This is a genomic window from Ferrimonas marina (assembly GCF_900129905.1).
GTDB lineage: Bacteria > Pseudomonadota > Gammaproteobacteria > Enterobacterales > Shewanellaceae > Ferrimonas > Ferrimonas marina.
In genome coordinates, this window is sequence record NZ_FQXG01000012.1 from 1 (window position 1) to 57146 (window position 57146).

The window sequence follows — 57146 nt, forward strand, 5'->3', positions numbered from 1 at the left end:
CTCCGAAGAGCAAGACGTACTCAATGAATACTGAATTGATAATTTAGTCCGAAGACCAAATTACTCTGCATGTTGTGCAGTCACTCAGTAGCATCGAGAAAATGATGATTTCTCAATCCTGCGTGAGTGCCCACACAGATTGTCTGACATATTGTTAAAGAGCAGCTCCGAAGAGCATTGCTTCGTTGCCGAAGCAGGAGGCGTATCTTACGCCGCTGAGCTAAAGAGTCAAGAAGTTTTTCAAAAAAGCTTTCTTGGTTTGTTGTTTTGGCCGTTTGGCTTACTCACAACGCTCTAAGCTCAACTTTGGCAAGTTTCCTTGTCGTCAGGTAGCAACCTGAGCGCCATTTGGCTTGCCAACCTCGGTGGTCAACACTTCGTTTGAAGGCCGCCCCGTCGGTGTGGTGGCGCATTATAGGGGCTTCTCCAATGGGTACAACCCCTAATTTGACCAAAAAAGGCCGAACGCTCATTATAGCACCAATCTGACCAAGTGACGGTCAAAACCTCCCGTTAAAAGGAACAGAAATGGCAATTAAAGGGTTCTCCAGCATCAAACCCACCCTGGCTGATGGTGTCTTCGTGGAAGAGAGTGCGGTGCTCTACGGCGATATCCAACTGGGCAACGACAGCAGTGTGTGGCCGCTGGTCGCGGCCCGCGGTGACGTCAACCGGATCCGGATCGGCGCCCGCACCAACGTTCAGGATGGTTCGGTATTGCACGTAACCCGAACCAGTGACGCCCACCCAGAGGGCTACCCCCTGGTGATCGGCGATGATGTCACTGTCGGCCATAAGGTGATGCTGCACGGTTGCACCATTGGTGATCGGGTATTGGTGGGTATGGGAGCCATCGTGCTGGACGGCGCGGTAGTGGAAGACGATGTGATGATCGGAGCCGGGGCGCTGGTGCCCCCGGGCAAACGCTTGGCCTCGGGCTACCTCTATGTCGGCAGTCCTGTAAAACAGGTCCGTGCCCTTAGCGAGGAGGAGATTAGCTTCCTGAAGGCCTCAGCAGATAACTATGTCAGGTTGAAGGACGCCTATCTGGCGGAACTGGCGGTCAAGGCCGACTAAATGGCGGGGTGCCCAAGCCAGATCCGGCCTTGGGCATCGTAGGCTTCGTCTTCAATCAGGGTTTCCGCTTCCGCCTCAAGATCGAAGCGCAGCTGCTCAAACGCGACCATGCTGGCCTCTCGCTCGGTGATCTCCTGGCCCAGTCGTTTGTGCAGCTCCATCAATGCAATAAAGCAGCCCACGGTTTGGCCGGCCACCAGGGCATTGAATCTCAGCCAGCCCCCCTCCCAATCCAACTCGACCTGGTCATTAAACAGGATCTGCTGATTCATGCCTTGCCCTCCAACTCCGCTTTGAGTGCCTGCAACACCGGGTTCGCGTCCGGTGCCACCCTACGCCATTGGTTAAAGCTTTCCGCCGCCTGGCGCACCAGCATGCCCAGCCCAGCCAGATTGATTTTGGCTCCCTCTCGCTCGGCCCACTGCTGAAACAGGGTTTGACCGGCACCATAAGCCATATCGTAGCAGGCGGCCCCCGGCGCCAGGGTTACCCGGCTCAGATCCGGCAGACTGCCCCCCATGGAGGCCGGGGTGCCGTTAATCACCAGATCAAAGCTGCCGTCGATGTCGGCAAAGCCACCCCCCTGGACCTTCCCCAGATCGGCAAAGTCCGCCGCCAGCAATCGAGCCTTTTCCGCGGTTCGGTTTGCCAGTACCAGCTCAGTGGGCTGCTTATCCAGCAGTGGCTGCAATACACCACGGACCGCCCCACCCGCGCCCAGTACCAGGATGCGTCGATGCTGCAGAACCACCCCGGCCGCCAGCAGATCCGCCACCAGGCCAGCGCCGTCAGTGGTATCTCCCCACAGTGCGCCATTGTTGTCCCACCACAGGGTGTTCACCGCGCCCGCCCGTCGTGCCCGATCGGTCAGGTGGTGGCAAAGCCGGTATGCCTCCTCTTTAAAGGGCATGGTGACATTGGCCCCCTTGCCCCCCTGCTGGTGAAACTGGGCCACCGCATCGGCAAAGCCTTCAAGGGGTGCTAGGATGGCGCGGTAACTGACCGCCTGGCCGGTTTGCCGGGCAAACTGCTGGTGGATAAATGGGGAGCGGCTGTGCTGAATGGGGTGACCAAAAACGGCGTACTGTTCCATGGATTGAGGTAGTTGGAGGGGCAATGCTGTCCGTTATACGTCGCGCTTTGGGTCGAACGCAAGCCAAGACCGCTTATGATCAAATCGGCGGTGAGGTGGTGCTCAAGCGCCTGTCGCACCGTTTCTATCAGCTGATGGATCAGGAGCCGGAATACGCACCGCTGCGTGCCCTGCACCCCTCTTCACTGGCTCAAAGTGAACAGAAGCTGTTTGAGTTCCTGTCCGGCTGGCTGGGCGGGCCACCGCTGTTTGAACAAAAGTATGGCCACCCTATGCTGCGAGCACGCCACCTGCCGTTTCGTATCGACAAACAGCAGCGCAACCTGTGGCTGCACTGCATGAAACGGGCGATGGAGCTGGAGGTGTCCCACCGACCCAGTCGGCAGGCGATGCTGAAGGCGCTGGTCTCCCTCGCCGACCACATGCGTAACGTCGAAGAGGGATGCCCAATCTCAGGCTAGCTCCGCCAACCAGTCGCGGGGGCGGAGGTAGTCATAGAGCCGGGCCTCGGCACTGCCGGGCTCCGGCTGGTACTGGTATTGCCAGCGCACTAACGGCGGCATCGACATCAAGATGGACTCAGTGCGTCCCCCGGACTGCAGGCCAAACAGGGTGCCGCGGTCATACACCAGGTTGAATTCGACGTAGCGTCCGCGGCGATACAACTGGAACTGACGCTCCTGCTCACCATAGGGATGCTGCCAACGACGCTCAACAATGGGGGTATAGGCAGGCAAAAAGCCCTCTCCCACCGCCCGCATCAGGGCAAAGCTGTCTTCGAAGCCCAGCTGATTGAGATCATCGAAGAACAAGCCACCGACCCCACGGGTTTCCTCCCGATGCTTCAGGTAGAAGTACTCGTCACACCACTTCTTGTAATCGGCATAGACCTGTTCACCAAAGGGCTGGCACTGGGCCTTGGCCACTTGATGCCAATGCAGGATGTCTTCGTCAAACGGGTAATAGGGGGTCAGATCGAAACCGCCACCAAACCACCATACCGGTTCGCAACCGGGCTTTTCGGCCACGAAGAAGCGCACATTGGCGTGGGTGGTCGGCACATAAGGGTTGTGCGGATGGATCACTAGTGAGACCCCCATCGCCTCGAAGCTGCGACCCGCCAGTTCGGGGCGGTGCGCTGTTGCTGAGGCGGGCATCTGCTGGCCCTGGACATGGGAGAAGTTTACGCCGGCCTGCTCAAACACCCGCCCACCGGTCAGTACCCGGCTTTCCCCGCCACCGCCTTCGGCCCGCTGCCATTGGTCGGCCTGGAACCGGGCCTCTCCGTCCAACTGCTCAAGCTGCTGGCAGATACGGTCCTGCAAAGCGGTAAGAAACGCCTTTACGGCAGCGATGTCGACGGACATGGTCCCTCCTTGGGATTAAGCGCGGATCACCTTTCCAGTTCGGGCATCCAGGATGGTCGATGGGGAGCTTTGCTGTCCGGTCTGGCCAATCACCACACCTTGGATGTGATCGCCAAGCCGCAGCATCGCCTCCTCTCCGGTCAAAGCGGGTGGCTCGCCGGTCAGGTTGGCACTGGTGGAAACAATGGGGCCACCAAAAGCGGCACAGAGATCGGCCACGATGGGGTGAGCGCTGACGCGCACCGCCAGGGTATCGAACTGGCCGGTTAACCAGCGGGGGGTCCGCGATTTCACCGGCATCAACCAGGTCACCGGACCTGGCCATTGCGACAGCGCGGTATCGCGCTGCTGCTGAGATAACTGGGCGTCGTCGATAAAGGGCAGCAGCTGGCCGTAACTGGCGGCCACCAGGATCAGCCCTTTCTCTTCGGGACGCTGTTTTATCGCCAACAGTTGCCGAACTGCAGTCTCGTTATTGGGATCGCAGCCCAGCCCAAACACCGCCTCGGTGGGGTAAGCAATCACCCCACCCTGTCGCAGTTGCAGGGCGGCCTCGGCAACCGTCAGCGAACGGCTCATCTTACTGAGCCAGCTTGGCCTGCAGGGCGGCGTCTTTGGCCTGTACCGCTTCGGCGCTCTTTTGACGCTCAGCCTTCACGGCGGCAGCCAGCTCGTCGCTGCCGACACCCAGGATCTGGGCGGCCAGGTAACCGGCGTTCTTGGCGCCTGCCTTGCCGATGGCCACGGTGGCAACCGGCACACCGCCAGGCATCATCACGGTGGACAGCAGGGCGTCGTGGCCTTGCAGCGGGCCGTTGTCGATCGGCACACCGATCACCGGACGGGTGGTGATGCCAGCAACGGCACCGGCCAGGTGAGCAGCCAGACCAGCGGCACAGACAAACACCTTACAGCCGCGCTCTTCCGCGTCTTTTACGTAGGCGTGGGTGGCAGCCGGGGTACGGTGGGCGGAGGTCACCTTGGCTTCGAACGGGATGCCGAAGATCTTCAGGGTGTCCAGGGTGGTTTGCATGATAGGCAGGTCCGAGTCGGAGCCCATCAGGACCGCTACAAAGGGAGTGCTCATGATCAGGTTTTCCTGTTTTTTATGATGTGAAAGGGTACAAGGGTTGGCGGCGATTATATCGATTCCGATTGATATTTACAGAGCCGCTGTGGACATTGCAGTACCTGTTTGCCCCGCTGCTTCTTTTCCACCAGCACACCCCAGCCACAATCAGGGCAGGTTTGCGCTACTGGACGCTGGTTTAGCAGGTACTTGCATTGCGGATACTGGCTACAGGCGTAGAAGCGCTTGCCGTAGCGATTGGTGCGACTGACCAGCTCTCCCTGGTTGCACTGTGGGCAAGAGACCGTTTCTTCACTGACCTCCGCCGGCTCCCGGGCAACGTACTGGCACTGGGGAAAGTTGGTGCAGCCGATGTAGTAGCCGTAACGACCGGATTTGAGCGCCAGCAGCGCGCCGCAATCGGGGCACTGGGTGTCGGCCAGCACCTCCTCCTCCGCCTCGGTCTTCTCAACCAGGGGGCGGTGATACTCACAGGTAGGGTAGCTTTGGCAGCCCAGGAAGGGGCCATGCTTGCCGTGACGGACGGCCAGTTCACTGCCGCACTCGGGGCAGACACCGTACTCACGCTCCAACGCGTGCTCGTGGGTGGTAAACAGCCGCTGGTCAATTTTGGACATGATGGAACCGCATGAGTAGGACAACGGCCTTCATTTTATCAAGAGATTGCGGATGGGGGCAGAGAAACAGTCAGGGCACCCGAAGGTGCCCCGCTTTGTTAGTGCAACATGCCCTCAGGCTCTTCGAAGATCAGGTCTTCCATCTGATGGTAGGCCTGCTCATTGCCCGGCGCGTTAAACAGCACCATCAGAACCACCCACTTGAGGTCGTCCAGGGTGAGGGGTTCGCCATCCAGCTCCATCACCCGATCCAGCACCATCTCACGGGTGGTGGCGTTGAGCACCTGGATCTGCTCCAGGAACAGCAGGAAGCCGCGGCTCTCGGTGTCGATGCGTGCCAGCTCTTGCGGGTGGTAGATCCGCATGCTGCCGGTCTGCGTGGCAGCGACGTAGGGATTGATGTCCGAGTTTTGCAGCTCGGCAAGTTTCTCAATCCAGATCAGCGCTTTGCCTATCTCATCGGCTCGAAAGCCGGCCCGGCTCAGTTCATCGGTTAACTCTTCCCGGTCGAACAGGAGCTCGACGTCGCTCTGTACGTAGGTCTCGAACAAGTACATTAAGATATCGAACATAACTAACCTCCCCTAAGCCTGATGTAGCCTCCAGGTACCGCTGCGACCCAGCCTTCCAGTTCCAGCTCTGTTAGTCTTTCGAGCACAACATCTATCGGCATTTCACTGCGTTGAACCACAACATCTACCGCAGTTGCCTCGTAACCCACACTATCTAACAGTGACGGGTGTGGCAAGCCACAATCTTGCGAGTGGGCCGGCCCATCCCAGTCCAAGCTTAGCTGCGGCACCAGCTCTTCAGTGATATCGACCGGAGAAGTGGTCAGTTTGGCACCCTGCTGAATCAACCAATGGCACCCCTCGCGGTTGGGCTCCATCACGCTGCCGGGTACCGCGAACACCTCCCTGCCCTGCTCCGCCGCCAACCGGGCGGTGATCAACGAACCGCTTTTCATGCCCGCCTCGACGACGATTAGCCCCAAACTCAGGCCGCTCACTATTCGGTTACGCATGGGGAAGTGATGCGGTTTTACCTGGGTGTCCGGCCAAAACTCACTGACCAGCGCGCCCTGTTGCGGGATCGCCTGGAACAGCGCCCGATGGCGCTTGGGGTAACAATGATTGAGCCCACAGCCCAGCACGGCGACGGTGATGCCGCCATTGAGCGCGCCCTTATGGCAGGCACCGTCGATACCGACGGCCAGGCCCGAAACCATCACCCAGCCGATACTGGCCAGGGAATGAGCCCAGGACTGGGCAAGCTCAAGACCCGGCCGCGAGGCGTTACGACTGCCCACCATCGCCAAGGCCGGGGCACTCAGGGCCTCAACCTGGCCCTGCACAAACAACATCAGGGGCGGATCGGCGATCTGGGCCAGCGCCTGCGGGTAGCGGGGATCGGTTAGGGATAACAGGTGACGAGCAGGTGCGGCCGATTGCCATTGCAACGCCTGCTCAGCCTGCGCCATGGCGTCGGACAGGGCCGAGACCGGCAGGCTCAGGTTATCAAACTGGCCCTGCTGCAGTTGCTGCCAGGCGGCAACGGCGCTGTGCTGCTCGAGCAGGGCCAGCTTGCGTGTCAGTCCCAGCCCACGCAGGCTGGCCAGACAGAGTGTGGCATGCAGCTCATTGGCTGGAATCACTGCCAAACACCATGGGATCGGGGCGCAATACCCGATCCTCGATGCGTACCGGGCGACGGCCATTGATGATCAGGCCATAGCTGACCTGGTCATAGGTCTTGAACAGAATCATCTCGCCCCGGTATACCTCAGGCAGCACGATCACCCGACCATCGGACAACAGCGCCATCACATCGTCGTAGACCCGTCGGTCCAGCTCATCCCGGTAGGTCAGGGTGTCACCTTTGCCGGACTCCACCACTTCCTGACCCGGCTGATGGATGGCAAACACCTGGCCCGGTTGGGCACCGTCCTCACTGCCCCGGTTGATGATGGCCACCTGCAATGGACCGATCTCGGTCAGCTTGCCGTCGGAGCCGATCACTCGCCCGGTCAGATCCTCCGGGGCCGGATGTGGCATGAAGTACGCGGGCAGCATGGTGGCATCAACGATGGGCTTCAACCGCTGGCCCGGGCGGATCTCCTGGCGCACGCTGCGCACCAGCAAGCGGGATATCGCCCCACTCTCCACCACCTGGCCAGTGGCGGCCAGTTCCGCTTCCTGACCGAGAAAACGTTTGCCGTCCGGATCGTAGAGCTTGCGGCCCGGTTGATAGACACCATAGCGGGCGCCGATGGGCAGGCGCTGATCGATAAACAGGGTGTCGTCATCGGCATAGCGCACCGCCTGACGTTCGCCGCCCAGCACCGTCGGCGCTTCATCGAGTTCATCGGGCCCCAGTACCTGGTGGAAGCTAAGGTAGGGCTCTATGACTGACAGCGGCACCGCCGGGACGGCACCGCCCTTGGCCGAGACCTCCATCTGCGGCGACAGCCGTTTCATCGGCTTACGCACCAAGCGGGGTTGACCGTCCAGGAACACCAGGGTCAGACGATCGCCGGGATAGATAAGGTGGGGGTTGGCGATCTGGGGGTTGGCCCCCCACAGGGTGGGCCAGCGCCAGGGGTCATCGAGAAACAGCGCGGAGATGTCCCACAGGGTATCGCCCTTTTTCACCACATAGGTTTGTGGGTGACCGGGCTTGAGCGTCAGGGTATCCGCCCACAACGGCGTGCACAGAGCGAACGCCAGTAACCACACCACTTTTTTCATACCACATCCTTGTCAATCCAGGGCTTTCCAGTGCGAATCTGTCAATGCCGGAGGCTACGGGTTAAAATTAGCGGATTAACGCCTCAACTATAGCCAGCTTGAGGCCCGCCCAATTGCTTTTTTACGAGATACAGAATGGCCATCCGAGAAGTGCTCCGTTTTCCCGATGAACGACTCCGTACCGTTGCCAAACCGGTTACCGACTTTGGCAGCGAGTTCCAACAGCTGGTCGACGACATGTTTGAGACCATGTACGAGGAGCGCGGGATCGGCCTGGCAGCAACTCAGATCAATCAGCACATCCAGCTGATCGTGATGGACCTGTCCGAAGACAAAAGCCAACCACGGGTGTTTGTAAATCCCAAGTTACTGGAAGAAGACGGGCATTTCATCAACGAAGAGGGATGTTTGTCGGTTCCTGGTGTCTACGCCAAGGTAGAACGGGCGGAAAATGTCACCGTCCAGGCCCAGGATCGCCATGGTGAAACCTTCAGCCTGGACGCCGATGAGCTGCTGGCCATCTGCATCCAGCACGAGATGGATCACCTGCAGGGCAAGCTGTTCGTGGACTACCTGTCGCCGCTCAAGCGTCAGCGCATCAAGCAGAAGCTCGAGAAGCTCGCCCGTGCCGAAGCGCGCCAGGCCTAGGAGCCCATTGTGACCCCGCTGAAGATCGTATTTGCCGGTACCCCGGAGTTCGCCGCCGACCACCTGCAGGCGCTGCTGCAAAGCCCCCACCAGGTGGTGGCGGTCTATACCCAACCGGATCGTCCCGCTGGGCGTGGCAAGAAACTGACCGCCAGCCCGGTGAAGCAACTGGCATTGAGCCACGAGCTGCCGGTGTATCAGCCCAAGAGCCTGCGCCAGGAAGAGGCCCAGCAACAGCTGGCCGCCATCGATTTCGACATCATGGTGGTGGTGGCCTATGGCCTGATCCTGCCCAAGGCGGTGCTGGATTTGCCCCGACTGGGCTGCATTAACGTGCACGGCAGCCTGCTGCCACGCTGGCGTGGCGCCGCGCCGATCCAGCGCTCCATCTGGGCCGGCGACCGGGAGACCGGTGTCACCATCATGCAGATGGACGAAGGCCTGGATACCGGTGCCATGCTGCACAAGGTGACCTGCCCCATTGAGGACAGTGACACCTCCGCCAGCCTCTACAGCAAGCTGGCCCAGCTCGGCCCGCAGGGCCTGCTGGAGGCGCTGGAGCCGCTGGCACTGGGCACCGCCGTGGCGGAAGTCCAGGACGACAGCCTGGCCAACTACGCCGAGAAGCTGTCCAAGGAGGAGGCCGCGGTGGACTGGTCCAAGTCCGCACAAGCGCTGTGGCGCGAGGTGCGTGCCTTCAACCCCTGGCCGGTAAGCCATTTCCAGTGTGCCGAGCAGAGCATCAAGCTGTGGCAGTGCCAGCCCATCGCCCAGGCCCATGACCAGGCGCCGGGCACTATTTTGGCGGCGGATAAGAACGGTATCCTGGTGGCCACCGGCGACGGTGCCCTGCTGCTGCAATCGATCCAGATCCCCGGCAAGAAGGCGATGAGCGCCGCCGACGTGCTCAACGCCCGCAAGGAGTGGTTCACCCAGGGCAGCAAGCTGGCATGAGCAAATACAACCTGCGGGCGGACGCCGCCCAGGTGATCATCGCCGTCATCGACAAGGGCCAGAGCATGGCCCAGGCCCTGCCCAAGGCCCAATCGCACTACAGCGATGGCCGCGACAAGGGCCTGCTGGCGGAGATCTGCTACGGCGTGATGCGCCAGCTGCCCCAGCTCGATACCCAGGTGCGTCGTCGCCTGCAGCAGCCGCTCAACGGCAAGAAGCGGATCATCCATGGCCTGCTGTTGGCGGGCCTGTACCAGCTAAAACACACCCGGGTCGCCCCCCACGCGGTGGTGGCCGAATCGGTCAATGCCTGTCGCACCCTGCGGGCACCGGGGATGACCGGGCTGGTCAATGGCGTGCTGCGCCAACTGGACCGTGACCTGGCCGAGCTTAAGGCCGAGCAGTTTGACGCCGACTCGGTGCAATTCCTGCACCCGGGCTGGCTGCTTAAGCGTCTGCAGGCGGCCTACCCGGAACAATGGCAGCAGATCGCCCAGGCGAACAACGCGCCGCCGCCGCTGTGGCTGCGCAACAACCGCAGCCAGCAAAGCCGCGAGCAGGCGGTGCAGGCACTGTCCGAGGCCGGTGTCAGCGCCCGGGCGGTGGAGGATGGCGACGCCATCCTGCTGGAAACCCCTTGTGACGTCACCCAGCTGCCGGGCTTTGACCAGGGCGCCTTATCGGTGCAAGACCTCTCTGCCCAGCAGAGTGCCCACCTGCTGCCGGTGGCCCCGGGCGACCGGGTGTTGGATGTCTGCGCTGCACCGGGAGGCAAAACCTGCCATCTGCTGGAGCATCAGCCGCTGATGGCCGAGATGGTGGCCATCGACCTGGATCCCAAGCGCCTGGCCCGGGTACAGCAGAACCTCGACCGCATCGGTCTGACCGCTACCCTCAAGGCCGGTGACGCCAGTCAGCCAGAACAATGGTGGGATGGCCAGCCGTTTGACCGCATCCTGCTGGACGCGCCCTGCTCCGCCACCGGGGTGATCCGCCGCAACCCGGACGCCAAGTGGCTGCGCCGGGACGAGGACATTGCCCAGCTGGCCCAGGTCCAGACCGAGATCCTGCGCGCTATCTGGCCACTGCTGAAGCCCGGCGGCACCCTGCTGTACGCCACCTGCTCCATCCTTCCTGAGGAAAACTGCGAGCAGATCAAAGCGTTCCTTCAGGAAACCCCGGATGCTATGCTCTCTCCCATTCATCAACAGGACGTGACGACGCGGCCGGGCTGGCAACGGCTCCCCGAGGAGAACGGCGGCGATGGCTTCTACTACGCCCGCCTGAACAAAGCCGCACAGTAATGGCATGAAGATCATCATTCTTGGCGCAGGCCAGGTCGGTGGCACCCTGGCCGAGAACCTGGTCGGGGAAAACAACGACATCACCATCGTCGACAACGACATGGGGGCGCTGCGTACCCTTCAGGACAAGCTGGATCTGCGGGTGGTCAATGGCCACGCCGGCCATCCCCACGTGCTGCGGGATGCTGGCGCGGAGGACGCCGACATGCTGATCGCCGTCACCAACTCCGACGACACCAACATGGTGGCCTGCCACCTGGCCTATACCCTGTTTGGTACCCCCACCAAGATCGCCCGGATCCGCAGCACCGCCTACCTCAATAAAAAGGACAAGCTGTTCCAGAGCGGCAGTGCCGATCCGGACAGCCGTGGCCGCTTCTACATCGACGAGCTGATCGCCCCGGAACAGTTGGTCACCCACTACATCCGCCGGCTGGTGGAGTACCCCGGTGCCCTGCAGGTGCTGGAGTTTGCCGGTGGCAAGGCCAGTCTGGTGGCGGTCAAGGCGTACTACGGCGGCTCGCTGGTGGGCAGTGCCCTGTCGGCCCTGAAGGAGCACATGCCCAATATTGATACCCGGGTGGCCGCCATCTTCCGCCAGGGGCGCCCCATCATGCCCCGCGGTACCACGGTGATCGAGGCGGATGACGAGGTGTTCTTCGTTGCCGACTCCAAGCACATCCGGGCGGTGATGAGCGAGATGCAGAAGCTGGAGTCCAGCTACCGCAACATCATGATCGCCGGCGGCGGTAACATCGGCATGGGCCTGGCCCGGGCACTGGAGTCGTTCCACGAGGTCAAGCTGATCGAGCGCGACCGCGAGCGGGCTGCCCGATTGTCGGAGTTCCTCGAGGACACCACGGTGTTCCACGGCGATGCCTCGGATCACGAACTGCTCAGTGAGGAGCAGATCGACCAGGTGGACGTCTTTATCGCGGTGACCAACGACGACGAGGCCAACATCATGTCGGCATTGCTGGCCAAGCGGATGGGGGCCAAGAAGGTGATGGTGCTGATCCAGCGCGAGGCCTACGTCGATCTGGTGCAGGACGCCAACATCGACATCGCCATCTCACCCCAGCAGGCCACCATCTCGGCGCTGCTGACCCACGTCCGCCAGGGTGACATCAACAACGTCTACTCGCTGCGCCGTGGCGCGGCGGAGGCGATCGAGGCGGTGGCCCATGGCGATCCCAACACCTCCAAGGTGGTGGGCCGGGCGGTGCAGGACATCAAGCTGCCGCCGGGCACCACCATCGGTGCCATCGTGCGCAAGGACGAGGTAATGATGGCCCACGACCGCACGGTGATCGAACAGGACGACCACGTCATCCTGTTCCTGGTGGACAAGAAGTACATCCGCGAGGTGGAAAAGCTGTTCCAGCCCTCGGCCCTGTTCTTCTGACGGGCTGTCCAACAAAGAAAAACGCCGGCTTCTGCCGGCGTTTTTTGTCTTGCTTCATCACGCTGCAGCGTGAACTCAGCCCTCTTGGCTCATCTCGTTGACCGCCAGGGAGAAGGCCTCCACCTCATCCCAGTCGGTGTAATCGATCACCGTGTTGGGATCGGTCGGCCCCTTGGTCATCTTCATGATGAACTTGATGGAGAGGCTGTCCCAGAAGCCCCAGTTGGGGTAGTCCACCTTGCCGGCAAACACCTTCAGCAGGTTGGGTTTCCAGGGCGACTTGGCGGTGAACTTCTGCATGTAGCGGTTGCCCTCGACCGTGGCCTTGGCGGGGTTACGGGCCACCACGGACAGACAGAAGAAGGCGTTGTTGCGCGCTTCCAGTTCACTGCGATGCTTCTCAATGAACTCCCAGACGGTGTCATCAAAGTTGCCGTACAGCACCGGCGCCCCCACCACCACGGTGTGGTACTTGTCCCAATCGATCCCCTCATGCTTGGCTTCCACCACATCCATCATGTCGCATTCGGTTCCCTGCGCCTGGATGGTGCGCATAATGGTTCGGGTCACCCGGGCGGTGTGGCCCCGTCGGCTCATGTAGACGATCAAAACCCCTGGCATCGTGCCTCCTACGGCAATCACTCAAATTTAACCATCAGGCAATATGGGTTGCCTGAACGTTACTTTCCAGCACCAGGATCACACTCTTTTTACCGCCATGCCAGTAAGCAGAGAAAACGGGATCTGGATCTAGGCAGCAGTTCACCCTTAATATAAGATACATCTAAATTAGTAGTGAGAGTAATCTCTATGGAACTGGATATCGAGCAGATGGCGGACAACGCCGATGGCGCAGCAAAGCTGCTGAAGTCCATCGCCAATCCCCATCGACTGATGCTTTTGTGTCTGCTGCTCAAGCAGGAGATGACCGTGGGGGAGCTGAACGCCATGATCCCATTGAGCCAGTCCGCCCTGTCCCAGCACCTGGCGGTGCTGCGTCGTGAGGGCCTGGTGGCGACCCGTAAGGAGTCCCTGCTGGTGTGGTACCGTCTGGCCAGCCCGGAGGTAGAGGCGATCCTGGCGACCCTCTACGGGCTTTACTGCGCCCCCAGCGAAGCGAGCTGATCGGCAAACAGCTCTACCCTGCCCCAATCGGTAAACTCCTGCACCGTGGCTAAGTCGGTGGGGCCCTTGGTCATCCACATGATAAAGCGGATCACCTGGCGGTCGCGCCAGCGGTAGATGGGGTAGTTGAGCTTGCCGGCGAACACCCCGATCAGCTGGGGCTGCCAGGGGCTGCGCTTGTGGAACAGGCGAATGTAAGGGCTGCCCTCCGGGGTGTCCTTGCCCGCTTTACGGGCCACCAGGTTGACGCTGAAGAAGGCGCAAGGCTTGCTGGCCAGGGTGGCCTGATGCTGGCGGATGAATTCAAACAGCGCTGGCCGGTACTTGCCGTAACGGATAGAGGCTCCAATCACCACCTTATCGAACTGGGCCAGCGGCAGGGTGCAGCGCTCCAGCTCCTGCAACTGAACCTGGTGATCCAGTGCCTCCAGTCGCGCCTGGATCCGCTCGGCAATACGCCGGGTTTGCCCATCCACCGTTGAGTACAGCACCAACACCCGCAACATCGTCCCTCCCAGACTCTTCCCTAATTCTTCCAAAACGCCGGGGTGAACAGCACCAGCAGCGTAAAGATCTCCAGTCGGCCGAACAGCATCCCCAACACCAGGATCCACTTGGCGGTACTGTTGATGTCGCCGTAGTGGGACGCCACATCTCCCAACCCCGGGCCCAGGTTATTGAGCGACGCGGCGGTGGCGGAGAAGGCGGTGATGTCGTCCATCCCTGTGGCCAATAAGGCGACCATGATCAGCACAAACACCAGCGAATAGGCGGCAAAGAAGCCCCATACCGCGTCAATCACCCGGTCGCCAACCGCCTTGTTGTTGAGGCGAATGGAGAACATCGCACGGGGGTGGATCAGGCGCTTGAGTTCGCGCAGCCCCTGCATGGTCAGCAGGGTGATCCGCACCACCTTGATGCCGCCGCCGGTGGAGCCGGCGCAGCCACCGACGAAGCTGCTGAAGATCAGCAAGATCGGCAAGAACAGCGGCCAGGCGACAAAGCTCTCGGTGGCAAAGCCAGCGGTGGTTGAGATCGACACCGCCTGGAACAGCGCCTTGTCCAGCGCCGCCTCTGGCGAGTCGTAGATCTGGTTGCTCATCAGGATCAGGAACACCAGCACCACCAGCGCCAGCTGCAGGATCAGGAACATCCGCACTTCGGCGTCGCGCCAGTAGGTGCTCAAGTTGATGCCACGGCGGCTGAAGGCGGTGAAGTGCAGGCTGAAGTTGATCGCCGACAGCAGCAGGAACACCACGCAGATCAGGTTGATCACCGGGCTGTCGAAGTGGCCCATGCTGGCGTCGTAGCTGGAGAAGCCACCGATGGCGATGGTCGAGAAGGCGTGGCCAATGGCGTCGAAGCTGTTCATCCCCGCCAGGTAATAAGCCAGGGCACAGGCGATGGTCATGGTCAGGTAGATGTACCACAGCGCCTTGGCGGTCTCGGCGATCCTCGGGGTCATCTTGTTGTCTTTCACCGGCCCCGGCGTCTCACAGCGATACAGCTGCATCCCCCCGATCCCCAGCATCGGCAGTACCGCCACCGCCAGAACAATGATCCCCATGCCGCCAAGCCACTGCAGCAGATGTCGGTAAAACAGGATCGCCTTGGGCAGGTCATCCAGCCCGGTGATCACCGTGGCCCCGGTGGTGGTCAGCGCCGAGAACGACTCAAACATGGCGTCGGTGACCCCCAGGTTGGGCTCACTCGACAGCATCAGCGGCAGTGCCCCGATGGAGCCCAGTACCGTCCAGAACAGCACCACCACCAGGAAGCCCTCCCGGTTACGCAGCTCCGCCTTGGCCCGTCGGTTGGGATACCAGAACAGCAGGCCCAGGGTCAGGCTGATCACGAACGCCTGGACAAAGGCGATCCCCTCGCCGTCCTTGTAAAGGACGGCGATCAGCGCCGGTGGCAGCATGGTGGTACTGAACAGGATCACCAAAAGGCCGATGATCCGGAATAATGTGCGGTATTCCATGAAGAAATTATTAGTCACTTTGCCGCTAGCATACTCCAATCAGTGCAGGAAGTGACCCATTGCGGGATCCCATTACCGATGGAGGCCGCGGAATGTTCAGGATTGGGGCCGGACCAACTGCAGCCGTCCCCGGCTGCCATCGGCCAGTTCATCGGCAAATTGGCTCATACTGGCCATCGGCAACGCCAGGCTGAGGTGGATCTGGGCGCCGTAGTCCTGGCTCACCAGCTCACCGCCGTGACGCTGTAGCAGGTGGGATACCAACGGCATATCACCGTAGTCGCACAACAGCTCGGCGGCCTGCATCGGCACAAAAGGCTCGGTCTCCAGCATCTCCAGCGCCTGCTTGACGCCACCGGCATAGGCCCGGACCAGCCCCCCGACCCCGAGCTTGATGCCGCCGGAGTAGCGGATCACCACTGCCGCCAGTTGGCCTACACCGCTGCCCAGCACCACATTGAGCATGGGGCGACCGGCAGAACCGGCGGGCTCGCCGTCATCGGAGGCGCCGATGTCCCGGGTACAACCCGGCCGTCCGGCTGCAAAGGCCAGGCAGTGGTGGCGCGCCTCGGGGTGGGCCTCGCGCATTCGGGCGTGGAACTGGCGGGCCGCCTTGCCATCGGCCACTTTCTCCAGCCGGGTGATAAAGCGGCTGCGCTTGATCACCTCCTCCACCTCAACCGCGGCGGCTGGCACCGGGAAGCCCGCCTCACTCACTCAGCTCAGCCCCTGGTTTCGGGTCAGGTTATCGACGCCATCAACGCCGACCACCACATCGTCTTCGATGCGCACACCGCCGTAGGGGCGCAGCCAGTCGATGCCGTCGTGACGCAGCATCGCCTTGGCCTGATCGCTCAGGTCCGCCAGCAGGCTATCTATCACGTACAGGCCCGGCTCAATGGTCATCACCATGTTGGCCTCCATCACCCGGGTGCAGCGCAGGGTCACCCCTTCCGGCGGCGCCAGGTGAGTGCCCTGTTCGTCCTGCATAAAGCCGGCAACATCATGCACCTGCAGGCCGATGGGGTGACCCAGGCCATGGGGGAAGAACGCCTTGGTAACGCCACTGGCCACAAGTGCCTCGGTGCTGCCCTCGGCCAGGCCGAACTGGGTCAGCAGCTGCGCCACCCGGCTGTGCATCTCCAGGTGCAGATCGGTGTAGCGCACCCCGGGCTGCAACTTGGCGACGATCGCCTGCTCGTGCTGGTCCATGGCGGCAATCAGCTCGGCAAAGCGGCTGGCGGGATCCGCCGCGTAGGTGCGGGTGATGTCCGAGGCATAGCCGTGCACTGAGGCGCCGGCATCGATCAGGAAGCTGCGGGACACAGCCGGCGCGGCTCGTTCCAGCTTGGTGTAGTGCAGGATGGCGCTGTGTTCATTAAGGGCGATGATATTGCCGTAGGGCACCTCGTTCTCACCCTGCCCCACCGCGCTGAGGTAAGCCTGCTGAATGGCAAACTCTGAGCCCCCCCGGAGAAAGGCGTCACGAGCCGCCTGGTGGCCTTTTACCGCCAGTCCATTGGCCTGACGCATCGCTTCGATCTCGTAGCGGCTTTTCAGGCTGCGGTGGAAATGGAAACCGTCGATCAACGACTGAGGATTAACCAGCGACAGACCCAGTTGGGCTGCCCGCTCCGGGTGGGCACCGATGTACGCCACCCGTTCGCCGGTGGGCACCAGCTTGGGCAGTTCGGCCAGGTCGGCATAGGGCACCAGGTTCCAATGCTCGACCCAGCTTTCGGTCGGCACCGGTGCCACCTTGTGCCAGAAATCCACCGGACGGTAGTACAGCAAGGTGGGCGTTTCACCCGGACGCACAATCACAAAGCAGTGGGGGTGCGCGGTCAGGGGAACCCAGTGTTTGAAATGGGGGTTGGCCTTGAACGGGTACTCCATGTCATCGAGGAAGATCCCCAGCGGTTGACCGGCGTCGATCACCAGGGTGTCGATCCGATGATGTGTCAATAAACGATCAGCGCTCTGTCGCAATGTTCGGAGATGATCGGGGTAATGCTGGGCTAGGCTTTCCATGGCTTCCTCGCTGGTGGATTACAACGGCCAGAGTGTACCACCACCGGGGAAAAGAGTTCAGTCAGGGCAAATCAAACGGCCGTTTAAAAACCGGTTGATTTTTGGTGTGACGAACTTCACACTTGGTCACAACACCATCAACCGGATGTGATCTCACGGACGTGGTTAACTAAGGACGACGACATGATTTATCAAAGTGCTTCTCTGCGCGTTGACTGGCTGGAGCCGGGCATTGCGCAGCTGTGTTTCGACGCTGCTGGTTCGGTCAATAAGTTCGACCGTGCCACCCTGTCTCAGTTTGAAGCGGCCCTGGATGCCCTGGCTCAGCAAGCCGACCTCAAGGGTCTGGTGCTGACCAGCGCTAAACCGGCCTTCATCGTTGGTGCCGACATCACCGAGTTCACCGCCCTGTTCGCTGGCAGCGACGAGGAGCTGATGCAGTGGCTGCAACAGGCCAATGCCCCCTTCAACAAGCTGGAAGATCTGCCGGTCCCCACCGTGGCTGCGGTGAATGGCTTCGCCCTGGGTGGCGGCTGTGAGGCGATCCTGGCCTGTGATCTGCGCATCGCCGATAGCACCGCCCGCATCGGCCTGCCCGAGGTGCAGTTGGGCCTGATCCCAGGCTTCGGCGGCACCGTGCGCCTGCCCCGTCTGATCGGCGCCGACAATGCGCTAGAGTGGATGACCCTGGGTAAGCCCAACAGACCGGAAGCTGCCCTGGCCGTGGGTGCCATCGATGCGGTGGTGCAGGACGACCTGCATGGCGCCGCCGTGGCCCTGGTCAAGCGCGCCATCGACGGCGACATCGACTGGCAGGCCCGCCGGGCCAAGAAACAGGCACCGCTGAACCTGTCCAAGATCGAGGCGACCATGGCATTCACCACCGCCAAGGGCATGGTGGCGATGAAAGCCGGTCCCCATTACCCCTCCCCGCATGCCGCGGTGGCACTGGTCGAGCAAGCCGCCGGCTGCCACCGTGCTGAAGCCCTGGCGATCGAGCACCAAGCCTTCCTTAAGCTGGCCAAGACCGACGCCGCCAGCGCCATGATCGGCAACTTCCTCAATGACCAGTACGTCAAAGGCCTGGCCAAGAAAGCCGCCAAGGCGGGCACCCCGGTCAAGCAGGCCGCGGTACTGGGTGCCGGTATCATGGGCGGTGGCATCGCCTACCAGTCCGCCAGCAAGGGCGTACCGGCGGTGATGAAAGACATCGCCCAACCCGCACTGGAGCTGGGGCTGAACGAAGCGGCCAAGCTGCTGGGTAAGCAGGTTGAGCGCGGTCGCCTCAAGCCGGCCGCCATGGCCGGCGTGCTCAACAACATCGTCCCCACCCTGGATTACCCCGCCGTAGCCCACGCCGATGTGGTGGTGGAAGCGGTGGTGGAGAACCCCAAGGTGAAAGGCATGGTACTGGCCGAGACCGAAGCGGTCATCGGCGAGGACGCGGTGCTGACCTCCAACACCAGCACCATCTCCATCACCTCGTTGGCCGAGAACCTGAAGCGCCCAGAGCAGTTCTGTGGCATGCACTTCTTCAACCCGGTGCATCGCATGCCGCTGGTGGAGGTGATCCGCGGTGAAAAGACCTCGGATGAAACCGTCGCCAAGGTGGTAGCCTACGCCGCCCGCATCGGCAAGACCCCCATCGTGGTCAACGACTGCCCCGGTTTCTTCGTCAACCGGGTGCTGTTCCCCTACCTGGCGGGCTTCAGCCTGATGGTCAAGGAAGGGATCGACTTCCAGCTGATCGACAAGGTGATGAGCAAGCAGTTTGGCTGGCCCATGGGTCCGGCCTACCTGCTCGATGTGGTGGGGATCGACACCGCCCACCACTGCATCGACGTGATGGCCGAGGGCTTCCCGGAGCGGATGGCCAAGCTGGACAACGACCCGGTCGACCTGCTCTACAAGGCGGACCGCTACGGCCAGAAGAACGCCAAGGGCTTCTTCCAGTACGCCCCGGATCGCAAGGGCAAGCCGAAGAAGAGCGCCGATCCCGAGCTGATCGCCCAGCTGGCGCAGGCCTACGGCAGTGCCAAGGCAGTGGATGCCGAAACCATCATCGCCCGCACCATGGTGCCGATGATCAACGAAACCGTGCGCTGCCTGGAGGAGGGGATCATCGCCACCCCGGCAGAGGGCGATATGGCCCTGATGTACGGCCTGGGCTTCCCGCCGTTCCGCGGTGGGGTGTTCCGCTACCTGGATACCCTTGGCCTGGACCGCTTCGTCGCCATGGCCGACGACCTGGCTCACCTGGGCCCGCTCTACCAGGTAACCGACAAACTGCGCGCCATGGCCGCCGATGGCCAGCGTTTCTATCAGGGACAGTAAGGGACTATGACTATGAATCAGGCTGTAATTGTTGATTGCATTCGCACCCCGATGGGCCGCTCCAAGGGCGGTGTATTTCGCAATGTGCGGGCCGAGTCGCTGTCCGCCCATCTGATGCAGCAGCTGCTGGTGCGCAACCCGCAACTGGACCCGAACGAGCTGGAAGACGTGATCTGGGGCTGTGTACAGCAGACCCTGGAGCAGGGCTTTAACGTCGGCCGCAACGCGGCACTGCTGGCGGGACTGCCCAAGAGCGTCGGCGCAGTGACGGTGAACCGACTGTGTGGCTCCTCCATGCAGGCGATCCACGACGCCGCCCGCGCCATCATGACCGGTGACGGCGACGCCTTCATCGTCGGTGGGGTGGAACACATGGGCCATGTGCCGATGAACCACGGCGTCGACTTCCACCCGGGCTTGGCCAACAACGTCGCCAAGGCCGCTGGGATGATGGGCCTGACCGCCGAGATGCTGGGCAAGATGCATGGCATCGGCCGCGACCAGCAGGACGCCTTCGCCGTACGCTCCCACCAACGCGCCCACGCGGCAACGGTGGAGGGTCGCTTTGCCAAGGAGATCGCCCCGCTGGAGGGTCACGATGCCAACGGCAACCTGCTGCTGGTGAAGGACGACGAGGTGATCCGCCCGGAGACCTCGCTGGAGAGCCTGGCGGGTCTGCGCCCGGTGTTTGACCCGGTCAATGGTACCGTGACCGCAGGCACCAGCTCCGCGTTGTCCGATGGCGCCGCAGCGATGCTGGTGATGAGCGAAGCCAAGGCCAAGGCGCTGGGCTTACCGATCCGCGCCCGCATCAAGTCGATGGCCATCGCCGGCTGCGATCCCTCCATCATGGGCTACGGCCCGGTACCGGCCACCCAGAAGGCACTGAAGCGTGCCGGTCTGACGGTACAGGATCTCGATGTGATTGAGCTGAATGAGGCCTTTGCCGCCCAGTCCCTGCCCTGCGTTAAGGACCTGGGACTGATGGACCAGGTGGAGGAGAAGGTGAACCTCAATGGCGGTGCCATCGCCCTGGGCCACCCGCTGGGTTGCTCCGGTGCCCGCATCAGCACCACCTTGATCAACCTGATGGAGTCCAAGGACGCCACCCTGGGCCTGGCCACTATGTGTATCGGTCTGGGTCAGGGCATCGCCACGGTGTTTGAGCGGGTCTAATCCGCCATCCCACCTAGATAAGGGGCACCTTCGGGTGCCCCTTTTTGTTGCCGAGATCACTTTGCTAAGCTCAAAAAATGCACAGCGGTTGAATCTGGTTAACAGGGGCGTATGATTGGCGCCCTGCCGTTGTTAGGGGAACCACCATGTCCGATCAGTTTGCCACCGTTGAACACACTCTGGATGCCTTGGGTCTGCGCTGTCCCGAGCCGGTGATGATGGTGCGTAAAACCGTGCGTAAGATGGCCGAGGGAGAAACCCTGCTGGTCACCGCCGACGATCCCTCCACCACCCGCGATATCCCCAGCTTCTGTCGTTTCATGGATCACACCCTGGTGGCCAGTGAGACCGACAATGCTCCCTACCGCTACGTGATCCGCAAGGGCCGATAAGCGCCCCACCCGGTACAATCAGCAAACACCTTGTTACGGCCCCACTCTTCCGGCGGCCGCCCCCTGTTGTTACTATCCGGTGAGCAATCAGAGCACACCTATAACAACAGGGACCATTATGTTAACGCGACGACCTTTGACGCTGGCGGTAGTGATCGCCGGTTTGCTGGCTTCGCCCGGTTACGGCGAAGAAACCTCCGACGCCCCGCAATGGAACGTTAATCAGCCGCAAGGCCCGCTGCAGAGCATCAGCATCGATGTCCAGCGCGGCACCTGGATGAACGTCGACGTCAGCCCGGATGGCAAAACCCTGGTGTTCGATCTGCTGGGGGATATCTACACCCTGCCGATGGACGGTGGTGACGCTACCCCCCTGGTCAAGGGCATCGCCTGGCACATGCAGCCCACCTTCAGTCCGGACGGCAAACGCATCGCCTTCACCTCGGACCAGGACGGTGGCGATAACCTATGGACCGTCAACCTGGATGGCAGCGACCCCCAGCCGGTCACCAGCGAGAATTTCCGTCTGCTCAACAGCCCCGCCTGGAGCCCGGACGGCCAATACCTGATCGGCCGTAAGCACTACACCGCCCGCCGCAGCCTCGGTGCCGGTGAGGTATGGATGTACCACGTGGGTGGCGGTGAAGGGATCAAGATCACCACCCGGGAGAACGATCAGAAAGACCTGGGCGAGCCGGCCTTCTCCCCGGATGGCCGCTACATCTACTTCTCCCAGGACGCCACCCCGGGCAAGACCTTCCACTACTCCAAGGACTCGGTGAAGGGGATCTACAAGATTAAGCGCTACGACCGCCAGACCGGCGAGATCGAGGTGCTGCTGGAGGGCACCGGTGGTGCCATTCGCCCTACCCCCAGCCCTGACGGTCGCTACCTGGCCTACGTCGCCCGGGATGGCTTCCAAAGTGCGCTCTACCTCTATGACCTGGTCTCTGGGGAGCGGCGCAAGCTGTATGACCGCCTGGACCGGGACATGCAGGAGACCTGGGCGATCCACGGTGTCTACCCCACCCTGAGCTGGACGCCCGACAACAGCGCCCTGGTGTTCTGGGCCGGTGGTCAGATCCAGCGCCTCGATGTCGTCTCCGGCAACGTCCGCACCATCCCCTTCCACGTGCAGACCGAGAAGCAGGTACAGCCGACGGTGCGCTACGCCCAGGACCTGGACCAGAGTGAATTCAACGCCAAGATGCTGCGTCAGATGCAGGTGTCTCCGGATGGCAAACAGCTGGTGTTCGAGGCGCTGGGTAAGATCTGGATCCAATCCCTGCCGGACGGCAAACCGCAGCGACTGACCAAGCAGGATGGCGACTTCGAACTGTTCCCCACCTTCTCCCGGGATGGCAAGAAACTGGCCTACACCCGTTGGAATGACCAGGAGCAAGGCAAGGTCGTGGTGCGGGACCTGCGCCGCAAGCGTGACACCGTGGTGACCACTGAGCCGGGCAAGTACATCGAGCCTGCCTTCTCCCCGGACGGAGAGACCCTGGTGTTCCGTCGCACCAAGGGTTACTACATCACCCCCCGCTCCTGGAACCGGGAGCCGGGGCTGTATGCGGTAGACCTGACCGATAAGAAGGCACAGCCAGAGCGGATCAGCAAACGTGGCAGCGTGCCGCACTTTGGCCAGGACAGTGAGCGGGTGTTCTTCAGCACCTACCATGAAGGCAAGCCCGCCCTGGCCAGCATCGGCCTCAATGGCTTCGAGGAGCGAGTGCATTTCACCTCGGACCATGCCACCGAGTTCCACGTGTCGCCGGATGGCGAGCACCTGGCCTTTGCCGAGCGCTTCAAGGTGTTCATCACCCCGATGGCCCAACACGGCGGCACCCTCAAAATCGGCCCCAATGGTGGTGGCCTGCCTGTGAAACAACTGTCTGAGCGCGCCGGCGAGCAGATCAGCTGGAGCGGTGACAGCGCCAGCCTCTACTGGAACCTGGGACCGGAGCTGTTCACGGTGCAGCTGGATGGCTTGTTCACCCCGGGCCAATCCCTGGAGGTGGAAGCCAAACGTCAGCCTATCACCCTGCCGGCCCAGGCGGATGTTCCACGTGGAACCGTGGCCTTTGTCGGTGGCCGAGTGATCACCATGGAGGGTGACCAGGTGCTGGAGAACGCCACCGTGGTGGTGGAGGGCAACAAGATCACCGCAGTGGGTCAGGACGTGGCCGTGCCCAAGGGCGCCCAGGTGATCAACATCGAGGGCAAGACCCTGATGCCCGGACTGTTCGATGCCCATGCCCACGGTGCCCAGGGGCAGGATGAGATCATCCCACAGCAAAACTGGATCAACTACGCCAGCCTGGCGCTGGGGGTAACCAGCATCCACGATCCCTCCAATGACACCACACAAGTGTTTGCCGCCAGTGAGCTGCAAAAAGCGGGTGAGATCGTCGGCCCACGCATCTTCTCCACCGGCACCATCCTCTACGGTGCCGACGGCCCGGGCTACACCGCCCACATCGACAGCCTGGAGGACGCCAAGTTCCACCTGTCCCGCCTCAAGGCGGTGGGGGCGTTCAGCGTCAAGAGCTACAACCAGCCCCGCCGTAACCAGCGCCAGCAGGTGATTGCCGCGGCTCGGGAGCTGGAGATGATGGTGGTACCGGAGGGGGGCTCGCTGCTGCAGCACAACCTCACCATGATCGCCGATGGTCACACCGGCATCGAGCATGCCCTGCCGGTGGCGTCGCTCTACGACGACATCCAGCAGTTCTGGTCGCAAACCGAGGTGGGCTACACCCCAACCCTGGTGGTGGCCTACGGTGGGATCTGGGGTGAGAACTATTGGTACGACAAGACCGAGGTGTGGAACCACCCTCGCCTCTCCAGCTACGTGCCCCAGGACATCCTGCGCAGCCGCTCGATGCGTCGACCGACGGCACCGGATGAGCACTACAACCACTTCAACGTGGCCCGCATCGCCAAAGAGGTGGGTCAACTTGGGGTGAAGAGCCAGATCGGTGCCCATGGCCAGCGTGAGGGGCTCGGCGCCCACTGGGAGATCTGGATGTTCGCCCAGGGCGGCATGAACAACCTGGAGGCGTTGAAAACCGCCACCATCAACCCGGCCATCCACTTCGGCATGGACCACCAGTTGGGCTCCATCACCGAGGGTAAACTGGCGGACATCGTGGTGATCGACGGCAACCCGCTGGACAACATCCGGGTCAGCGACCAGGTCAGCCACACCATGGTCAATGGCCGACTCTACGACGCCGAGACCATGAACCGGATCGATGGCCAGGGTGCCCAGCGCCAGGCGTTCTTCTTCGAGAACCCCAAGCTGTAACGTCTACCGTCATCAACAAAAAACGGGCCCAATGGGGCCCGTTTTGTTTTTTGCCGCTGCCTATTGCTGGCACTCCTGGTGCTGGGGACATTGCACCAGGTGGTCGTTCACCATCCCCACCGCCTGCATAAAGGCGTAGCAGATGGTAGTACCGACGAAATTGAATCCCGCCTTCTTCAGCGCCTTGCTCATGGCATCCGACTCCGGCGTCGAGGTCGGCACCTCAGCCATGCTGTGCCATTGGTTCACCTTGGGGGCCCCACCGACAAAACCCCACAAGAAGGCACTGAAATCCACCCCCTGTTGCTGTAGCGCCAGGTAGGCCCGGGCATTCTTGATGATGCTGTTCACCTTCAGGCGATTGCGCACGATGCCCGGGTCCTGTAGCAACTGCTCGACCTTGGCCTCGTCGTATTGGGCGATAAGCTCCGGGTTAAAGTCATCAAAGGCGGCGCGATAACTCTCGGTCTTGCGCAGGATAATGAGCCAGGATAACCCCGCCTGCTGGCCATCGAGGCAAAGCTTCTCGAACAGCGCCAGCGGGTCATACTCCGGCCGCCCCCACTGGGTATCATGGTATGCCACATACTGGGGATCGGTACCGCACCAGGGGCAGCGCTGCGAATCCATAAGCCTTTCTCCTTGCTGATCTTAACCGGGCTGGCCACGTTAAAATTTAACCTACATTCGACCCAGACCACAGGGTATAATTCTCCCCATTTACCGAAATCCACACCGCATTCAGGTGAGATCCCATGCATAAGTACGATACCCAAACCTTCCAGGGCCTGATCCTGGCTCTGCAGGACTACTGGGCCCAGCAAGGCTGTGCCGTGGTACAGCCGCTGGATATGGAAGTTGGCGCCGGCACCTCCCACCCGCTGACCTGCCTGCGGGCACTGGGCCCGGAGCCCTTTGCCGCTGCCTACGTCCAGCCGTCCCGTCGCCCCACCGACGGCCGCTATGGCGAAAACCCCAACCGCCTGCAGCACTACTACCAGTTCCAGGTGATCATGAAGCCCTCTCCGGACAACATTCAGGAACTCTACCTGGGCTCACTGAAGGCAATTGGCATGGATCCCGAGATTCATGACATCCGCTTCGTGGAAGACAACTGGGAGAACCCGACCCTGGGTGCCTGGGGTCTGGGCTGGGAAGTTTGGCTCAACGGTATGGAGGTGACCCAGTTCACCTACTTCCAGCAGGTGGGCGGCCTGGAGTGTAAGCCGGTAACCGGCGAGATCACCTACGGCTTGGAGCGCCTGGCGATGTACGTGCAGGGCGTCGACAGCGTGTACGACTTGGTGTGGGCCGACGGGCCGTTCGGTCGCATCACCTACGGTGATGTGTTCCACCAGAACGAGGTCGAGCAATCCACCTACAACTTCGAGCACGCCGACGTGGACTTCCTGTTCGGCTACTTCGAGCAGTGCGAGAAGGAGTGCCAACACCTGCTGGGTCTGGAAAAGCCCCTGCCGCTGCCGGCCTACGAGCGCATTCTGGATGCGGGCCACGCCTTCAACCTGCTGGATGCCCGCAAGGCGATCTCGGTGACCGAGCGTCAGCGCTACATCCTGCGCATTCGCACCATGACCAAGGCCGTGGCCGAAGCCTACTACGCCTCCCGTGAAGCCCTCGGCTTCCCCATGTGCAAGCCGAAGCAGTGAGACAACAATGACCGAACAAGTATTCCTGGTTGAGATCGGCACCGAAGAGCTGCCGCCCAAAGCCCTGCGCACCCTGGCAGAGTCCTTTGCCGCCAACCTGACCGAGGGCCTGGACAAGGCCGAGCTGCCTCACGGTGCGGTGGAGTGGTTCGCCTCTCCCCGTCGTCTGGCCATCAAGGTTGCTGATCTGGCCGCCGCCCAGCCGGACAAGATCGTCGAGAAGCGTGGCCCGGCCACCAAGGCGGCATTTGATGCCGATGGTAACCCCACCAAGGCCGCCGAAGGCTGGGCCCGTGGCTGCGGTATTACCGTGGCCGAAGCCGGCCGCCTGAGCACCGACAAGGGCGAGTGGCTGCTGCACAAGGCCGAGGTGAAGGGTCAGCCGGTCCAAAGCCTGCTGCCGGAGCTGGTGGCCCAGGCCCTGGCCAGGTTGCCTATCCCCAAGCCGATGCGTTGGGGCGACTACGACACTCAGTTTATCCGCCCGGTGAAAACCGTCACCCTGCTGTTTGGCAGTGAGTCCATTGACGCCACTATCCTGGGGGTACAAAGCGGCACCACCCTGCAGGGCCACCGCTTCATGGGTGAGCAAACACTCACTATCGATTCTGCTGAACAGTATCCGCAGTGCCTGCTGGACGGCAACTACGTGGTCGCCGACTACGAGGCCCGTAAGGCCAAGATCAAGACCGATCTGGAAGCCGCTGCGGCGGAGATCGGCGGCATCGCCGATATGGACGACGAGCTGCTGGAGGAGGTGACCTCCCTGGTCGAGTGGCCTGTCGTACTGATCGCCGAGTTCGAGCCGGAGTTCCTCAAGGTGCCCGCCGAAGCCCTGGTCTACACCATGAAAGGCGACCAGAAGTACTTCCCGGTTTACGATGCCGACGGCAAACTGCTGCCCAAGTTCATCTTTGTCTCCAACATCGAGTCCAAGGATCCCCGCCAGGTGATCGAGGGCAACGAGAAGGTGGTACGGCCTCGCCTGGCCGACGCCGAGTTCTTCTTTAACACCGACAAGAAGCAGAAGCTGATCGACCAGCTGCCGCGTCTTGAGAGCGTGCTGTTCCAGAAGCAGCTGGGCACGCTGAAGGACAAGACCGACCGGATCCAGGGCATGGCCGCCCACGTGGCCAAGCTGATCGGTGCCAACGAGGAGCACGCCTCCCGCGCCGGTCTGTTGTCCAAGTGTGACCTGATGACCAACATGGTGTTCGAGTTTACTGACACCCAGGGGATCATGGGCATGCACTACGCTCGCCACGATGGTGAAGCGGAAGAGGTCGCTGTGGCCCTGAACGAGCAGTACCAGCCGCGCTACGCCGGTGACGAGCTGCCCGGCAGCGGCGTCGCCCAGGCACTGGCCATCGCCGACAAGATGGATTCCCTGGTGGGGATCTTTGGCATCGGCCAGCCGCCCAAGGCAGACCGCGACCCCTTCGCGTTGCGTCGTGCCGCCATCGGTGTACTGCGTATCGCGGTAGAGAAAGAGCTGCCGCTGGACCTGTTCGACCTGGCTGCCTACAGCTACAGCCTGTTCGCCGAGCAGGGCAAGCTGGAGAATGACCCCAAGCACGCCGTGCAGGTGTGTGACCAGGTGGTCGACTTCATGCTGGCGCGCTTCCGCGCCTGGTACCAGGAAGCCGGCTTCCCCGCCGACGTGATCCAGGCGGTACTGGCCCTGCGCCCCACCCGTCCGTTGGACTTCGATCAACGGGTCAAGGCGATGCAGCACTTCCGCTCCCTCGACGCCGCAGAAGCCCTGGCAGCGGCCAACAAGCGTGTGGGTAATATCCTGGCCAAGGTTGACGGCGAGATTGCCGACAGCGTCGATGCCGGCCTGCTGCAGGAGGATGCCGAGAAGGCACTGGCCACCAAGCTGTCCGAGGTAGCCCAGGCCATCACCCCGCTCTACGCCAATGGCGACTACCAGGCTGGCCTGGTGAAGCTGGCCGAGCTGCGTGAGTCGGTCGACCAGTTCTTCGATAACGTGATGGTGAACGCCGAGGATCCGGCCCTGCGTGCCAACCGCCAGGCCCTGCTCAAGCAACTGCGCAGCCTGTTCATGCAGGTGGGGGATATCTCCCTGCTGCAGCAGTAACACACTGCATCGAAAACGCAAAAAGGCCACCGCGAAGGTGGCCTTTTTTATTGCTTCCAAATGCCGATGGCAGAACGGAACACACCTGGAGGGAAACCGGGGCGACGATATCTCGCCAATCACTTTCTCCGCATGCGTTCGCTGTGGACGTGACTTTCAGGTATTCCAGACAGAATATCGCAGATCCAGCGCGCCGTGACCCTCTGGATTGTCCTGATTTCGGGAATTGATGTTTAAGCGAAAATGATTGGCTCTCGGATGGAACTGCCTATAATGCCCAAAACCGGTGCGCACGCTAATTTCTGGCGGGTTTGTGCTGGTTGCTCCCCTTCCAGTCGACCCGCTTCTCATGAACTCTGTTGTAGATCGGGAAAGACCATGCACATTGAAGCTGACATCAAACTGGGATTCAAAGACGTCCTGTTTCGCCCCAAACGCTCCACCCTTAAGAGCCGCTCCGAGGTGGATATCCGCCGTACCTTCCAATTCAAGCACGCCGAAGATGAATGGACCGGGGTACCGGTCATCGCGGCCAATATGGACACCGTCGGCACCTTTGCCATGGCCGAGGCCCTGGCGCAGCACGAGATGCTGACCGCCCTGCACAAGCACTACAGCGTCGAGGAGTGGGCCCAGTGGCTGGCGACCCAACCCGACAGCATCTATCAACACATCATGGTTTCCACTGGCACCTCCGACAGCGACTTTGCCAAGCTGGAGACCCTGTTCGCCAATCACCCCCAGCTGCGCTTCATCTGCGTGGATGTGGCCAACGGCTACCAGCAGGCCTTCGTCGACTTTATTCGCCGGGTGCGGGCGACCTTCCCCACTAAGGTGATCCTGGCCGGTAACGTGGTCACTGGTGAGATGGTGGAGGAGCTGATCCTCAGCGGCGCCGACATCGTCAAGGTGGGGATCGGTCCAGGCTCGGTATGTACCACTCGGGTCAAGACCGGGGTGGGCTACCCCCAACTGTCTGCCGTGATTGAGTGCGCAGACTCCGCCCATGGCCTTGGCGGCCAGATCGTGTCCGATGGCGGCTGTGCCAGTGCCGGTGATGTCTCCAAGGCCTTTGGTGGTGGTGCCGACTTTGTCATGATCGGCGGCATGTTTGCCGGCCACGAAGAGAGCGGTGGCGAGCTGGTGGAGAAGCACGGCAAGCCGATGATGCAGTTCTACGGCATGAGCTCTGACACCGCGATGAATAAGCACGCCGGTGGGGTCGCCAACTACCGGGCCTCCGAGGGTAAGACAGTGCTGGTGCCCTTCCGTGGTGCGGTAGAGAACACGGTCCAGGACATCCTCGGCGGTGTCCGTTCTACCTGCACCTACGTGGGGGCCGCCAAGCTGAAGGAGCTGACCAAGCGCACCACCTTCATCCGGGTGCAGGAGCAGGAGAACCGGATCTACAGCTGAACCTGCTCAGCCCCCTGATGTTTCACGTGAAACATCAAGCTCAACTGTTCAAAGGCGAAGGCTTAATAGCCCTCGCCTTTTTCTGCTCAACAGTATTCCAACATCTCTCTGGGTCTAACCGCTTTATTTTGCGCTCGTCTGCTTGGCAATCGATAGCTGCGGTTTGCGCGATACCACCCAGGGATTGCCCGCTTCTAGATAGATGATTTGTCAGCCCAAGCTGCGACGTCGTCGCAGTCGCCAGCTTGGCTCGATAACAATCCGATACTCCGCCAACCGATGGAGTTTCAACTGTTCTGGCTCAGTCAAAGATGACGCAGCCGACTAGCTGCTCACCGAACAAGGAATTTGCTGCGATACCTCGAAGGGTCACCGTGTTGACCTGGACCCAGGTTTGTCATTGATGTTTCACGTGAAACATGGGACTCCCATTGGGGAAAACGAGCAACAAAAAAGGGCAGCCCTTGGGCTGCCCTTTTGATGTGGAGAACGATCAAACGTCCAGGTTGGCCACCGCCAGTGCGTTGCGTTCGATGAACTCGCGACGGGGTTCCACCTGATCACCCATCAGGGTGTTGAACAGTTGATCAGCACCGATGGCATCCTCGATGGTGACCTGCAGCATACGGCGGGTATCCGGGTCCATGGTGGTCTCCCACAGCTGGTCCGGGTTCATCTCACCCAGACCCTTATAGCGCTGGATGTAGAGGCCACGCTTGGATTCCTTGATCAGCCACTCCAGTGCCTGTTCGAAGTTGTTTACCGGGTAGCGGCGCTCACCACGACGGATGTAGGCGCCCTCTTCCAGCAGATCCGCCAGGGCTTCGCCCAGGGCGATCACCTTGCCGTAGTCACCGGAGTGGAAGAAGTCGTAGGTCAGAACGTACTCGGACTCTACCCCGTGCTGACGCAGGATCAGCTTGGGCTGCCACATGTCACGCTCGGATTCCTCTTCCAGATCGAAGCGGTAGCTGGCCCCTTCCAGATCCTGATCGTTCAGCGCTGCCACCAGGCCTTCGGCCCACTGGGTGATGGCAGCCTTGTCTTTCAGATCTGCCTCGGTGATGGCCGGCGTGTAGATCAGCTGCTTCAGCAGGGACTCGGGGAAGCGACGGCTCTGACGAGCCACCACGGCCTCCACCTCACGGAACTGGTGTACCAGGCGCTCCAACTGCTCACCGGCGATACCCGGTGCATCGGTGTTGATGTGCAGGCCGGCGTTATCCAGCGCCAAGGTGGTGAGGTACTCGGTCAGGGCATCCTCATCCTTGATGTAGCGCTCCTGCTTGCCCTTCTTCACCTTGTACAGCGGCGGCTGGGCGATGTAGACAAAGCCACGTTCGATCAGCTCCGGCATCTGACGGTAGAAGAAGGTCAGCAGCAGGGTTCGGATGTGGGAGCCGTCCACATCCGCATCGGTCATGATGATGATGTTGTGGTAGCGGGTCTTCTCCGGATCGTACTCGTCGCGACCGATGCCACAGCCCAGGGCAGTGATCAGGGTCGCCACCTCCTGGGAGGAGAGCATCTTGTCGAAGCGGGCCTTCTCCACGTTCAGGATCTTACCCTTGAGCGGCAGGATGGCCTGGTATTTACGGTTACGGCCCTGCTTGGCGGAACCGCCCGCAGAGTCACCCTCCACAATGTAGAGTTCAGACAGACCCGGGTCTTTCTCCTGGCAATCCGCCAGTTTGCCCGGCAGACCGGCCAGGTCCAGCGCACCTTTACGGCGGGTCATCTCACGGGCCTTACGGGCCGCTTCCCGGGCACGGGCCGCGTCGATGATCTTGTTGACCACCATCTTGGCTTCCGCCGGGTTCTCCAGCAGGTACTCGGCCAGCTTCTCACCCATCGCCTGCTCTACCGCCCCTTTCACCTCGGAGGAGACCAGCTTGTCCTTGGTCTGGGAGGAGAACTTGGGATCCGGCACCTTCACGGAGATCACCGCGGTGAGACCCTCACGGGCATCGTCACCGGAGGCGGAGGTCTTGGCTTTCTTGCTGTAGCCCTCCTTGTCCATGTAGTTGTTCAAGGTCCGGGTCAGGGAGGCGCGGAAACCCGCCAGGTGGGTACCGCCATCCCGCTGAGGGATGTTGTTGGTGAAGCAGTAGATGTTTTCCTGGAAGCCGTCATTCCACTGCATGGCGATCTCGACCGCCGTGCCATCTTCCCGCTCGCTGTTGAAGTAGAAGATGTTTTGGTTGATGGCGGTCTTGTTGGTGTTGAGGAAATCCACAAACGCCTGGATGCCACCCTCGTAGCAGAAGTGCTCCTCTTTACCGTCACGCTCATCCACCAGGCGAATGGAGACACCGGAGTTGAGGAAGCTCAACTCACGCACCCGCTTCGCCAGGATATCGTAGTGGAAGGTCACGTCGGAGAAGATGGTCGGGCTGGGCCAGAAGCGGATGCTGGTACCGGTCTTGTCGGTATCCCCCACCACCTTAAGCGGCGCTTCCGGCTCTCCCAGGTGATAGGTTTGCTCGTGCACGTGGCCCTGACGACGGATGGTCAGTTCCAGTTTATCGGACAGGGCGTTCACCACCGACACACCCACACCGTGCAGACCACCGGACACCTTGTAGGAGTTGTCGTCAAACTTACCGCCGGCGTGCAGTACGGTCATGATCACCTCGGCGGCGGACACGCCCTCCTCCGGGTGGATATCTACCGGTACACCACGACCATCATCCTTGACCGACAGGGAGCCGTCGGAGTGGATGGTGATCACGATGTCATTACAGTAACCGGCCAGGGCTTCATCGATGGAGTTATCCACGACCTCGAACACCATGTGGTGCAGGCCGGTGCCATCATCGGTGTCCCCGATGTACATGCCTGGACGCTTTCGTACCGCATCGAGGCCTTTCAGTACCTTAATACTCGAGGAATCGTAGCTGTTTTCTGCCATTCGCCTGTCTCTGATTAATCTGCTTGTTCCGTAATCCGACCATGTTCCACGTGGAACTTCTTGTCCCATCGCACCATGGCCAACTGCTCTGGCTCAATGGCCGTCACAAACACCTGGTTACCGGTTTGCTGCAACTGTTCCAGCAGCAAGGTTCGACGTCCCTGGTCCAGTTCGGAGGCCAGGTCATCCACCAGGTAGACGCAGCGTCGCTGCTGCTGTTGGCCCAACACCACCCCCTGCGCAATCTTCAAAGCGCAGACCAGAAGCTTCAATTGCCCCCGTGAGAGGTTGTCTTGTGCCGGCAGTTTATCGACCCGCAAACGCAGGTCAGCCTTGTGGGGCCCTGATACCGTGTAACCCAGTTGAACGTCCCGCTCCAAACTCTGTTGAAGTAGCTGTTCTAGTTCAGTTTTTGTATCCCATCCCTGGCTAAAACTGACCTGGATCGGTACGTCGGGCAAAAACTGCCTTATTATACCCTCCAACGCGCCATTTAACGAATTTACCCAACGACTTCGGCGCTCGGTCAGCCACTGGCCATAGTGGGCCATCTGCTGGTCCCAGATTGCGATCTGCCGGGCCGGCGCCTGTTGACGTAATAGTTGGTTTCGCTGCTTCAGCAGCCGCCGGTATCGACTCCAGACGCCAATGAACTGAGGGTCGGAATGAAACGCCCCCCAGTCGATGAATTCCCGCCGGGCCTTGGGCCCATCCAACAACAGGGCGAAGCTCTCCGGGCTAATCAGTTGCAGCGGCAGTAGCGCGGCAAGATCAGACAGCCGCTGCGGCCGCTCACCATTGATGCGCACGTCGTTGTCGCCGTCCCGCTGGCGCTGAAGCCCCAGCCGGTCACCCTCGGATAAGCGGGTAAAGAGGGTAAACTGGGATTGGTCGTGGGCGATGCTGCGATGGGCCAGGTGGGTGCGAAAGGAGCGCCCCACGCTAAGAAACCAGATCGCCTCCAGCACGCTGGTCTTGCCGCTGCCATTGACGCCGTGGATCAGGTTCAGTCCGCCCGCCGGTTCGAGACTGGCGGACTGAATATTGCGAAAGTGCTGGATCTGAAGTCGGGAGAGGGCCATCAGAGACGCATGGGCATAACCACGTACATCGACTCTTCGTTGTCGCTGTTCTCAAACAGGGCACTGGAGTTGGGGCCCCCCAGGCTGATCTTCACCCGCTCCTCTTTCAGCGCATTGAGCACATCCAGCACGTAGGAGACGTTGAAACCGATCTCCAGCACGTCGTAGCCGTACTCCAGGTCCATCACCTCCTCCGCCTCCTCCTGCTCCGGGTTGTTGGCGGTGATGGTCAGCTTGTCGCTTTCCAGCAGCAGCCGCACCCCGCGAAACTTCTCGTTGGAGAGGATGGAGGCGCGGGCAAAGGCCTGGCGGAGCAATTCGCGCTCGGCCACCACGGTCTTGTCACCGTCCTTGGGCAGTACCCGGCGGTAATCCGGGAAGCGGCCGTCCACCAGCTTGGAGGTAAAGATGGCGTCCTTGGTGACGGCACGGATGCTGGAGTCGCCGATGCACAGGGTGATCTCAGCGGCCTCATCCTCGAACAGACGGGCCAGCTCCACCACCCCTTTACGCGGGACGATCACCTGCTTTTGTGGCAGGTCCATATCCAGGGTGCGGTGGCTCACTGCCAGACGGTGGCCATCGGTGGAGACGGTGCGCAACACCTGCCCCTCGGTCTCAAACAGCATGCCATTGAGGTAGTAGCGTACATCCTGGTGGGCCATGGAGAACTGGGTCGCCTCGATCAGCGACTTCAGCACCCCCTGGGCCAGGGTGAACTGCAGGTCGCCCTGCCAGTCGCCAATATCCGGAAACTCCTCCGCCGGCAGGGTGGCCAGCGAGAAGCGGCTGCGACCGGAGCGGATCAACAGGCGGTTGTCCTGCTGTTCGATGCGGATCTCGCTGCTGTCCGGCAGGCTCTTACAGATATCCAGGAACTTGCGTGCCGGCACTGTGGTACGACCGGGGCGAACCTCGCCCTCCAGTTGCACCTGCCCCACCAGCTCCACCTCCAGATCGGTGCCGGTGATCTTGAGCAGATCGCCGTTCACGTCCAGCAGCACATTAGCCAGGATCGGCAGGTTATGGCGACGCTCGACGGCGCCGGAAACCAGTTGCAGGGGCTTGAACAACGCGTCCCGGGAGATGGTAAATAGCATGCAGGGTTACCCTATCAAGATGACAAAGTTCGGATCAGATTAGCGTAATCTTCTTTGATGTCGTGGCTCTCTTCCCGCAGCTGCTCGATCTTGCGGCAGGCGTGCAGCACCGTGGTGTGATCGCGACCGCCAAAGGCGTCACCAATCTCCGGCAAGCTGTGGTTGGTCAGCTCTTTAGCCAACGCCATGGCCACCTGGCGCGGGCGGGCAACGGAGCGAGACCGGCGCTTGGACAGCAGGTCCGCCACCTTGATCTTGTAATACTCCGCCACGGTCTTCTGGATGTTGTCCACGGTGACCAGCTTCTCTTGCAAAGCCAGCAGGTCACGCAGTGCCTCACGGACGAAATCGATGGTGATCGGTCGCCCGGTAAAGTTAGCGTTCGCTATCACCCGATTAAGCGCCCCCTCAAGCTCTCGAACATTGGAGCGCAATCGCTTGGCGATAAAGAAAGCCACTTCGTCAGGCAGGTGGATGCTGCTCTCTTCCGCCTTACGCATCAGGATCGCCACCCGGGTTTCCAGCTCCGGCGGCTCGATCGCCACGGTCAGGCCCCAGCCGAAGCGGGACTTGAGCCGATCCTCAACCCCGTCGATCTCCTTGGGGTAGCGATCCGAGGTCAGGATGATCTGGTGGTTGCCTTCCAACAGCGCATTAAAGGTGTGGAAGAACTCCTCCTGGGAGCGATCTTTGTTGGCAAAAAACTGGATGTCATCGATCAGCAGGGCATCTACGCTGCGGTAGTAGCGCTTGAACTCAGCGATGGCGTTGTTCTGCAGCGCCTTCACCATGTCCTGTACAAACCGCTCGGAGTGCATGTACACCACCTTGGCGTTCGGCTTGTTCTTCATGATGCCATTACCCACCGCGTGAAGAAGGTGGGTTTTGCCCAGGCCAGTACCGCCATAGAGGAACAGCGGGTTATAGGCGCCGCCGGGGTTATCCGCCACCTGGCTGGCCGCAGCCCGGGCCAGTTGGTTGGATTTACCCTCAACGAAGTTATCAAACTGGTAGGTCAGGTTGATATTGGAACGGGCACTGCCCGCTTGCGGCGCGGCAGGGGCCTCCCGGACCGGGGCGGCCGGGGCCGGGCTGGCGGCGGTCGGCGGTGGCACCGGTCGGGTGGTCTCACCCATCGCCACCTTGGGCCGGGCTTCTGGCTTGCTGCCGATGTCGAACTGCAGGGTGGGTGCTTGATCGCCCAGCTCCTGGTGAAGAAAGCCTGTGATCTTGTTGAGGTATTTGTCCCGTACCCAGTCGAGTACGAAACGGTTCGGTGCGTACAGCACCAAGGTATCGCCGATCAACTCGGACTGCAGCGGTCGGATCCACAAGCTGAATTGCTGCGCCGGCAGCTCCTCCTGGAGCAGCGCCACACAGCGTTGCCATATCGGTACACTCACCGCTTTCTTCCCCAACACGATCACACAGTAAAGAGAGCTGATTTTACTCTTGTTGTGAGCGGATCACCATAGCCAAACGCAGGTTATCCCCAGATCCGATCCAGGATCCTCTTTACAGATCCGATCCTTAGATCGCCAGGATCGCTCAGCTCAAACCCTTGAACAATCTGGGCTGGAAAGGGATCGAAGAGATCTCTATAATCCCCGCCCGGCGGATCCGATCCCGATCGGGCTGTCTATATCTTGTGGTGAATACACAGTTTTATCCACAATAACTGGGTACTGAAATCATCCTGATAAATTCACCGCAAAATCATTTGACGGTGGTGGTCGATTTTTATTAGAATTCGGCCTCTTTTTGAACCGCCTGTGGGTTTCAAGCTTCACGCTTGACTCGGGCGTCTAAAGTTAATCTGTACAGTTAACTGGATACGGTAAAAAGCTATGAAACGTACTTTTCAACCGAGCGTACTGAAGCGTAAGCGTAACCACGGTTTCCGTGCCCGCATGGCCACTAAAAACGGTCGTCAGGTACTGGCTCGTCGTCGCGCCAAAGGCCGCGCTCGCCTGTCTGCATAATTCGTTATGCAAAGCGCCTCATCGGTGCGATACACCTTCGGCCGGGAGTTACGTCTGTTAACTCCCGGCGATTTTAAATCTGTCTTCGCGAATCCCGTCCGGGCCGCATCTCCCCAGCTCACCCTCCTCGCTTGCACTAACGGCAAAGACCACCCTCGTGTCGGTTTGACCGTGGCCAAAAAACACGTCAAAAAAGCCTGCCAACGCAACCGCATCAAGCGCGTAATCCGTGATAGCTTCCGCCTGCAGCAGCACCAGCTGCCGAACGTGGACATCGTGGTGATCGCCAAGAAAGGAGTCGATGAGATGGATAATGCCGATCTGCACAAACTGGCCGACAAGTTATGGCGCAAACTCTCTCGCCGCTTCAACGCCTGATGTTGGCCCCGATCCGGGGATACCAACGCTGGATAAGCCCGATGCTCGGGCCGCGTTGCCGATTTACACCCAGCTGCTCCCACTATGCCGTGGAAGCAATTTCTGAGCGCGGAGTGCTCTATGGGTGTTGGTTAGCTATCGTACGCATATTAAAATGTCACCCTTTGCACCCCGGTGGCCACGATCCGGTCCCCAAAGCCAAACAAGGCAGAGACTGAACACTTATGGAATCTCAACGTAACTTAATCCTTATCGGGTTATTGTTCGTCAGCTTTTTGCTGTGGCAAAACTGGCAAATCGATCAGAACCCACCGGCGGAGCCGGTTCAGGCCCAATCCGCCCCGGCGGTGAATGCCGATGTGCCACAAGCCACCCAATCCGGCGCAGTTCCTACTGCATCCGAGACCGTATCGGCCAACCTGATCCAGGTGCAAACCGATACCCTGAACCTGACCATCGACACCCAGGGCGGTGACGTCATCGCCGCCGCTCTGCCTCAACATAAGGTTGAGCAGGACAGCGACGAAGCACTGCAGATCCTGGAAACCAGTGGCAACTTTAACTACGTCGCTCAGAGCGGCCTGATCGGTGCCCAGGGCCCGGACAGCCAGCAACGTCCGGTGTACCAGGTTGAAGCCGCCGAGTACCAGTTGCAGGATGGTCAGGACAGCCTGGTGGTTCCGCTGCTGTTTACCGACGCCAACGGCATCCAGTTCGAAAAGCGCTTCACCTTTACCCGTGGCCAGTACGACGTCCGCATCGACTACGTTATCCGCAACCAGAGCGAGCAAAACGCCCAGGTGCAGATGTACGCCCAGTTGAAGCAGAGCCTGGGTAAGAATGAAGGCAGCATGTTCATGCCGACCTACCGTGGCGCCGCCTACGGCACTGCGGATACCCGCTACGAGAAGTACAGCTTCGACAAGATCCAGAAGGGCAACCTGGCCCAGCTGACCGAAGGCGGCTGGATCGCCATGCTGCAGCACTACTTTGTGTCTGCCTGGGTACCGTCCGCCACCGAGCGTAACGAGCTGTACACCCGCTTCATCAACAGCAACGAGGCGATCATTGGCGTCAAACAGGACAGCCACATCATCGCCCCGGGCACCGAGCAAACCCTGGGTGCCACCCTGTACATCGGCCCGAAAGACCAGGATGCCCTGTCTGCCCTCTCCCCCAGCCTGAACCTGGTGGTGGATTACGGCTGGTTGTGGTTCATCGCCCAACCGCTGCACAGCCTGCTGCAATTCCTGCACTCCCTGGCCGGTAACTGGGGTGTCGCCATCATCCTGATGACCCTGATCATCCGTGGTCTGATGTACCCGCTGACTAAGGCGCAGTACACCTCCATGGCGAAGATGCGCAACCTGCAGCCAAAGATCGCCGATCTGAAGGAGCGCTTCGGCGACGACCGTCAGCGCATGAGCCAGGCGATGATGGAGCTGTACCAGAAGGAGAAGGTGAACCCCATGGGCGGCTGCTTCCCGCTGCTGCTGCAATTCCCCATCTTTATTGCCTTCTACTGGGTACTGCTGGAAGGGGTGGAACTGCGCCACGCACCGTTCTTCCTGTGGATCACCGACCTCTCGGTCAAGGATCCCTACTACGTGCTGCCTATCCTGATGGGTATCTCCATGTTCGCCATGCAGAAGCTGCAGCCGACCATGGCCAACATGGATCCGATGCAGCAGAAGATCATGCAGTACATGCCGGTGATGTTCACCGTGTTCTTCCTGTGGTTCCCGTCCGGTCTGGTACTGTACTGGCTGATGGGTAACCTGGTGGCACTGGCTCAGCAGGTCTACATCTACCGTCAACTGGATGCCCAAGGGCTGAAATAAGCCGGGGTAACCCCACGAAAAAGGCGGCCTGCGGGCCGCCTTTTTGATCCCCGTGCCACAGTAGAAACAGTTACACTTGGCAAAAATTCCCAAAGAAACCGATATGACCGATCACAACGATACCATCGTCGCCCAGGCGACCGCCCCAGGCCGCGGCGGCGTCGGCATTGTCCGTGTCTCCGGCAAACAGGCGGAGCAGGTCGCTCAGGCCATCCTCGGCAAGATCCCGAAGACCCGCTACGCCGAATACCTGCCGTTTAAGGACGCAAAAGGTGAGATCCTGGACCAGGGCATCGCGTTGATGTTCAAAGGCCCCCACTCCTTCACCGGCGAGGACGTCCTGGAGCTGCAGGGCCATGGCGGTCCGGTGGTGCTGGACATGCTGATCCGCGCCATCCTCACCCTGCCCGGGGTACGTACCGCTCGCCCCGGAGAGTTCTCCGAGCGGGCCTTCCTCAATGACAAGATGGATCTGACCCAGGCCGAGGCGATTGCCGATCTGATCGAGGCCAGCTCAGAGCAGGCCGTTCGCAGCGCCCTGCACTCGCTGCAGGGGGATTTTTCTGCCCAGATCCACGACCTGGTGGAGCAACTGACCCGACTGCGGATCTACGTAGAGGCCGCTATCGACTTCCCCGAAGAGGAGGTGGACTTTCTCGCCGACGGTCGCATTGCCGCAGATCTGTCCGCAGTAAAGGCACAGCTGGGCCAGGTGCAGGACAGTGCCCGCCAGGGCGCGCTGATGCGGGAAGGGATGAAGGTAGTGATCGCCGGTCGGCCCAATGCCGGCAAGTCCAGCCTGCTCAATGCCCTGGCCGGACGTGAGTCCGCCATCGTGACCGATATCGCTGGCACCACCCGGGACGTGCTGCGTGAGCACATCCACATCGACGGTATGCCGCTGCACATCATCGATACCGCCGGCCTGCGCGAGGCCTCCGATGAGGTGGAGCGGATCGGCATTGAGCGCGCCTGGTCGGAGATAGAGCAGGCTGATCGAGTCCTGCTGATGGTGGATGGCACCGAGACCGAAGCCAGTGAGGCGGAAGCGATCTGGCCGGAGTTCATCCATCGCCTGCCCAAGGAGATGGGGTTATCAATCATCCGCAACAAGGCGGATCTCACCGGTGAGACGCTGGGAGAAAGCGAAGACCAGGGCACGCCTGTGTTTCGCCTTTCCGCCAAAACCGGTGAGGGTGTGGCGCCACTGCGACAGCATCTGAAAGCCTGTATGGGCTACCAAGGGACCGCCGAAGGGGGCTTTATGGCCAGGCAACGCCACCTGGAGGCCCTCGCCCAGGCAGCCCAACACCTGGAGCAAGGCGACGAGCAGCTGACGGTATTCCAGGCCGGCGAACTGCTGGCGGAGGAGCTGAGACTGGCCCAACAAGCCTTGGCGGAGATCACCGGTGAGTTCAGCTCCGATGACCTGCTGGGTCGGATCTTCTCCTCCTTCTGTATCGGCAAGTAACCCTGTTTTGCCTGAAGCCCCCGCACTAGCGGGGGCTTTTTTTATCCCTGCCTTAGTGCCGTATACTCGCCCCATAACCGCGAAAAAAGGAACATCACAATGAAGATCGCGTTGATCATTGGCACCACCATGGGGGGCGCTGAGGCGGTGGCTGATGAGCTTCAGCCACTGCTGGAATCCGCCGGCCATGAGGTCATCCCCTGCCTGGAGCTGGACAGCGAAGCGCTGCAACAGGCCCCGTTTTGGCTATTGGTCAGCTCCACCCACGGTGCCGGAGAACTGCCGGATAACCTCCATCCCTTTGCCGACTGGCTCGAGCAACAACAGGATCTCAGTGGCCACAGGTATGCCCTCTGTGGGATCGGTGATTCCAGCTATGACACCTTTTGTGGCGCGATTGATCGACTCGATCCGCTGCTGCGATCCAAAGGGGCGATCCCCGCTGTGGATAAGATCCTTATCGATGTACAACAGCTGGAACTCCCGGAAGATCAGGCGATCCAGTGGCTCAACAGCTGGCTGGATCGGATCGAAGCCTAACCCCGGATCGCCATTTGATCACAGGACCAACTCTGTTATACACAGATCAAGGATCTAACCACAGGGATCTGTGCATAAACTTGGATCCTGCTGTGATCAAACTGGCGATTAATCACAACCCTAATCCCACTGCGATCCGCCCTGTGTATAAGATCGCGATCTATCCACCGGATCCGATCGCGATGATCCCGTGAAGATCACAGCAATCGATCCAACACAAATATATGTATATAAAGGGATTTTGGTGGATTTCCACAGAGATCCTCTCCCTTAATAAAAGAAATAACAAAGGATCTTTAAATAGATCTTTTAAATATTAGGGATCGAGCGACGCCAAGGTTGGTCAAAAAGTACACTTTGTCTGGTGGTCAAGCGGTGATAGAATGCAGCGCTTTTTTGGTCCATGGGATACATAGGTAAGAGTCATGCAGGCGCAAGAACATTTTGACGTGATCGTGGTGGGCGGTGGCCATGCGGGGACGGAAGCGGCCCTGGCCAGCGCGCGCACCGGCAGCAAAACCCTGCTGCTCACCCACAACCTGGATACCCTGGGCCAGATGTCCTGTAACCCGGCGATCGGCGGGATCGGCAAAGGCCACCTGGTGAAAGAGATCGATGCCCTTGGCGGTGCCATGGCATTGGCCACGGATCGTTCCGGCATCCAGTTTCGTACCCTCAATGCCTCCAAAGGCCCTGCAGTACGGGCCACTCGCGCCCAGGCAGACCGAGCCCTCTACCGGCAGGCAATCCAGGACACCCTGTTCCAACAGGACAACCTGCAGATCTTCCAGCAGGGAGTGAACGATCTGATCCTGGAGCAGGACCGGGTCTGCGGCGTGATCACCGATGCCGGCATCCACTTTCGAGCCAACGCCGTGGTGCTGACCGTTGGTACCTTCCTCGATGGCAAGATCCACATCGGCCTGGATAATTACGGCGGTGGTCGTATCGGCGACACCAACGCGGTTAAGCTGGCGCACCGCCTGCGTGAGATGCCGTTCCGCATGGACCGGCTCAAGACCGGCACCCCGGCCCGCTTGGATGCCCGCAGTCTCGACTATTCGGTGATGCAGGAGCAGCCCGGCGATACCCCGACGCCGGTGGTCTCTTTTATTGGTGACCGGGCGATGCAACCGCGCCAGATCTCCTGCTACATCACCCACACCAACGAACGGACCCACGAGATCATCCGTGCCGGTCTGGATCGCAGCCCCATGTACACCGGGGTGATCGACGGCATCGGTCCACGCTACTGTCCGTCGGTGGAAGATAAGATCATGCGCTTCGCCGACAAGACCTCGCACCAGATCTTCGTCGAGCCGGAAGGGCTGAACAGCTTTGAGATCTACCCCAACGGGATCTCCACCTCCCTGCCCTACGACGTGCAGGTTGAGTTGATCCACTCCATCAAGGGGTTTGAGCAGGCCCGGATCCTCCGTCCCGGCTACGCCATCGAGTACGATTACTTCGATCCACGGGACCTCAAAACCTCGCTGGAGAGCAAGTACATCGACGGACTGTTCTTTGCTGGCCAGATTAACGGCACCACCGGCTACGAGGAAGCCGGTGCCCAGGGCCTGTTGGCCGGCCTCAATGCCGCCCGCCAGACCCGTGGCGAGAGCGCCTGGACCCCGCGCCGGGACGAGGCCTACCTTGGCGTGCTGGTGGACGACCTCTCCACCCTGGGCACTCAGGAGCCTTACCGCATGTTCACCTCACGGGCGGAATACCGTCTGCTGCTGCGGGAAGACAACGCCGATCTGCGCCTGACTGAGCTGGGTCGCACCATGGGGCTGGTGGATGATCACCGCTGGGCCCTGTTCAACCAGAAGGTGGAGGCGATCGAGCAGGAGCGTCAGCGCCTGCGCAGCACCTGGGTGCAGAAGGACAGCCCGGAAGCCGAGGTCCTCAATCCTCAGCTCAAGACCCCGCTGGCGCGGGAAGCCAACCTGGAGGATCTGATCCGCCGCCCTGAGGTCAGCTACGGCCAGCTTATGGCGGTGGAGAGCCTGGGCCCGGGCCTGGACCACACTGCGGCCGCGGAACAGGTGGAGATCCAGATCAAGTACGCCGGTTACATCGACCGGCAGAAGGACGAGATCGAGAAGGCTCGACGCCATGAGGGCACCGTGCTGCCGCTGGAGCTGGACTACACCGAGGTGAAAGGCCTGTCCAACGAGGTGATGGCCAAGCTTAACGCCCACAAGCCGGAAACCATCGGCAGCGCCTCCCGCATCTCCGGGGTGACCCCGGCGGCCATCTCCCTGCTGCTGGTCTACCTGAAAAAACAGGGCCTGCTACGCAAAAGCGCCTGATCATCATCATTCGATAACGCGGCGGGGCTTTTCATGCCCCGCCGCGCACTTCATAATGCAAAATTGAACTTCCGGAGGACAGCAATCGTGCTGGCTCAAAGACTTAGCGCCCTTATCGCCCAAACCAGCTTGGAAATCAGTCCGGCTCAGCAAAAGCAACTGGTTGAATTGGTTGAGCTATTGGATAAGTGGAATAAGGCTTACAACCTGACCTCGGTACGCGATCCCAACGAGATGCTGGTGCGCCACATCCTGGACAGCATCGTGGTGGGCCCCCACCTGGCGGGCCAGCGTTTTATCGACGTCGGCACCGGCCCCGGTTTGCCCGGGCTGCCACTGGCGATCTGTAATCCGGACAAAGAGTTTGTGCTGCTGGACAGCCTGGGTAAGCGGATCCGCTTTATCCGCACGGTGATCCACAAACTGGGGCTGACCAACGTCACCGCGGTGGAGAGTCGGGTCGAGGCCTACCAGCCGGAACTGGGCTTTGATGGGGTTCTCAGCCGAGCCTTTGCCTCGCTGGAGGACATGCTCAGCTGGTGCCATCACTTGCCCGCCCCCCATGGTCGCTTTTATGCCTTGAAGGGGCAACTGGACCCGGCCGAGTTGGCCGCCATCCCAGCCGGCTTCGCCGTACAAGAGTCCCATGCACTGCAGGTGCCGCAACTGGAAGGCCAGCGGCACCTGGTGATTGTCACTGCCCAGTAAACCGAGAATTGGAGAGCGCCCGTGGCCAAAATCATCGCGATAGCGAACCAGAAAGGTGGGGTTGGTAAGACCACCACCAGCATCAACCTGGCGGCGTCCATGGCGGCGACCCGACGCCGGGTGTTGCTGATCGATCTGGATCCCCAGGGCAACGCCACCATGGGCAGTGGCATCGACAAGTACCAGGTCTCTCATACCGCCTACGACCTGCTGGTGGAGGAAACCCCCGCCAGTGAGGTGATCCAGACCGAAACCACTGGCAAATACCACCTGATCGCCGCCAACACCGATGTGACCGCGGCAGAGATCAAGCTGATGGAGGTGTTTGCCCGCGAGCTGCGCCTGCGCACCGCGCTGGAATCGATCCAGGACCAGTACGATTACATCTTTATCGACTGCCCTCCCTCGCTCAACATGTTGACCGTCAATGCCTTGGGGGCCGCCGATGGCGTGGTGATCCCGATGCAGTGCGAGTACTACGCCCTGGAGGGGCTGACCGCGCTGATGGACACCATTGGCAAGCTCAAGCAGTTGATCAATCCCAAGCTCGAGGTGGAGGGGATCCTCCGTACCATGTACGACCCTCGCAACCGCTTGGCCAACGACGTCTCTGATCAGCTCAAGCAGCATTTCAGCGACAAGGTCTATCGCACCGTGATCCCCCGTAATGTCCGACTGGCGGAGGCGCCCAGCTTTGGTGCCCCGGCCATGTACTACGACAAGAGCAGCGCCGGCGCCAAGGCCTACCTGGCCCTGGCCGGTGAGATCCTGCGACGCCAGGAATCGGCGCGGATCACCTCGTTGGCAACCGAATAACCTGAAGAGGACGACCATGTCTCCGAAAAAACGTGGCCTGGGCAAAGGGCTGGATGCCCTGCTCGGCAGCAGCCAGGCCGTCGCGCAAGCCCCTAGCGTCGAATCCCCCAATGAACAGGACGGCGGTCTGCTCGAACTGCCGGTGGGCAGCCTGCGACCCGGTCAGTACCAGCCGCGCCGTGATATGTCCCATGAGGCGCTGGAGGAGCTGGCCGCCTCGATCAAGGCACAGGGGGTGATCCAGCCTATCGTGGTGCGTCAGCTGGCGGGCGACCGTTACGAGATCATCGCCGGTGAGCGTCGCTGGCGAGCCTCTCAGATGGCTGGCCTGGAGCGGGTGCCCTGTCTGCTTAAGCAGGTGGACGATAACGCCGTGGTGGCCATTGCCCTGATTGAGAACATCCAGCGGGAAGATCTCAATGCCATGGAAGAGGCGATCGCCCTCAAGCGTTTGACCGATGAATTTCAGCTGACCCATGCCCAGGTGGCAGAGGCAGTGGGTAAGTCCCGCACCACGGTCACTAACTTGCTGCGTCTGAACAACCTCAATGAGGAGGTGAAGACCCTGCTGGAGCATGGCGACCTGGAGATGGGCCACGCCCGTGCCCTGCTGGCGCTGGAAGGGGACGAACAGACCCTGGTGGCCCGTCAGGTGGTAGCCAAGGCACTGACCGTGCGCGATACCGAAAAGCTGATCCAGAAGCTGCAGAATCCCAAGCCGGCGGCCGAGGCCAAGGCTCAGGACCCGGACATCACTCGCCTGGCGGATCGCCTGACCCAGACCTTGGGGGCCGAGGTGGATATTCGCCATGGCAGCAAGGGCAAAGGCAAGCTCGTGATCAACTACGCAGACCTTGACCAGCTTGATGTGATCTTGCTCAAGCTCGACCCGCAATTGAACCAGCAAGACTAGGGGCCATCGGCCCCTTTTCCCCCTCTCTGAGCGTTAAAAAAGCCATCGCTGGCTCTGGGCTTACCGGCCCAGTCGCCAGCGATTTGAGCCCGCACCGGGCGTGGAAAAATCGGTTTTTGCGCCGCATCACAAAACATCGCGACTTTTCGCCTGCGCTCACGCTTAGCGGGGGTTCGTTTGGTTGCATCCAAACCTTAAGCCGGTATACTTTCGCATGCTTTTTGCGGTTAATTTTCCAGCCCTGTTGGAAGATTGCCAAAAACTGATGCGGAGCTTGAAGTATTGATTAGCAAATTAGCTCGCCAGCGACGGAATGCGGCCTATCGACTGGTACTTCTGCAGTTGGCGATAACCTTGCTAATGAGTGGTTTGGGTTACGTCATCTGGGAGAAAGAGATTGCCATGCTTGTAGCCAAAGGCGGGGCAATCGCTGTTCTTCCCGGATTCATATTCGCTTTCCTGGCGTTCTCTCAAGTTGGAGGGAAGGCCGCGAAAGAGGTACTTGGTGCCTTTTTCTTCGGGGAATCGATAAAGCTGATGCTAACCATGGTGCTCTTCACCTACGTGTTTGCCGTCACTGAGCTCAGCTCACCCGCTGCGCTCTTCTTCGGTTACGTCACGGCGTTGATGGCACATTGGGCAGCACCTTTGTTTTTTTCAACAAAAACAATGAGATGAATAATGGCTGCTACTCCAAAGGAATATATCCAGCACCATCTGACCAACTTGCAGGTCTGTGCCACCGATAGCGGTATCGGTTGGAACTATGCCTGTAAGGAAGCAGGGTTCTGGACTTGGCACGTCGATTCATTGCTGTTTTCGGTTGGCCTTGGTGTCCTCTTCTTGTGGCTGTTTCGCTCTGTAGCGAAAAAAGCCACCACCGGTGTTCCCGGCAAGCTGCAATGCTTTGTCGAGATGGTGGTGGAGTTTGTGGATGCTTCCGTTAAGGACGCGTTCCACGGCCGCAATAAACTCATTGCACCGCTGGCATTGACCATCTTCGTCTGGGTTTTCCTGATGAACCTGATGGATTTGATCCCAGTGGATTTCATTCCCGAGCTGATCATGCGCACGACCGGTGCTGATTACTTCAAGATCGTTCCTACGACCGACTTGAACATCACCGCTGGCCTGGCCATTGGCGTGCTGTTGATTGTTATCTTCACCAGCATCCAGGTGAAGGGAGTGAAAGGGTTTGCGAAAGAGTTGACGCTGCATCCGTTCAACCACCCGGTAATGATCCCGTTCAACTTCGTGCTGGAGACCGTTACCCTGCTTGCGAAGCCAGTCTCTCTGTCCCTTCGTTTGTTCGGTAACCTCTACGCAGGTGAACTGATCTTCGTTCTTATCGCCATCGTCTACACAGGCGGCGTGGTGGTCGGTTCCATGGGCGTGCTGCTGCACGTGCTCTGGGCCATCTTCCACATCCTGGTGATCGTGCTACAGGCCTTCATCTTTATGATGCTGACGATCGTGTATCTCAGCATGGCAAGTGAAGACCATTAAAATTTATTTTAAATAATTCAATAATTTATATCTGGAGACAATCATGGATATGACTTACATCGCTGTTGCTTTCCTGCTGGCTGCCTGTGCACTGGGTACCGCTTTCGGTTTCGCCATCCTGGGTGGCAAGTTCCTGGAGTCTTGTGCTCGTCAGCCTGAGATGGCCCCGACCCTGCAAACCAAGATGTTCATTATTGCTGGTCTGCTGGATGCCGTACCGATGATCGGTGTTGGTATCTCCATGTACATGCTGTTCGCCTAAGCCGATCCCCGATCCGCTTTCACGGGTTTTGCTCCGGCAAAACTTGAATTGGATTAAAGAGGAGATGCCGTTGTGAACATCAACGCGACCCTACTCGGTCAGCTGATCGCCTTTATCCTCTTCGTCTGGTTCTGCATGAAGTACGTATGGCCGCCGCTGATGGCTGCCATCGAAGAACGACAGAAGAAGATCGAAGACGGCTTGGCTAGCGCAGAGCGTGCAAGCAAGGATCTGGACCTGGCCCAAAACAAGGCGTCAGAGAAGATCAAAGAAGCGAAAGCACAAGCAGCGGAGATCATCGAGCAGGCCAACAAGCGTGGTGGTGCTCTGGTGGAAGAGGCCAAGGCGGAAGCCGAAGCCGTTCGCGCCAAGATCATCGCCCAAGGCGAAGCTGAGATCGAAGCTGAACGAAACCGCGCCAAGGATGAACTGCGCGCCCAAGTTGCTGTTTTGGCAGTAGCGGGTGCCGAGAAGATCCTCGAGCGTACCATTGATGCTGACGCGCACAGCGACATTGTCGATAAGCTGGCTCAAGAGCTGTAATACAAGGGAGAGGGCTAAATGTCTGAATTGACCACCATTGCTCGCCCTTACGCCAAAGCCGCTTTCGATTTTGCGGTGGAGAAGCAGGCGGTTGATCAGTGGGCACAGATGCTGGCCTTTTTGGCCGAAGTGGCGGTGAACGACACCGTTGCGGATCTGCTGTCCGGTCAGGTCAACCCGGAGCAACTGTCGGAGATTTTTATCAACGTCAGTGGCGAGCAACTCGACCTGCATGGCCAGAACCTGATCAAGGTAATGGCAGAAAATGGACGCCTGGTGGCGCTGCCCGCCGTTGCAACCCAGTTTGCGCTGATGCGCGACGAGTGGCTCCAGGAGGTGACTGCAGAGGTTCAATCTGCCACCGAGCTGGATGCCGAGCAACAGGCGACTATCGCAGCGTCTTTGGAAAAACGTTTGGCACGCAAAGTGAAGCTGAACTGCAGCGTGAACCCGGACCTGATCGCAGGGGTGGTCATCACCACTGGCGACATGGTTATTGACGGGTCGGTACGCGGCAAGCTCGGCCGCCTTGCCGACAAGCTGCAATCCTAATTTGGGGATTTGAGCATGCAACTGAATTCCACTGAAATCAGCGAACTGATCAAGAGCCGTATTGAACAGTTCAACGTTGTCAGCGAAGCTCGTAACGAAGGTACCATCGTTTCTGTAAGCGACGGTATTGTCCGCATCCACGGCCTGGCCGATGTGATGCAGGGCGAGATGATCGAGCTGCCTGGCAACCGTTATGCCATCGCACTGAACCTGGAGCGTGACTCCGTAGGTGCTGTTGTGATGGGTCCTTACGCCGATCTGGCGGAAGGCGTAAAAGTTAAATCCACTGGCCGTATCCTGGAAGTTCCGGTTGGCCGTGGCCTGCTGGGCCGTGTGGTAAACACCCTGGGTGAGCCGATCGACGGTAAGGGCCCCATCGACAACGATGGTTTCTCCCCCGTTGAGGTAATCGCCCCGGGCGTAATTGAGCGTGAAGGCGTGTCTCAGCCGGTACAGACCGGCTACAAGTCCGTTGACTCCATGATCCCGATCGGCCGTGGCCAGCGTGAGCTGATCATTGGTGACCGTCAGACAGGTAAGACCGCGATGGCGATCGATGCGATCATCAACCAGCGCGACTCCGGCATTAAGTGTGTGTACGTAGCGATCGGCCAGAAGGCCTCCACCATCGCCAACGTAGTACGCAAGCTGGAAGAGCACGGTGCCCTGCAAAACACCATCGTAGTTGTTGCCTCCGCTTCTGAAGCGGCTGCTCTGCAGTACCTGGCGCCCTACTCTGGTTGTTCCATGGGTGAGTACTTCCGTGACCGCGGTGAAGATTCCCTGATCGTATACGATGACCTGTCCAAGCAGGCCGTTGCCTACCGTCAGATCTCCCTGCTGCTGCGCCGCCCGCCGGGCCGTGAAGCTTTCCCGGGTGACGTTTTCTACCTCCACTCCCGTCTGCTGGAGCGTGCCTCCCGTGTGAACGCCGAGTACGTAGAGAAGTTCACCAACGGTGAAGTGAAAGGCCAAACCGGTTCTCTGACCGCTCTGCCGATCATTGAGACCCAGGCTGGTGACGTATCCGCGTTCGTACCGACCAACGTGATCTCCATTACCGATGGTCAGATCTTCCTGGAAACCGACCTGTTTAACGCCGGCCTGCGTCCTGCGGTAAACCCCGGTATCTCTGTATCCCGTGTAGGTGGTGCAGCCCAGACCAAGATCATCAAGAAGCTGTCCGGTGGTATCCGTACCGCGCTGGCACAGTACCGCGAGCTGGCCGCCTTTGCTCAGTTCTCCTCTGACTTGGATGACGCCACCCGTGCCCAGCTGGAGCATGGTGAGCGTGTAACCGAGCTGATGAAGCAGAAGCAGTACGCGCCGATGAGCGTTGCCGAGCAGGCTGTTTCCATCTTTGCGGCTGAGAAGGGCTTCCTGAAGTCCATCGAAGTGGCCAAGATTGGTGACTTCGAAGCCGCTCTGCTCTCCTACATGAACAGCGAGCACGCCGAGCTGATGAAGCAGATCAACGAGACCGGAAACTACAACTCCGACATCGAAGGTCAGCTGCAGTCTGCCATGGACAAGTTCGTTGCCACCCAAACCTGGTAACAGGTCAAGGAGAGTAAGAGATGGCTGTCGGCAAAGAGATCCGTACCAAGATCGCGAGTGTTCGAAACACTCAGAAGATCACTTCAGCGATGGAGATGGTGGCCGCATCTAAGATGCGTCGTGCGCAAGAGCGCATGAATGCCAGCCGTCCCTACGCTGATAGCATGCGTAAGGTGATCGGTCACATCGCGCAAGGCTCTCTCGAATACAAGCATCCTTACATGGTGGAGCGTGAGGTTAAGAAGGTGGGCTACATCGTAGTCTCCACCGACCGTGGCCTCTGTGGCGGTCTTAACGTCAATCTGTTCAAGCAGATGATGTTGTCCGCCACCGACTGGCAATCCAAGGGTGCCGAGGTGCAGTTCGCTGCCATCGGCTCCAAGGCTTGCCAGTTCTTCCAAGCCTTTGGCGGCGACGTAACCGCTCAGACCTCAGGCCTCGGTGATGAGCCGAGCCTGACCGATCTGATCGGTGCCGTGAAGGTGATGCTGGATGCCTACGACGAGGGCAAGCTGGATCGTCTGTACCTGGTGTACAACCAATTTGTGAACACCATGAAGCAGGATCCGGTGATCGATCAACTGCTGCCGTTGCCGAAGATCGACACACTCGATAAAGCCCACACCTGGGATTACGTCTACGAGCCCGACGAGCCGAAGCCGCTGCTGGATAAGCTGCTGGTTCGCTACGTCGAGTCCGTGGTGTACCAGGGGGTTGTCGAGAATGTCGCGTCCGAGCAGGCCGCGCGTATGGTAGCGATGAAAGCCGCTACCGATAACGCGGGTAACCTGATCGACGATCTGCAACTGGTGTACAACAAGGCTCGTCAGGCTGCGATTACGCAGGAACTGAGCGAGATTTGTGCCGGTGCCGCAGCGGTTTAAAGCAACGGTTTAGACAGAATCAGAGGAAAAATCATGAGCACAGGTACTGTTGTTCAGGTGATTGGCGCGGTTGTCGATGTGGAGTTCCCGCAAGACGCCGTTCCTCAGGTATACGACGCCCTGAACGTATCCAATGATGGCGCCAGCCTGGTGCTGGAAGTTCAGCAGCAGCTGGGCGGCGGCGTAGTCCGTACCATCGCAATGGGTGCGTCCGAAGGTCTGCGTCGCGGCCTGGAAGTAACCAACACCGGTAAAGCCATTGAGGTTCCGGTGGGCACTGCGACCCTGGGTCGCATCATGAACGTACTGGGTGAGCCCATCGACGAAGCCGGTGATATCGGTGAAGAAGAGCGTTGGTCCATCCACCGTGAAGCCCCGAGCTACGAAGACCAGTCCAGCGCCACTGAGCTGCTGGAAACCGGCGTTAAGGTAATTGACCTGGTTTGTCCTTTCGCCAAGGGCGGTAAGGTTGGTCTGTTCGGTGGTGCCGGTGTAGGTAAAACCGTAAACATGATGGAGCTGATCCGGAACATTGCGATTGAGCACTCCGGTTACTCCGTATTTGCTGGTGTAGGTGAGCGTACCCGTGAGGGTAACGACTTCTACCACGAGATGAGCGAGTCCAACGTACTGGACAAGGTATCTCTGGTATACGGCCAGATGAACGAGCCGCCGGGTAACCGTCTGCGCGTTGCACTGACCGGCCTGACCATGGCTGAGAAGTTCCGTGACGAAGGTCGTGACGTACTGTTGTTCGTTGACAACATCTACCGTTACACCCTGGCCGGTACCGAGGTATCCGCACTGCTGGGCCGTATGCCTTCTGCAGTAGGTTACCAGCCGACCCTGGCGGAAGAGATGGGCGTTCTGCAGGAGCGTATTGCTTCTACCAAGACCGGCTCCATCACCTCCGTACAGGCGGTATACGTACCTGCGGATGACTTGACTGACCCGTCCCCGGCCACCACCTTCGCCCACTTGGATGCGACCGTGGTACTGAGCCGTGATATCGCTGCCCGCGGTATCTACCCGGCGATCGACCCGCTGGATTCCAGCTCTCGTCAGCTGGACCCGCTGGTTATCGGTCAAGAGCACTACGACGTGGCTCGCGGCGTTCAAACCGTTCTGCAGCGCTACAAAGAGCTGAAGGACATCATTGCGATCCTGGGTATGGACGAGCTGTCTGAAGACGACAAGCTGACCGTAGCCCGCGCCCGTAAGATCGAACGCTTCCTGTCTCAGCCGTTCTTCGTTGCTGAAGTATTTACCGGTTCTCCGGGTAAGTACGTTCCGCTGAAGGAAACCATCCGTGGCTTTAAAGGCATCCTGGCCGGTGAGTACGATCACCTGCCGGAGCAGGCCTTCTACATGGTTGGTTCCATCGAAGAAGCCGTTGAGAAAGGCAAAAACGTTTAATCTTTCCGGGAGGAAGAGATGGCAATGACTGTTCACTTGGATGTCGTCAGCGCGCAAGAGAAGCTGTTCTCTGGCCTGGTAGAAACCCTGCAAGTGACCGGCTCCGAAGGTGAGCTGGGGATCCTGCCGGGTCACGTACCTCTGTTGACTGCCATCAAGCCCGGTATGGTTCGTATCGTCAAACAGCACGGTAAAGAGGAGCTGATCTACCTGTCAGGAGGTTTCCTGGAGGTTCAGCCCGATAACGTAACCGTGATGGCTGACGTTGCCGTTCGTGCGGAAGAGATCGACGTGGAAGCGGCCCGTGAGGCGAAGCGCGCTGCGCAAGAGCGCATCGCCAACGCCGGGGTCGACTTCGACTACGACGCAGCCATGGTTGAGCTGGAGAGAGCTCTGGCTCAGCTGCGTGTTGTCGAGACCATCCGCAAAGGACTGGGCAAGTAAGCGCAAACGCTTGTCACCAAAAAGGCACCCTTCGGGGTGCCTTTTTTATTGCCTGCCGTCTGGTCGCTGATCAATCCCCTCTCGCTGGGTATAATAACGTTCGAAATCAATCAACGAGAAAACCTGATGAAACTGGAAGTGGTTATCCTCGCGGCGGGGATGGGAACCCGGATGAAATCCAAGCTGCCCAAGGTACTGCACCCGGTGGCGGGCAAGCCGATGGTTCAACATGCCATCGACGCTGCGGCGCCACTGAACCCGCAACGGACCCACCTGGTTTACGGCCACGGTGCCGACCAGTTGAAGGCCGCGCTGAGCCACAACAGTGTCCAGTGGGCGCTGCAGGCGGAGCAGCTCGGTACCGGTCACGCGGTGAACATGGCCGATTGGGATGACGACAGCACCCTGCTGGTACTCTATGGCGATGTGCCGCTGATCCAGACCCAGACCCTGGAGCGTCTGCTGGCGGTGCAGCCTGACAACGGCATCGGCCTGCTTACCGTCACCCTGGACAACCCCACCGGCTATGGCCGCATTGTCCGCCAGCACGGCAAGGTGACCGCCATCGTTGAGCAGAAGGACGCCAATGCCGAGCAGTTGGCCATTACCGAGGTCAATACCGGTATCCTGGTGGCACCGGGCAAGGCACTGAAGCAGTGGCTGGGTAACCTCTCCAACGAGAACGCCCAGGGCGAATACTACCTCACCGATGTGATCGCCATGGCGGCCGCCGAGGGGGGAGTCGAAACCGCCCAGCCGGATTCCGCCATCGAGGTAGAGGGGGCCAACAACCGCTTGCAGTTGGCGGCGCTGGAGCGCGCCTTCCAGGCCCGTGCCGCCGAGCAGCTGATGCTGTCTGGCGTTACCCTGATCGATCCTGCCCGCTTCGACCTGCGTGGCGAGCTGACCACCGGCTCTGACATCACCATCGACGTCAATGTGGTGGTAGAGGGCAAGGTGACCATCGAGGATGATGTGCAGATTGGTGCCGGTTGTCTGCTGAAGGATTGCCATATTGGCAAGGGCAGTGTAATCAAGCCCTACACCATCGTTGAGGGCGCCTCCGTGGGTGAGGTGTGCAGTGCCGGGCCTTTTGCCCGTCTGCGTCCCGGCGCCGAGCTGGTGCACGACAGCCATATTGGCAACTTCGTCGAGATGAAGAAGGCCCGTCTTGGCCAAGGCTCCAAGGCCAACCACCTGGCCTACATCGGCGATGCCCAGGTAGGTAGCAAGGTCAACATCGGTGCCGGCACCATCACCTGCAACTACGATGGCGCCAACAAGCACCTGACGGTGATTGAAGATGAGGTGTTTGTCGGCTCCGATACCCAGCTGGTGGCTCCGGTGACCGTGGCCAAGGGTGCCACCATTGCTGCCGGATCCACCATCACCAAGGACGTTGGCGAAGGCGAGCTGGTGCTGACCCGTACCAAGCAGCGCCACATCAGCGGTTGGCAGCGACCGGTGAAGAAGAAATAACACCAAGGAGGCCATAGCCTCCTTTTTTATTGCCTCAAGTTCAGATCCTACCCGCCAATTTCGCTTCTTTGGCTTGATCTCTCTTGTTTTGTTTTTATACTTTCTAACTTTCGGTTCGAAAGATAATGATTCATGTCGAAACGTAACACCCAACAGCGCCGCCATAATATCGTTGCCCTGGTTAACCAGCAGGGCGAGCTTAGTGTGGACCGCCTGGCGCGGGAGTTCGCCACCTCCGAGGTCACTATTCGCAAAGACCTGGCGGCACTGGAATCCGCGGGGCTATTGCTGCGTCGCTACGGTGGCGCAGTGCCGTTGCCGACCGAGCTGGTAAGTGACGACCCGGCCCACAAGGTATCGCCCTTTAAGCAGGCCATCGGCCAGGCGGCCGCCAGCCAGATCCGCGACCACCAGCGCATCGTCATCGACAGTGGCCGCACCACCGCAGCCCTGATTGGACAGCTGGGCAGTAAGCGCGGACTGGTGGTGATGACCAACTCTCTGGACAGCGCGGAGGCGTTGCGGTCGCTGGAGCCGGAGCCCACCCTGCTGATGACCGGTGGGACCTGGGATCCTCACTCTGAATCCTTCCAGGGCCAGGTGGCGGAGCAGGTGCTGCGCTCCTACGATTTTGACCAGCTGTTTATCGGCGCCGATGGTATTGATGTGGCAAGGGGCACCACCACCTTTAACGAGCTGTTGGGCTTGTCCCGGGTGATGGCGGAGGTCTCCCGCGAGGTCAATGTGATGGTGGAGGCGGATAAGATCGGCCGTCGCATCCCCAACCTGGAGCTGCCCTGGGACCGGGTGACCCGATTGATTACCGACGACCGAGTAGATGACTCGGTGGTCAAACAGATTGAATCCCACGGCGTGCAGGTTATCTGCGCTGTCGTACAGCATTAAAAGTTTAGGAGCACCTATGTGTGGCATTGTTGGCGCAGTAGCGCAGCGTGATGTGGCGGAGATCCTGGTAGAGGGACTGAAGCGGCTGGAGTACCGCGGATACGACTCCGCCGGGGTAGCGATCCTGACAGCTGACGGTGAGCTGGGTCGCCTGCGTCGTCTGGGTAAAGTGCAGGAGCTGGACAACGCCCTGAACGAAACCCCGCTGGCCGGGGGCACCGGCATTGCCCATACCCGTTGGGCTACCCATGGTGAGCCGTCTGAGCGCAATGCTCACCCCCATCTCTCCAGCGACCGTGTTGCCGTGGTGCACAACGGCATCATCGAGAACCACGTTGAGCTGCGTGAGCATCTGAAAAGCGAAGGCTACACCTTCGCTTCAGATACCGACACAGAGGTGATCTGTCACCTGGTGCACCATGAACTGAAATCCCACGACACCCTGCTGGCGGCGGTTCAGGCCACAGTAAAGCAGCTGGAAGGCGCTTACGGCACCGTGGTGGTGGACCGCACCCAGCCCGAACGCCTGATCGTGGCCCGCTCTGGCAGTCCACTGGTGGTAGGCTACGGCGTGGGCGAGCACTTTGTCGCTTCCGACCAGCTGGCACTGCTGCCGGTGACCCGTCGCTTCGCCTTCCTGGAGGAGGGGGACGTGGCAGAGATCACCCGTCGTGAGGTGAACATCTTTGATGTTGATGGCAACCCGGTAACTCGCGAGGTGAAGGAGTCTGAGGTTAGCCACGATGCCGGTGACAAGGGCGAGTTCCGTCACTACATGATGAAAGAGATCCACGAGCAGCCGCTGGCGCTGCAGCGTACCCTTGATGGTCGTCTGGCCGGCGGTAAAGTGGTACCCGAGGCCTTTGGTGACAACGCCGCCGAGCTGCTGGCCAAGGTCAAGCACGTACAGATCATCGCCTGTGGCACCAGCTACCACGCCGGCATGGTTGCCCGCTACTGGCTGGAGCAGCACGCCGGGGTCTCCTGCAACGTCGAGATCGCCTCCGAGTTCCGCTACCGCAAGTCCCATGTGTTCCCGGACAGCCTGATCGTCACCATCTCCCAATCTGGTGAGACCGCCGATACCCTGGCCGCCCTGCGCCTGGCCAAGGAAATGGGCTACATGGCCAGCCTGACCATCTGTAACGTACCGGGCTCCTCGCTGGTGCGTGAGTCCGACATGGCCTACATGATGAAGGCCGGTGCCGAGATCGGCGTGGCCTCCACCAAGGCCTTTACCGTGCAGTTGGCGGCGCTGGCGATGCTCACCGGTGCCATCGGTACCCATAACGGCATGAGCGATGCTGCTGTTGCGGCGCTGGTCTCCAGCCTGCAGCAGCTACCGAGTAAGGTGGAGCAGGCACTGGGTCTGAACGACGCCATCGAGGCGCTGGCGGAAGATTTTGCCGATAAGAGCCATTCGCTGTTCCTGGGACGGGGTGATCAATACCCCATCGCCATGGAGGGGGCGCTGAAGCTCAAAGAGATCTCCTACATTCACGCCGAGGCCTACGCCTCTGGTGAGCTGAAGCATGGCCCCTTGGCGCTTATCGATGCCGCCATGCCGGTGATCGTGGTGGCTCCCAATAACGAACTGCTGGAGAAGCTGAAGTCCAACGTGGAGGAGGTTCGCGCTCGCGGTGGCCTGATGTACGTGTTTGCCGATGTGGACGCCCGCTTTGAAAGCGATGACACCATGAAG

General features: G+C 60.2%; 55 protein-coding genes (1 of these 55 running past the window's edge). 36 read left to right on the plus strand and 19 right to left on the minus strand.

Features of this window, described 5'->3' with window-relative positions:
* The first annotated feature begins 528 nt into the window (after nucleotides 1-528).
* A complete protein-coding gene (locus tag BUC04_RS21930; protein WP_067665064.1) occupies nucleotides 529-1077 on the plus strand; it encodes a gamma carbonic anhydrase family protein in 549 nt (182 codons plus the stop codon).
* On the opposite strand, the gene BUC04_RS21935 is transcribed toward BUC04_RS21930, so the two are convergent.
* Nucleotides 1074-1349, minus strand: coding sequence for a DUF1488 family protein (locus BUC04_RS21935; protein ID WP_067665067.1), 276 nt, complete (start codon nucleotides 1347-1349; stop codon nucleotides 1074-1076). The genes BUC04_RS21930 and BUC04_RS21935 overlap by 4 nt on opposite strands.
* Nucleotides 1346-2170, minus strand: a complete 825-nt coding sequence (gene aroE / locus BUC04_RS21940) for a shikimate dehydrogenase (RefSeq protein ID WP_067665069.1) — start codon at nucleotides 2168-2170, stop codon at nucleotides 1346-1348. The genes BUC04_RS21935 and aroE overlap by 4 nt, the downstream gene beginning before the upstream one ends.
* Before the next feature lie 23 nt (nucleotides 2171-2193).
* Between aroE and BUC04_RS21945 the strand changes: the two genes are divergently transcribed.
* Complete coding sequence (locus BUC04_RS21945; protein ID WP_067665072.1) at nucleotides 2194-2631, plus strand: group II truncated hemoglobin; 438 nt, start codon at nucleotides 2194-2196, stop codon at nucleotides 2629-2631.
* Here the strand turns inward: BUC04_RS21945 and hemF are convergent.
* From hemF to BUC04_RS21980, 7 genes are all read right to left on the minus strand, one after another.
* The gene (hemF, locus tag BUC04_RS21950; RefSeq protein ID WP_067665075.1) at nucleotides 2623-3537 is read right to left on the minus strand and encodes an oxygen-dependent coproporphyrinogen oxidase; all 915 of its coding nucleotides are present in this window, start codon (nucleotides 3535-3537) and stop codon (nucleotides 2623-2625) included. The two genes, BUC04_RS21945 and hemF, sit on opposite strands and share 9 nt — an antisense overlap.
* A 15-nt stretch (nucleotides 3538-3552) precedes the next feature.
* Nucleotides 3553-4116 (minus strand): L-threonylcarbamoyladenylate synthase type 1 TsaC, encoded by a 564-nt coding sequence (locus BUC04_RS21955; RefSeq protein ID WP_067665078.1) that lies wholly within the window; start codon nucleotides 4114-4116, stop codon nucleotides 3553-3555.
* Nucleotide 4117: 1 nt separating this feature from the next.
* The gene (gene purE, locus BUC04_RS21960; RefSeq protein ID WP_067665081.1) at nucleotides 4118-4624 is read right to left on the minus strand and encodes a 5-(carboxyamino)imidazole ribonucleotide mutase; all 507 of its coding nucleotides are present in this window, start codon (nucleotides 4622-4624) and stop codon (nucleotides 4118-4120) included.
* Nucleotides 4625-4677: 53 nt separating this feature from the next.
* On the minus strand, nucleotides 4678-5244 hold the full coding sequence (locus BUC04_RS21965; protein ID WP_067665084.1) for a DNA topoisomerase family protein: 567 nt from the start codon (nucleotides 5242-5244) through the stop codon (nucleotides 4678-4680).
* 98 nt (nucleotides 5245-5342) lie between these two features.
* Nucleotides 5343-5816 carry a DUF494 family protein gene (locus BUC04_RS21970; RefSeq protein ID WP_067665087.1) on the minus strand — a complete coding sequence of 158 codons (474 nt, stop codon included), beginning with the start codon at nucleotides 5814-5816 and terminating at the stop codon, nucleotides 5343-5345.
* Between the two features lie 2 nt (nucleotides 5817-5818).
* On the minus strand, nucleotides 5819-6898 hold the full coding sequence (gene dprA / locus BUC04_RS21975; RefSeq protein ID WP_234977477.1) for a DNA-processing protein DprA: 1080 nt from the start codon (nucleotides 6896-6898) through the stop codon (nucleotides 5819-5821).
* A complete protein-coding gene (locus BUC04_RS21980) occupies nucleotides 6882-7991 on the minus strand; it encodes a LysM peptidoglycan-binding domain-containing protein (RefSeq protein WP_067665092.1) in 1110 nt (369 codons plus the stop codon). Before BUC04_RS21980 ends, dprA begins: the two co-directional genes overlap by 17 nt.
* 135 nt (nucleotides 7992-8126) lie before the next feature.
* Between BUC04_RS21980 and def the strand changes: the two genes are divergently transcribed.
* From def to trkA, 4 genes are read left to right on the plus strand one after another with little or no spacing between them, the layout of a single operon-like run.
* A complete protein-coding gene (def, locus tag BUC04_RS21985; RefSeq protein ID WP_067665095.1) occupies nucleotides 8127-8639 on the plus strand; it encodes a peptide deformylase in 513 nt (170 codons plus the stop codon).
* Between the two features lie 9 nt (nucleotides 8640-8648).
* On the plus strand, nucleotides 8649-9593 hold the full coding sequence (gene fmt / locus BUC04_RS21990; protein ID WP_067665098.1) for a methionyl-tRNA formyltransferase: 945 nt from the start codon (nucleotides 8649-8651) through the stop codon (nucleotides 9591-9593).
* Nucleotides 9590-10897, plus strand: coding sequence for a 16S rRNA (cytosine(967)-C(5))-methyltransferase RsmB (gene rsmB / locus BUC04_RS21995; RefSeq protein ID WP_067665101.1), 1308 nt, complete (start codon nucleotides 9590-9592; stop codon nucleotides 10895-10897). Before fmt ends, rsmB begins: the two co-directional genes overlap by 4 nt.
* A gap of 4 nt (nucleotides 10898-10901) precedes the next feature.
* The gene (trkA, locus tag BUC04_RS22000; protein ID WP_067665104.1) at nucleotides 10902-12302 is read left to right on the plus strand and encodes a Trk system potassium transporter TrkA; all 1401 of its coding nucleotides are present in this window, start codon (nucleotides 10902-10904) and stop codon (nucleotides 12300-12302) included.
* A 75-nt stretch (nucleotides 12303-12377) separates the two neighbouring features.
* Here trkA and hemG (BUC04_RS22005) read toward each other — a convergent pair whose 3' ends face one another.
* Nucleotides 12378-12923 carry a menaquinone-dependent protoporphyrinogen IX dehydrogenase gene (gene hemG, locus BUC04_RS22005; protein ID WP_067665107.1) on the minus strand — a complete coding sequence of 182 codons (546 nt, stop codon included), beginning with the start codon at nucleotides 12921-12923 and terminating at the stop codon, nucleotides 12378-12380.
* A gap of 183 nt (nucleotides 12924-13106) precedes the next feature.
* On the opposite strand from hemG (BUC04_RS22005), the gene BUC04_RS22010 reads away from it, so the two are divergent.
* Nucleotides 13107-13427, plus strand: coding sequence for an ArsR/SmtB family transcription factor (locus tag BUC04_RS22010; RefSeq protein WP_169799598.1), 321 nt, complete (start codon nucleotides 13107-13109; stop codon nucleotides 13425-13427).
* Here the strand turns inward: BUC04_RS22010 and hemG (BUC04_RS22015) are convergent.
* The 4 genes from hemG (BUC04_RS22015) to pepQ form a co-directional block, all read right to left on the minus strand.
* Nucleotides 13400-13933, minus strand: a complete 534-nt coding sequence (gene hemG / locus BUC04_RS22015; protein WP_174522320.1) for a menaquinone-dependent protoporphyrinogen IX dehydrogenase — start codon at nucleotides 13931-13933, stop codon at nucleotides 13400-13402. The genes BUC04_RS22010 and hemG (BUC04_RS22015) overlap by 28 nt on opposite strands.
* 20 nt (nucleotides 13934-13953) lie before the next feature.
* On the minus strand, nucleotides 13954-15411 hold the full coding sequence (locus BUC04_RS22020; RefSeq protein WP_067665113.1) for a TrkH family potassium uptake protein: 1458 nt from the start codon (nucleotides 15409-15411) through the stop codon (nucleotides 13954-13956).
* 96 nt (nucleotides 15412-15507) lie between these two features.
* The gene (locus BUC04_RS22025) at nucleotides 15508-16128 is read right to left on the minus strand and encodes a YigZ family protein (RefSeq protein ID WP_067665116.1); all 621 of its coding nucleotides are present in this window, start codon (nucleotides 16126-16128) and stop codon (nucleotides 15508-15510) included.
* Entirely contained in the window at nucleotides 16129-17442 is a 1314-nt protein-coding gene (pepQ, locus tag BUC04_RS22030) for a Xaa-Pro dipeptidase (protein WP_067665119.1), read from the minus strand. It lies immediately after the preceding gene.
* Between the two features lie 183 nt (nucleotides 17443-17625).
* Here pepQ and fadB point away from each other — a divergent pair, with 183 nt between their 5' ends.
* The 4 genes from fadB (at nucleotide 17626) to BUC04_RS22050 (ending at nucleotide 24654) form a co-directional block, all read left to right on the plus strand.
* The gene (fadB, locus tag BUC04_RS22035) at nucleotides 17626-19776 is read left to right on the plus strand and encodes a fatty acid oxidation complex subunit alpha FadB (RefSeq protein ID WP_067665122.1); all 2151 of its coding nucleotides are present in this window, start codon (nucleotides 17626-17628) and stop codon (nucleotides 19774-19776) included.
* A gap of 12 nt (nucleotides 19777-19788) precedes the next feature.
* Nucleotides 19789-20952 carry an acetyl-CoA C-acyltransferase FadA gene (fadA, locus tag BUC04_RS22040; RefSeq protein WP_067665125.1) on the plus strand — a complete coding sequence of 388 codons (1164 nt, stop codon included), beginning with the start codon at nucleotides 19789-19791 and terminating at the stop codon, nucleotides 20950-20952.
* A gap of 146 nt (nucleotides 20953-21098) precedes the next feature.
* Nucleotides 21099-21344, plus strand: coding sequence for a sulfurtransferase TusA (tusA, locus tag BUC04_RS22045; RefSeq protein WP_067665128.1), 246 nt, complete (start codon nucleotides 21099-21101; stop codon nucleotides 21342-21344).
* A gap of 118 nt (nucleotides 21345-21462) precedes the next feature.
* Nucleotides 21463-24654, plus strand: a complete 3192-nt coding sequence (locus tag BUC04_RS22050; protein WP_067665131.1) for an amidohydrolase family protein — start codon at nucleotides 21463-21465, stop codon at nucleotides 24652-24654.
* 60 nt (nucleotides 24655-24714) lie between these two features.
* Here the strand turns inward: BUC04_RS22050 and BUC04_RS22055 are convergent, their stop codons facing one another.
* Nucleotides 24715-25284, minus strand: a complete 570-nt coding sequence (locus tag BUC04_RS22055; RefSeq protein ID WP_067665134.1) for a DNA-3-methyladenine glycosylase I — start codon at nucleotides 25282-25284, stop codon at nucleotides 24715-24717.
* A gap of 125 nt (nucleotides 25285-25409) precedes the next feature.
* Here BUC04_RS22055 and glyQ point away from each other — a divergent pair, with 125 nt between their 5' ends.
* From glyQ to BUC04_RS22070, 3 genes are all read left to right on the plus strand, one after another.
* Nucleotides 25410-26321 (plus strand): glycine--tRNA ligase subunit alpha, encoded by a 912-nt coding sequence (gene glyQ / locus BUC04_RS22060; RefSeq protein WP_067665137.1) that lies wholly within the window; start codon nucleotides 25410-25412, stop codon nucleotides 26319-26321.
* 7 nt (nucleotides 26322-26328) lie between these two features.
* Entirely contained in the window at nucleotides 26329-28422 is a 2094-nt protein-coding gene (glyS, locus tag BUC04_RS22065) for a glycine--tRNA ligase subunit beta (RefSeq protein ID WP_067665138.1), read from the plus strand.
* Nucleotides 28423-28800: 378 nt separating this feature from the next.
* Complete coding sequence (locus BUC04_RS22070; RefSeq protein WP_067665140.1) at nucleotides 28801-29838, plus strand: GMP reductase; 1038 nt, start codon at nucleotides 28801-28803, stop codon at nucleotides 29836-29838.
* A 493-nt stretch (nucleotides 29839-30331) separates the two neighbouring features.
* On the opposite strand, the gene gyrB is transcribed toward BUC04_RS22070, so the two are convergent.
* The 4 genes from gyrB to dnaA are packed head-to-tail and all read right to left on the minus strand — an operon-like array spanning nucleotide 30332 to nucleotide 36334.
* Nucleotides 30332-32749, minus strand: coding sequence for a DNA topoisomerase (ATP-hydrolyzing) subunit B (gene gyrB, locus BUC04_RS22075; protein WP_067665142.1), 2418 nt, complete (start codon nucleotides 32747-32749; stop codon nucleotides 30332-30334).
* A gap of 14 nt (nucleotides 32750-32763) precedes the next feature.
* Nucleotides 32764-33831, minus strand: coding sequence for a DNA replication/repair protein RecF (gene recF, locus BUC04_RS22080; RefSeq protein ID WP_067665145.1), 1068 nt, complete (start codon nucleotides 33829-33831; stop codon nucleotides 32764-32766).
* On the minus strand, nucleotides 33831-34931 hold the full coding sequence (gene dnaN / locus BUC04_RS22085) for a DNA polymerase III subunit beta (protein WP_067665148.1): 1101 nt from the start codon (nucleotides 34929-34931) through the stop codon (nucleotides 33831-33833). Before dnaN ends, recF begins: the two co-directional genes overlap by 1 nt.
* Nucleotides 34932-34945: 14 nt before the next feature.
* A complete protein-coding gene (gene dnaA, locus BUC04_RS22090; RefSeq protein ID WP_067665255.1) occupies nucleotides 34946-36334 on the minus strand; it encodes a chromosomal replication initiator protein DnaA in 1389 nt (462 codons plus the stop codon).
* 444 nt (nucleotides 36335-36778) lie between these two features.
* On the opposite strand from dnaA, the gene rpmH reads away from it, so the two are divergent.
* The 22 genes from rpmH to glmS form a co-directional block, all read left to right on the plus strand.
* On the plus strand, nucleotides 36779-36913 hold the full coding sequence (gene rpmH / locus BUC04_RS22095; RefSeq protein WP_013347301.1) for a 50S ribosomal protein L34: 135 nt from the start codon (nucleotides 36779-36781) through the stop codon (nucleotides 36911-36913).
* 6 nt (nucleotides 36914-36919) lie between these two features.
* On the plus strand, nucleotides 36920-37291 hold the full coding sequence (gene rnpA, locus BUC04_RS22100; RefSeq protein ID WP_067665151.1) for a ribonuclease P protein component: 372 nt from the start codon (nucleotides 36920-36922) through the stop codon (nucleotides 37289-37291).
* Nucleotides 37258-37509: a membrane protein insertion efficiency factor YidD gene (yidD, locus tag BUC04_RS22105; RefSeq protein WP_073326157.1), complete on the plus strand. Its 252-nt coding sequence runs from the start codon at nucleotides 37258-37260 to the stop codon at nucleotides 37507-37509. Before rnpA ends, yidD begins: the two co-directional genes overlap by 34 nt.
* Nucleotides 37510-37515: 6 nt before the next feature.
* The gene (gene yidC, locus BUC04_RS22110) at nucleotides 37516-39132 is read left to right on the plus strand and encodes a membrane protein insertase YidC (RefSeq protein ID WP_067665154.1); all 1617 of its coding nucleotides are present in this window, start codon (nucleotides 37516-37518) and stop codon (nucleotides 39130-39132) included.
* A gap of 103 nt (nucleotides 39133-39235) precedes the next feature.
* Complete coding sequence (gene mnmE, locus BUC04_RS22115; RefSeq protein ID WP_067665157.1) at nucleotides 39236-40603, plus strand: tRNA uridine-5-carboxymethylaminomethyl(34) synthesis GTPase MnmE; 1368 nt, start codon at nucleotides 39236-39238, stop codon at nucleotides 40601-40603.
* A 99-nt stretch (nucleotides 40604-40702) separates the two neighbouring features.
* Nucleotides 40703-41143, plus strand: coding sequence for an FMN-binding protein MioC (gene mioC / locus BUC04_RS22120; protein WP_067665160.1), 441 nt, complete (start codon nucleotides 40703-40705; stop codon nucleotides 41141-41143).
* 425 nt (nucleotides 41144-41568) lie between these two features.
* The gene (gene mnmG, locus BUC04_RS22125) at nucleotides 41569-43458 is read left to right on the plus strand and encodes a tRNA uridine-5-carboxymethylaminomethyl(34) synthesis enzyme MnmG (RefSeq protein ID WP_067665163.1); all 1890 of its coding nucleotides are present in this window, start codon (nucleotides 41569-41571) and stop codon (nucleotides 43456-43458) included.
* Between the two features lie 87 nt (nucleotides 43459-43545).
* Nucleotides 43546-44166 (plus strand): 16S rRNA (guanine(527)-N(7))-methyltransferase RsmG, encoded by a 621-nt coding sequence (gene rsmG / locus BUC04_RS22130; RefSeq protein ID WP_200804714.1) that lies wholly within the window; start codon nucleotides 43546-43548, stop codon nucleotides 44164-44166.
* A 21-nt stretch (nucleotides 44167-44187) separates the two neighbouring features.
* Nucleotides 44188-44982 (plus strand): ParA family protein, encoded by a 795-nt coding sequence (locus BUC04_RS22135; protein WP_067665166.1) that lies wholly within the window; start codon nucleotides 44188-44190, stop codon nucleotides 44980-44982.
* Between the two features lie 16 nt (nucleotides 44983-44998).
* Nucleotides 44999-45895 (plus strand): ParB/RepB/Spo0J family partition protein, encoded by an 897-nt coding sequence (locus tag BUC04_RS22140; RefSeq protein ID WP_067665169.1) that lies wholly within the window; start codon nucleotides 44999-45001, stop codon nucleotides 45893-45895.
* Between the two features lie 282 nt (nucleotides 45896-46177).
* Nucleotides 46178-46573 (plus strand): ATP synthase subunit I, encoded by a 396-nt coding sequence (locus BUC04_RS22145; protein WP_067665172.1) that lies wholly within the window; start codon nucleotides 46178-46180, stop codon nucleotides 46571-46573.
* Nucleotides 46574-46576: 3 nt separating this feature from the next.
* The gene (gene atpB / locus BUC04_RS22150; protein WP_067665175.1) at nucleotides 46577-47401 is read left to right on the plus strand and encodes a F0F1 ATP synthase subunit A; all 825 of its coding nucleotides are present in this window, start codon (nucleotides 46577-46579) and stop codon (nucleotides 47399-47401) included.
* A gap of 31 nt (nucleotides 47402-47432) precedes the next feature.
* Nucleotides 47433-47663, plus strand: a complete 231-nt coding sequence (gene atpE / locus BUC04_RS22155; RefSeq protein ID WP_067665178.1) for a F0F1 ATP synthase subunit C — start codon at nucleotides 47433-47435, stop codon at nucleotides 47661-47663.
* Between the two features lie 72 nt (nucleotides 47664-47735).
* The gene (gene atpF, locus BUC04_RS22160; RefSeq protein WP_067665181.1) at nucleotides 47736-48206 is read left to right on the plus strand and encodes a F0F1 ATP synthase subunit B; all 471 of its coding nucleotides are present in this window, start codon (nucleotides 47736-47738) and stop codon (nucleotides 48204-48206) included.
* Between the two features lie 18 nt (nucleotides 48207-48224).
* On the plus strand, nucleotides 48225-48758 hold the full coding sequence (gene atpH / locus BUC04_RS22165) for a F0F1 ATP synthase subunit delta (RefSeq protein WP_067665185.1): 534 nt from the start codon (nucleotides 48225-48227) through the stop codon (nucleotides 48756-48758).
* A 15-nt stretch (nucleotides 48759-48773) separates the two neighbouring features.
* On the plus strand, nucleotides 48774-50315 hold the full coding sequence (gene atpA / locus BUC04_RS22170; protein WP_067665188.1) for a F0F1 ATP synthase subunit alpha: 1542 nt from the start codon (nucleotides 48774-48776) through the stop codon (nucleotides 50313-50315).
* A 20-nt stretch (nucleotides 50316-50335) separates the two neighbouring features.
* The gene (gene atpG, locus BUC04_RS22175; protein ID WP_067665191.1) at nucleotides 50336-51199 is read left to right on the plus strand and encodes a F0F1 ATP synthase subunit gamma; all 864 of its coding nucleotides are present in this window, start codon (nucleotides 50336-50338) and stop codon (nucleotides 51197-51199) included.
* A 33-nt stretch (nucleotides 51200-51232) separates the two neighbouring features.
* On the plus strand, nucleotides 51233-52615 hold the full coding sequence (gene atpD, locus BUC04_RS22180; RefSeq protein ID WP_067665193.1) for a F0F1 ATP synthase subunit beta: 1383 nt from the start codon (nucleotides 51233-51235) through the stop codon (nucleotides 52613-52615).
* Nucleotides 52616-52633: 18 nt separating this feature from the next.
* Entirely contained in the window at nucleotides 52634-53059 is a 426-nt protein-coding gene (locus BUC04_RS22185; protein WP_067665195.1) for a F0F1 ATP synthase subunit epsilon, read from the plus strand.
* Nucleotides 53060-53185: 126 nt separating this feature from the next.
* The gene (gene glmU / locus BUC04_RS22190; protein WP_067665198.1) at nucleotides 53186-54538 is read left to right on the plus strand and encodes a bifunctional UDP-N-acetylglucosamine diphosphorylase/glucosamine-1-phosphate N-acetyltransferase GlmU; all 1353 of its coding nucleotides are present in this window, start codon (nucleotides 53186-53188) and stop codon (nucleotides 54536-54538) included.
* Between the two features lie 132 nt (nucleotides 54539-54670).
* Nucleotides 54671-55444, plus strand: coding sequence for a DeoR/GlpR family DNA-binding transcription regulator (locus BUC04_RS22195; RefSeq protein WP_067665201.1), 774 nt, complete (start codon nucleotides 54671-54673; stop codon nucleotides 55442-55444).
* Nucleotides 55445-55460: 16 nt separating this feature from the next.
* Nucleotides 55461-57146, plus strand: the 5' portion of a protein-coding gene (gene glmS / locus BUC04_RS22200; RefSeq protein WP_067665203.1) for a glutamine--fructose-6-phosphate transaminase (isomerizing). 147 nt of this gene lie beyond the right edge of the window; only the first 1686 of its 1833 coding nucleotides appear in the window; it begins with the start codon at nucleotides 55461-55463; its stop codon lies beyond the right edge, outside the window.

Coding starts and splice junctions, on each gene's coding strand:
- hemF (WP_067665075.1), bottom strand. CDS start 3,537: ATGTCCGTCGACATCGCTGCCGTAAAGGCGTTTCTTACCGCTTTGCAG.
- rpmH (WP_013347301.1), top strand. CDS start 36,779: ATGAAACGTACTTTTCAACCGAGCGTACTGAAGCGTAAGCGTAACCAC.
- BUC04_RS21930 (WP_067665064.1), top strand. CDS start 529: ATGGCAATTAAAGGGTTCTCCAGCATCAAACCCACCCTGGCTGATGGT.
- BUC04_RS21980 (WP_067665092.1), bottom strand. CDS start 7,991: ATGAAAAAAGTGGTGTGGTTACTGGCGTTCGCTCTGTGCACGCCGTTG.
- glmU (WP_067665198.1), top strand. CDS start 53,186: ATGAAACTGGAAGTGGTTATCCTCGCGGCGGGGATGGGAACCCGGATG.
- rsmB (WP_067665101.1), top strand. CDS start 9,590: ATGAGCAAATACAACCTGCGGGCGGACGCCGCCCAGGTGATCATCGCC.
- hemG (WP_067665107.1), bottom strand. CDS start 12,923: ATGCCAGGGGTTTTGATCGTCTACATGAGCCGACGGGGCCACACCGCC.
- BUC04_RS22050 (WP_067665131.1), top strand. CDS start 21,463: ATGTTAACGCGACGACCTTTGACGCTGGCGGTAGTGATCGCCGGTTTG.
- def (WP_067665095.1), top strand. CDS start 8,127: ATGGCCATCCGAGAAGTGCTCCGTTTTCCCGATGAACGACTCCGTACC.
- BUC04_RS21935 (WP_067665067.1), bottom strand. CDS start 1,349: ATGAATCAGCAGATCCTGTTTAATGACCAGGTCGAGTTGGATTGGGAG.
- dnaN (WP_067665148.1), bottom strand. CDS start 34,931: ATGCTATTTACCATCTCCCGGGACGCGTTGTTCAAGCCCCTGCAACTG.
- mioC (WP_067665160.1), top strand. CDS start 40,703: ATGAAGATCGCGTTGATCATTGGCACCACCATGGGGGGCGCTGAGGCG.
- trkA (WP_067665104.1), top strand. CDS start 10,902: ATGAAGATCATCATTCTTGGCGCAGGCCAGGTCGGTGGCACCCTGGCC.
- BUC04_RS22055 (WP_067665134.1), bottom strand. CDS start 25,284: ATGGATTCGCAGCGCTGCCCCTGGTGCGGTACCGATCCCCAGTATGTG.
- aroE (WP_067665069.1), bottom strand. CDS start 2,170: ATGGAACAGTACGCCGTTTTTGGTCACCCCATTCAGCACAGCCGCTCC.
- yidD (WP_073326157.1), top strand. CDS start 37,258: ATGGCGCAAACTCTCTCGCCGCTTCAACGCCTGATGTTGGCCCCGATC.
- BUC04_RS21955 (WP_067665078.1), bottom strand. CDS start 4,116: ATGAGCCGTTCGCTGACGGTTGCCGAGGCCGCCCTGCAACTGCGACAG.
- purE (WP_067665081.1), bottom strand. CDS start 4,624: ATGAGCACTCCCTTTGTAGCGGTCCTGATGGGCTCCGACTCGGACCTG.
- fadA (WP_067665125.1), top strand. CDS start 19,789: ATGAATCAGGCTGTAATTGTTGATTGCATTCGCACCCCGATGGGCCGC.
- recF (WP_067665145.1), bottom strand. CDS start 33,831: ATGGCCCTCTCCCGACTTCAGATCCAGCACTTTCGCAATATTCAGTCC.
- hemG (WP_174522320.1), bottom strand. CDS start 13,933: ATGTTGCGGGTGTTGGTGCTGTACTCAACGGTGGATGGGCAAACCCGG.
- atpG (WP_067665191.1), top strand. CDS start 50,336: ATGGCTGTCGGCAAAGAGATCCGTACCAAGATCGCGAGTGTTCGAAAC.
- atpB (WP_067665175.1), top strand. CDS start 46,577: ATGGCTGCTACTCCAAAGGAATATATCCAGCACCATCTGACCAACTTG.
- tusA (WP_067665128.1), top strand. CDS start 21,099: ATGTCCGATCAGTTTGCCACCGTTGAACACACTCTGGATGCCTTGGGT.
- atpD (WP_067665193.1), top strand. CDS start 51,233: ATGAGCACAGGTACTGTTGTTCAGGTGATTGGCGCGGTTGTCGATGTG.
- gyrB (WP_067665142.1), bottom strand. CDS start 32,749: ATGGCAGAAAACAGCTACGATTCCTCGAGTATTAAGGTACTGAAAGGC.
- yidC (WP_067665154.1), top strand. CDS start 37,516: ATGGAATCTCAACGTAACTTAATCCTTATCGGGTTATTGTTCGTCAGC.
- glyS (WP_067665138.1), top strand. CDS start 26,329: ATGACCGAACAAGTATTCCTGGTTGAGATCGGCACCGAAGAGCTGCCG.
- BUC04_RS21965 (WP_067665084.1), bottom strand. CDS start 5,244: ATGTCCAAAATTGACCAGCGGCTGTTTACCACCCACGAGCACGCGTTG.
- glyQ (WP_067665137.1), top strand. CDS start 25,410: ATGCATAAGTACGATACCCAAACCTTCCAGGGCCTGATCCTGGCTCTG.
- fadB (WP_067665122.1), top strand. CDS start 17,626: ATGATTTATCAAAGTGCTTCTCTGCGCGTTGACTGGCTGGAGCCGGGC.
- BUC04_RS22185 (WP_067665195.1), top strand. CDS start 52,634: ATGGCAATGACTGTTCACTTGGATGTCGTCAGCGCGCAAGAGAAGCTG.
- BUC04_RS22070 (WP_067665140.1), top strand. CDS start 28,801: ATGCACATTGAAGCTGACATCAAACTGGGATTCAAAGACGTCCTGTTT.
- atpH (WP_067665185.1), top strand. CDS start 48,225: ATGTCTGAATTGACCACCATTGCTCGCCCTTACGCCAAAGCCGCTTTC.
- atpA (WP_067665188.1), top strand. CDS start 48,774: ATGCAACTGAATTCCACTGAAATCAGCGAACTGATCAAGAGCCGTATT.
- pepQ (WP_067665119.1), bottom strand. CDS start 17,442: ATGGAAAGCCTAGCCCAGCATTACCCCGATCATCTCCGAACATTGCGA.
- mnmG (WP_067665163.1), top strand. CDS start 41,569: ATGCAGGCGCAAGAACATTTTGACGTGATCGTGGTGGGCGGTGGCCAT.
- BUC04_RS21970 (WP_067665087.1), bottom strand. CDS start 5,816: ATGTTCGATATCTTAATGTACTTGTTCGAGACCTACGTACAGAGCGAC.
- mnmE (WP_067665157.1), top strand. CDS start 39,236: ATGACCGATCACAACGATACCATCGTCGCCCAGGCGACCGCCCCAGGC.
- rnpA (WP_067665151.1), top strand. CDS start 36,920: ATGCAAAGCGCCTCATCGGTGCGATACACCTTCGGCCGGGAGTTACGT.
- BUC04_RS22195 (WP_067665201.1), top strand. CDS start 54,671: ATGTCGAAACGTAACACCCAACAGCGCCGCCATAATATCGTTGCCCTG.
- BUC04_RS22020 (WP_067665113.1), bottom strand. CDS start 15,411: ATGGAATACCGCACATTATTCCGGATCATCGGCCTTTTGGTGATCCTG.
- BUC04_RS21945 (WP_067665072.1), top strand. CDS start 2,194: ATGCTGTCCGTTATACGTCGCGCTTTGGGTCGAACGCAAGCCAAGACC.
- BUC04_RS22140 (WP_067665169.1), top strand. CDS start 44,999: ATGTCTCCGAAAAAACGTGGCCTGGGCAAAGGGCTGGATGCCCTGCTC.